Below are 49,278 nucleotides of genomic sequence, written 5' to 3'. Positions count from 1 at the left end.
AGCCGAAAAGGCTTTTTGACACCACTTCGTTTCGTTTTGTTGAAAACTACCATGATGACCTCCTTTTTAATTTGGTCATCACGATTGTAGTTGGAAGGAAATGGACAAAAGCGTGTCAGTGATTTTACTAATTTAGTAAACAATGAATTACTACAAGTATATAAAGTCGTTTAATCAACTTCCATGAGTGATGTCAATCTGAGTGATATGTCGGCCAAGCACAGCATTTTTGTGAATCGTTGTATTTTTATCACAGGTTTATCCAATACAGTCCCGCTTTAGACGTAAGAAGCTACGCTGCTATCAATTCATTAGGAGCAACATCTTATGACTATTAGATAAAACCGACATTAACGTTGAACTTTATGAAAAAAATACATCAAGGTTTGAACTGGCAACTTAATAAATACGCTTTCATTATGTAATGATTTTACTTACAAAGTCATACTGTCATAGACAAAAGATTCCGCAATAATACGTCAAATGGTATGAGTTAAAACTTATATGGCGGTTCGTATCATTGGTGTTAAGTTTGGCTACACCAATTACGCAAACTAAAAAAATAGTGCAGAAAAGCTTTCGATAACATTAGCTTCAATATTCCAGGGCTGTGTCTATTTTTGCATTGCGATTGGCCATCTTCGATAACATCAAGATGTGGCCTACACTAAAACTTCAGGGTAACCAGCACTCTTTCTTTAACGCTTACCGAACTAGTTGTCCAAATTTAAACAAGTGGACTCGATATGAGAGCAAGTGCGCCTAATGAGAGAGCACTCGTCAATGGAATGAACGTCAGTGTTGAATGCAAAGGCGAAAAGATATTGGCCACCATTTTAGCTGATAAGTGATATACAAAATGTAGCTGGCTGAGAACACATTAAAGTTATCTTTAATCACACTCGTCAGCATTCTATCAGGGAGTTTGTTTTGGGTTTTGTGACGGCACTATTGTAAAAATACTATACGTACCCTATTTTTGAATCATCGTGGGCAACGCTTGGAACTAATATTTCTGTCATGGGGGCAGGCAAAAAGGAAACAATAACTTCCATCATCGTTTTTAATTAAGACATACATATACCTTAATTAAAAAAATTGGCGCGTTCTAATATGCGCCAGATAAAGAGATCTATAAGATACTTGAAGAGTCTATGTTAAAAGACAGGAGCAAAAGCGACATTACCATTTTGATAACTCAAGATTAGCTTATCAAGATCCTTACATTGGCCAGTTACTTTTAATGAAACACCTACCCAAGGTAAATAAGCATGAATAAAATTAGCTTTTTAAAAATAAACAATACCATTATCAATGACATTATTGATCTCTCAGTGGAAGAGTCTCAAAAACAACTCATTGCTAACAACGCAGAATGGCTTGCAGAGGCGAGTTTCAACGACGATAGCGTCAGTTACGGCATTTATTTAGACGACAAGCCAGCAGGGCTCATCTCTCTTATCGATCCAAGACTACTCGACAAGTTCGATGATCACTTTCAAAAGGATCATTTGTACGTGTGGCGCGTCATGATTGACCATCGTTTCCAAGGAAAAGGATTGGGGAGTCAAGCGATTAACTTCAGTAAGAAATACGCTTCCATTACCGGTTTAAAAGGCGTCTCCCTGACCACGATGGATAAAGAAAAAGGCAATGCGCTCTCTATTTATCAAAAGCTTGGTTTTATACCAACGGGCAGAAGACTTGATGATGAAATTGAATTAATTTTTGGCTTAAAGGAATGAGTGGATAAACAAGTCAGATGGTGTGTCTGGGGCGGCTATTTGGCCGCCTCATTTTATACTTCAACTGTAAAGGTATTGAAGAGTTCATTCAAAAACGCTGACCCCTCGTGCACTCTCACCTCCCCCCGGTCACAGAGTAACCAACAATCAAATTGACTCTTATTCAGTCTCCGTAACCTTTAAAGATCTTGAATCGCTTCGATGAGCTTTTTGACTGGAGTATGGTCTGACTCTATCCTATTGTCCATACTATCTAAATATGCTGACTACCTAGAGTGAAGAAAGAAAATGTGTCGGGCCTTTTCCTAACCATTAGTTTATGTATTGTAAAAATAGATTGCCGATGTAGTTCACTCATCGAAGTGAACACACAATGGGGCATAAATGAGCTATAGCTTCCCCTAAATTAACAATTCAGAGATAACTAAACGTATGGAAAGTCGCTTAACGTAGCATCCAGTATTGACGGTGCAGATCAGTTTAAAACTAGCTCATTTATCGCCAGTGAGCATACCGAAGAAGATCTGTCTCGACTCTGGCGTGTTGTCTCTATGAGTTTCGTATTTTACATGCGCGTTTGCATCAACTGCTTTTGATAGCTTGATGCTCCATAGTGCTTTCATTTGATTTGGTACAATTGAATATCGGACATCGATAATACGCAGCTCGTCTGTTGGGTCCTGAGCGATATAACCATTTGAAAACCAGCGGAAACGTTCTATGTCTTCGGCTTGTTGAGAGTCCGGGTCAAGCCAAGGTAAATCCCGGCTAACATTCAGCTTCGCAATCGACTCTCCGGGATACGTGCTTACCGATGTGCCAACCCGCACTGCGTCTACATGGTAATGAGCCTCTGTTTCGTACACCACTTTCCAAACCAAGATATTCGCAAAGCTTGGTTTTGCCTCTAATCGAATCGGTGTGTGTTGCCTTTCTTGCGCTAATTGCCACCCAATCGCCTCTGCCCTGTCTCGCTGAATCATCCCTAATGTTGGATAAATTAGCGCCCAAGTAAACGCAACACGCGCTAGCCAAGGCGCTCGTTTTAACGTCGCAAACACAAGCAACACTAGAATGGGAAGCGTATAAACAGGATCGATGATTGATATGGTATTCCAAGAAAAACGCGCGTTGGTGAAAGGCCAAAGTAACTGCGTGCCATAGGTGGTACAAGCGTCTAACAGTGCATGAGTACCATAGCCCAGAGCACAAAACAGCCAACTTTGTTTGAAAGAAAGCCCACGTTTTTTTGCAATCAGGTGATGCAGAACCAAAGCGCAGATCAAACTGCCAATGGGAATAAAGAAGAGTGAATGGGTAAATTGTCGATGAAATTCCAAAGCCAACAAAGGGTCACTTTGAGACTTAATCAGTGCATCCAAATCTGGTGCTAACCCGGAGAGCAGCCCTAATACCCCAGCAACAACCAAATGTTGTTTTTTGCTGGCCGATTGTGACAAAGAAGCGCCTAACACGCCCTGCGTTAAAGGATCCATAAATCACTCATTGATAGCATTCCGTTGAATCAAACAAAATACATTTAGCTATAGCGGTGAACTGTTCATAACTAAACGGTTTTATCAATATACTCATGTACATAGCTGTATAAGCATAGACCGATAAACAAAAAAAGAGCAGTTATGAAACTGCCCTTTTCTAATTATTGATGGTTGATCAATTTATTCGTTTTTGTTCTGTATATTCACACTTGAACGATCTTTTATTAACGAGCAACCATGCTTGCTGCGATAACCACCAGCAGTACTGAGAAGATTTTCTTAATCGTTGGAACCGGTAAATGGTTGGTGGCTTTTGCGCCTAACGGAGCCGTAAACCAAGACGTGCACACAATACCCAACAGCGCAGGCAGATAAACAAAGCCAGCAAAACCGTCTGATAGAGCAAAGTGGCTGCTACCTGAACTGATGTAACCTATCGAGCCAAACAACGCGATCACAATGCCACAAGCCGAGGCACAACCGATGGCCTTTTTCATATCGACAGAGAAGAACGTTAATAGCGGAACCAGCAATGCTCCGCCACCAATACCTATCATGGCAGATAAGCCACCCGTAATGGTTGTCAGCACAGTGAGCACACCTTTGTTCGGCAGTTTTCGTTCCTTAGGCGCATCATTTTTGCTGCTTAAGAACATCTTGATCGCAATAAGAACCACACTCACAGCAAACACAATACGAACGACTTTTTCCGGTAACAACGCCGCCATAAAACCACTAACCAATGCACCCAGAGCAACACCGAGCATGATCCAAGGCGCCAGATCCCAAGGCACTTTGCCATTCTTGTGGTGAGCGAGTGCAGAAGATGTTGAAGTGAACAGTATCGATGCCAACGAGGTAGCAATCGCCGCGACAACAACTTGGTCGGATGGTAGAACTTCTAAATACAGTAAAATGCTGCTTAACACAGGAACAATGATCAGCCCTCCGCCAATACCTAACAAACCGGCTAGAAACCCAACACCACTGCCCAGTAACGCACAGTAGAAAATCAACAACAGCAATTCACTCATTTCATCCATCTCTTAATTAAATTAATCGTCTTAAATAACACACTATTAATGCGGTTATATTTCCATCAAGCTAATTAATATAACTGACACCGACTAAAATATTCAAACAGAATAGATCATGAATATTCCTCATGTTGAATGTGAAGTAATACCATTGTTAATGGTCAACCTATCAACGTATAAAAACCTTAAGCGATTAACTTTATACGACATTAATTCTACTAAGCATTAATTTCAGACAGCATAGCCTTCGATTCTTAATCCGGTCACAAGCAAAAAATAAAAGCCGTTTTAATACTAAAGACCGAGAGAATCAGAAAAAAATTGGGATACCAAATCAGCATGAATAAAGAATTTAATTTTACGATTAAGAGCATTAGCCTCGACGAAAACTACCAGCCTGCAGACAGCACGCGTATCACTACCAACTTTGCTAACCTGGCTCGCGGTGACAGCCGTCAAGCGAACTTACGCAATGCACTACAAATGATCGATAACAGTTTCAACGCGTTAGCGCACTGGGATAACCCTAAGGGCGACCGCTACTCTGTTGAGCTTGAAATCATTTCTGTTGATATGGATATTGAAAGCAACGGCGAAGCATTCCCTTCAATTGAAGTGCTGAAAACCAATATTGTAGACCGTAAAACTAACGAGCGTATTGAAGGCATTATCGGAAATAACTTCTCTTCTTATGTTCGAGATTATGACTTTAGCGTACGTCTATTGGATCATAATAAAGGCCAAGATAAATTCAGCATTCCAGAAGATTTTGGTGACTTACACGGTAAGCTTTTTAAATATTTCGTTAACTCTGACGCTTACAAAAAGAACTTTAATAAACGACCTGTTATTTGCTTAAGCGTGTCAGATAATAAAACCTATTACCGCACTGAAAACCAACACCCAGTATTAGGTTTTGAATACCAACCAAATGAGTCTTCTTTAACTGAACAATATTTCAAAAAGATGGGCTTACAGGTTCGTTATTTCATGCCGCCTAACAGTGTTGCACCTTTGGCCTTCTATTTCTTTGGTGATCTGCTGAACGATTACTCTAACCTAGAGCTTATCAGCACCATCAGTACCATGGGTACGTTCCAGAAAATCTACCGACCTGAGATTTACAACGCGAACGCGGTTGCGGGTAACTGTTACCAACCAAACTTGAAAAACTTGGATCACTCGCTGACTCAAATCGTGTACGACCGTGAAGAACGAAGCCAGCTAGCTGTTGAACAAGGTAAATTCGCAGAAGAGAAGTTCATTAAGCCATACCAATCAGTTCTAGAGAACTGGTCGGCAAATTACGCACTTTAATCGTCTATTGCGCTCTCAAACCACCCAAGGCTAGGCAATATTATTATGAAAACACTATTACCGACTTCAACAGCGGGCAGCTTGCCGAAACCGTCTTGGCTTGCACAACCAGAGACGCTTTGGTCGCCATGGAAACTTCAAGGTGACGAACTCACAGACGGCAAACAAGATGCGCTGCGTGTCTCTCTGCACGAGCAACAGCAAGCAGGCATTGATATTGTGAGTGACGGCGAACAAACACGTCAGCACTTTGTAACGACCTTCATTGAACACTTGAATGGTGTTGATTTTGAAAAGCGTGAAACCGTTAAAATTCGCGACCGCTACGATGCCAGTGTGCCTACAGTGGTTGGCCCTGTTTCTCGCCAGAAATCCGTGTTTGTTGAAGATGCGAAGTTCTTACGTCAGCAAACCGACCAACCGATCAAATGGGCTCTGCCGGGGCCTATGACGATGATAGATACGCTTTACGATGCGCATTACCAAAGCCGTGAAAAACTGGCGTGGGAATTTGCGAAGATCCTCAACGAAGAAGCGAAAGAGTTAGAAGCTGCAGGCGTTGATATTATTCAGTTCGATGAACCTGCGTTTAACGTGTTTTTTGATGAAGTGAACGATTGGGGCATTGCTTGTTTGGAAAGAGCCATTGAAGGGCTTAAATGCGAAACAGCAGTGCATATTTGTTATGGCTACGGCATCAAAGCGAATACGGATTGGAAAAAGACACTAGGCACCGAGTGGCGTCAATACGAAGAAGTCTTCCCTAAGCTGCAGCAATCGAATATCGATATTATCTCTTTAGAGTGTCACAACTCTCATGTACCCCTTGAGCTACTTGAACTGGTGCGAGGCAAGAAAGTGATGGTTGGTGCGATTGATGTAGCTACCGATTCGATTGAAACACCGGAAGAAGTGGCTAGCACTCTTAGAGAAACACTTAAGTACGTTGATGCCGATAAGCTCTACCCTTGCACCAACTGTGGCATGGCTCCCCTGCCTCGCGACATTGCTTCAGCGAAGCTTAATGCGCTAAGTGCTGGCGCAGAGATCGTTCGGAAAGAACTTTCAGCGTAACGCTTTCCTTAAGAACAAAAGCTATCCCCTGAAGCCTAAGTATCACATCGATGCTTAGGCTTTTTGTTATGTGAGTTAAGGAGCTTTACGCGCTGCTTACCAGGTTTTATCTAGGTCTTGAGCATATAAAGAGATCGCTCGTTGGTACTCTTTGATCGCTTCGCTATTAGTCGTGGAAACTAAAAGCTCAAGTAACAGCGATGTCGCCTCTTTATGGCGACCTAAATTGTACAAACACATTGCGTAGAAAGGTTTCACTTCTATCGAGTCAGGATACTCAGCCATAGTCTGTTCGAAATAGCCTAAAGCCTCTGCATAAAGGCCAAGGCTTCGATAAGTACTCGCCAAACCGAACAGCGCATCAAAACGCTCTACTGAAGAAAGCACGCCAGACAGAGACAGCACATAGTGATCAATCGCCTGTTGCTCTTTGCCTTGGTTGTCGTAAGACCACGCAATCTGTAAATGAGCTTTCGCCGCATAGTTTTCATCAGTGAGTAACGCTGCCAGTAAGTCACGCGACGCTTGATACTTCTCTTCTTTTCGCAATTCGATTGCTTGTTTGATAATGGTGTCCATAACTCTCCCTTACGCTTAAGCGCTGTACTATGCGTTCATTTCCTCGAACATCTGTTTATAAGACTGAGTTTGTAGTGCCGATTGAGTCAACCCGAACTTACTGGCTAACAACTCAAGCTCACTTTTATACACAGACAACTTAGACTCATCGTCCGTCATGATAGCAAACTCAGCAAAATCACCAATACCCGCAAGAGAATCGACCGTGATATGGAACTCTCCAACAAAATAAATACTGCGAGTTTTCTGCGCTTTAAGAATCACTTCGTAACCCAGGTTCTCTAGCATACTCTTCGCATTCGACGCATCAGTGATGTTTGTCGCTTCACATCGATCAGACTCTGGGCCTTTTACGATCCATAGTTTGATGCCCGACGGCTCCATAGTGCGAATACACAAGCTTTTGTTCTGAGCCTGTAAGCTTCTATCAGGGCTATCGAAATACCAATCACATTCTTGATTGTCTTGCAGCATTACTTCATGAGCAATTAGGTTCAACGTTTTCAAAAACTCAGACTTAGAGCTAAGTCGATACTTCAGCTCAACCTCATATTTTCCTTTGAAATGATCGTTAGTCATAGGTTAGCTCAACGCAAAAAAGGCGATACTAGCACACCAACCAAATCCGAAATACAAACTGACGCACAACACAAACTAAAGCCGTGGAACTATGTTCGACACGCTAACACACGCTGCCATTCTTCTTGGCTCATGGCTCCTTTCGGAAGGTAAATATTGCGTTTTTGCATCGCACCTTTTGTGTAGGAAAGCTTGATAACTGACCCGATCCCAAAAGGAAGAATATTTCCCTGTAACTTGATATCGCAAGCGTGACCATCGAAACAAACATGGTTGTTCGATATTTCAAAAGAGCGATTGCGGAACTGCCACCATAACGTGACGACTTTTAATACCGCAACAGCACTGAACATCAACCCAATAGTAGGTAGTGATTGAGGGTTATCACCAAATAGCCAATAAATAGACACTAATAAGAACGCAGCAAGTACGAACTCAAGCAGTGTATATTTAACAAAATTTAATTGGATACGGTTATCCATGACACCCTCTCAATGATGAGCCTAAAAGCAGCTCCATTTCAACAAGCCCCTTCACTTCAGACAACTTAGTAAAACCTTTTGCTTGATAAAGCTTAATCGCGGGATTCTCACTGAACACGCGCAACACTAACTGAGCTGATGATTGATTGTTCGCATGTTCAATAACTAGATCCAGACACTTCGAGCCAAAGCCTCTACCTTGATATTCAGCTAATATCTGCAAGTCCCGAAGAAACGTTGTATCACTGGTGTAACTGAAGCGGATAACACCAATACGGCTATCCCCTCCATAAATTTCATAGTTATCCAGTTCATCCCAGCTACGTAAAAACTGACTATGACCCCAAGCGATGCCACGAGCTTGGTAGTAACTCGCCATATTCGTTTTAGTGATCGATTCAGCGAACTTAGGATCGGAACCTTTGACCAACCTTACTTCCATATTGTGTCCTTTGTTTTCAAATCACATCTGAATACGGCATAGAAAAGTGCCACATATATTGAATCATTTTTAGGTACATTCTGGTTTCACTTCCTCCCATTGTGTATCCCATTCTTCGCCTAACAAATTAGAAAGTTTTTCACAGTCGTATAGATAGCGAAGACTATCTTTACAGTACGAAGTAAGTATTTCAGTTAGCTGAGCAGACGCTTTCTCGTTGTCTTTGAGTTTTCCGTACATCATCAAACCAGTCCTAAAGGTGTCTTGATCGAGGTCAGACGCTTGCTTCGATAACATCCCAAAGGAAATAGCGTTAATAGACAGGGTTAATGCAATCGCATCGCCTTCATCTCCCTCTAATTCACAAGCACTATAACGAGCTAACAAGTTCGATGTTTTAATTAATGGGGCAAGGTCTTTTGTATTGGCATGTTTATAGGTTTCAAAACCTTGCCGCACCGCAGCTTTATGACTGTCTTTAATGCTCACAACATAGTCGGTCAAAACATGTAAGCTCGCATATGCGCCTAGCCCGAAAGCCACAATGAACACGGCGATTAATCTGATCACTTATCTCTCCTAAAAGAACCTTGTGCTGGTTAATTTTAAACGGCGTCTTGTAGTAACAACCCTACTTGCCATCGACCTTTTCTATAAACCAACTCCCTTGGCACGGGTCATTGATTAAGTGCCATCGGCCGTGAAATCTACTGCTACTGCCATTTGCGGAAAAACGATAATCCCATTGGCGATGTTTAGCATATAAACGTAAGTCGCCGCTTTCAGTAATCCAGCCCTCTAACGGTGTTCCGTTGTAGGTAAGCCTTAGGGTTCCCTTGCCCTCACGAATAGTTCCGGTAATAGTTGTGCGTTCACACATATTATTGCCAGTGGTGTTAATGCGACGGCCTAGCCACTCACCGTCGAAATCGGTAGAAGGAACAAATTGGGGACTATCAGGAAGTTTAGGAAACGACTCGGAATTACTAGACCCGAACCACTGAAGAGCACGACCAACAAGGAATAAGACAACAAAGCCGATTGATATCGCTATCACAAATCCCTTTTTCACTAGCCTCTTCCTAATCCGCTGACCTTAAGAAAAGAACCCTAACATAATGAAAAGTAATAACTTACTATCAGTTTAATTAATTTTGATATATTCCACAAATTGCATTCAAATGTTGAATATAGAGAAAGCGGCATCGTACAAAAATGCCGCGCATTGAGAATCAACTATGTGCAGTGGCGAAAGATCTGCACAGGAAAGCCCTAACTTTCCAAGGCATTGCGCCAATACTGAACGGTTTTCTCCGACACCGAGCCTGTCTCGCTCGCCGCTGATACTAGAAACTCACATAAGCGAGTTGCGACTTCTTCATTACCTAACAAGTATAAACTGCGAATGGCTCGCGTTAGCCGTATCTATAGTTAAGCGAGCGTCTACTGTGAACTTTCCGATTTATTCCGCTGTTGTGCTTCACTGAGTTTTTCTTTCGCTAAGGCTTCTTGCTGGTCTAAAAAGCTAAAGAAGTTACTTTCGCTAATGAACGGATTGTTCGAACCATCGGCATTTCGTTTCTCGCGATTAGCGAATAGATTATTCTTATGGGGATGGTTAGACAAATTCACGCTCACCACAGGCGGCTGCAAAGCGATCTCTCTCACTCTGTCCATACTTTCGAAGAACTGCTTCGCTAGCTTTGGATCTCGTGCGTTAATACTGTGACCGCCAACTACAAATGCGCGATGTGATGTGCCATTGTCTTTCACCATAAGATCTATTGAATAATCCCCTTCTGTGTGGCCGGGCGTAAGGTAGAACTTAAACTCGTCCTCACCGACAATAAGACTACTGCTATCTTGCACAAAGAAGTCTACCTTGGGCGGCAAAAAGGTATTCTTACCACTGCTTTTGTTAGCTTGAGCTACGGCTAACTCATAACCCTTTTGTGTCATCACGACCTTTGCATCATATTCAGACTGGAGAAATTGTGCTCCACCAACATGATCAGAATGGCCGTGAGTCACCAAAATATGAGTGATAGCCTTATCTTGTAACCCAAGCTTTTTTAGATTGATGGGTATCCACATCGAATAAGGGAAATCGAGTGTATCAATCAGAACTAATCCCTTTGCAGTCTCTACCGCATAAGACGACACCCATCTATCACCAACGTAATAAACGTTATCGAACATTTGGAACGGTTCAACATAGCCGTTTTTAATCGACATTTCCGGTACGTCTTTAGATGCCATTGCACTGGTCGAAACCAATAACAACAAAGCCAAAACCAATTTTTTCATTTTACTTCCTAGACTGATAACGACGCATAAGTTAGCTGCAACGTCCTAATTAAATTCACAGTTCTAACATACGACACTAGTGCTCTGCGACACATTTTAGCTCTGCTGCATGTTCAGGGAATAGTTCGTGAAGAAAACACAATGCATCTGTTGGCGTTGGCGTTGCGTATGAGTTTTAGACTTAAGCCAGCAACCAGTGTGTTAATAACTGAGTATTAAAACCTGAACGACTAAAAGAGATAGGTAATATATGCACCGAAAGATTACGTCTTTCACAGACAAGATCCTTCAGAAAGCGTCCTTCGGTGCATATAATTTCAAGCGACTGACATAAGTGACTAGCGTAAGTCGCTAACATAAGAGACTAACGCAAGCGTCTCAACACAACTTGCTGGTCGAGCTCATTCTGATAGTCCGTGTAATCAAGCCCTTGATCAAATATGTACTCAGTGACAAGAGTGCGAATGCATTCAACTAACGTGCTTGCTTGCCAAGGCTTTTCAAAGTAACGGTCGATACCTGCTGCATTAATCGCATTGATGGTATCGGTGTGAGTGGCCTGCCCCGTAAGAAGAATTTTCTTTGTATTCGGAAAGCGGCTGTCATGGAACACTTCAGTGAGTAACTCCACACCCGTTTTCCCTGGCATCACATGATCAGACACGATGACGGTAATGTGTTCGCCTTCTGCGTCAAGTTCATCAATGAGATCAAGCACTTCTTGTGCTGATTCACAATCTTCAATATTCAGCCAACTCGCCAGCGGCTCTAAATCTTGTACCACTGCGCTCAGTACTTCTCTCTGGTCATCGACACAGATTAAATTAAGCTTCTCCATGTTCACCCTCTACTGGTAACTTGATTCTAAATACAGTTTTAGAAGCATCACTTTTCACAATAATACTTCCGCCATAACCCGCCACAATCCGCTTAACTATTGATAAACCCAAGCCCAATCCAAACGATAAACCACCTTTTTTAGTGGTGAAGTTGGGCTGAAATACCTTTCTACGAGTCACCTCGTCTATCTCAGGGCCGTTATTCGTGATCGTAACTAATATTCTTTTCTTACTTAATCTGGTTTGAATTTCGATTGCAGCATCGTCTGAATTCGACATTGCATCGCAAGCATTCTTTACAATGTTGACCCAAATCTGAACGAGCTCTGTTTTCGAGCCTTTAAAAGTCGGCAAATCTGCAGGGCTCAATCGCACAGATACTCTACGCAACTCACTTTGTAACAACGATAAGGCATGGTTAATGGAGTCGTTAATATCAACCGCTTCTTCGGTGTCAATATCAACTCTGCCAAGTTGTTTAACCGATTTTACGATGCCGACGGTGTGTCTAGATGCCAAACGTAAATCATGTAAATCACAACCCATCTGCCAAAAGCGAATCGCTTCTTCTGGGTTTTTCAGCCAATGTTTTGAAATAACGTCTGTTGCATATGAAGCGTCAATTGGAATCGCCTTTGCAAGAGAGCGAGCAATGTTTTTGTCTAAACCATATTTTCTTTCAAATTGTCGCCCACGTGTTCGCGCTTCTGACGACGACGTTTTCTGACCATGCATTAACCCAAAATCGAAAAATTGACTGGCTTCTGGATGCACTTCTTCAAGCAGATCCATGATGACCGTTTCAAGTCGGCCAGATTTACTATTTACTACACCAATAGCGTTGTTAAGCTCATGAGCAATCCCTGCAGCCAATTGACCCAAGGTCGTCATTTGCTCAGCAGTATGTAATTTCTCTAGCGCTTTTTGTTTCGCTATCGCTTCTTGTGTTGCGCGGCGTTGACGACGCGACAACTCATTGACAATCACAGGTGTGAACTGTGCGGTAAGAGGGCCAAATTTACGTTCATCTTCTGCCGGCGTGTCTTTATCGATCCACGCTAACTCAACATCGGTTTTAGCAACAACCGTTGAAGATGCTGTCCAATTACCTGAAAAGAAGCTATGAACGCCTATAAAAGCCCCGCTACCCGCGCTAAATACTCGCACTTGCGGTGTATTAGCATCGGTATAAAACCCTTCCAGTTCTCCACTAAACACATAATATAAACGAGTGTTTAACGCTGATTGTTCAATAATGGTGTTACCGGCACAGCACGTCACCCGACGTTCTGTGTGGTTAAAATAGCGATCGATAAGTGCTTCTAACTTTTGTTGATACACGTATCGTTACCCTATGTGACCAATTGAATGTAGCAGCCACACCATAACAAAGCTCAATAGCACACCAACCACACCCAAAATAATACCGATTCTGGCCATTTGATTACTTTGCACATGACCCGTTGCATGAGCCAGCGCATTCGGTGGCGTACTGATTGGTAGCGACATACCTAATGAAGCGGCAAAAGTCACAACCAGAATTAACGTTAACTCACCGCCTAGTGGCGTGAGTGAAGCCATAGACGAACCTAATGCCGCCATAATTGGCATTAACAAGTTAGCCGTTGCGGTATGAGACATAAAGTTTGCCATTACCAAACACAAGAACGCCGCTCCGAACAACACCACATAGGGTGAGTAGCTATCAAACGGAATACTGTGTACCACCAGCTTTGCTAAGCCAGTTTTATCGAGCGCTAAACCAAGCGCAATACCACCTGATACAAGCCACAATACATCCCAAGAGATTTTCTTCAGGTCTTCTTTATTGATGATCCCAGTAAGAGAGAACACAGCAACAGGAATCAGAGCGACGGTATAAGAGTTCATGCCATGGCTTGAACCCATTAACCAAAGAATGATGGTGAGCGCAAAAGTGACGTATACCGCAATGGCTTTGGGCGTTTTAAGGAATTTACCTTTGATGCTTAGTTCGATTTTCTTTTGGTCAGCTTTGTACATAAAGCCTATTAAAAACCACGCTAACGCCATCATAATAACGACAAACGGCACACCAAATGCCATCCATTCACCGAACGTAATGAGGTTATCGCCAACTAAATATTTAAGTGCGATAGCGTTCGGAGGGGTACCGATAGGGGTACCAATGCCACCGATGTTAGCGGCAACAGGGATACAAAGCGCAAACGCGACACGACCGGGGTCTTTCGGACCAAACACAGCCAGTACCGGCGTTAAAATAGATAGCATCATTGCCGTTGTTGCCGTGTTAGACATAAACATCGAAAAGATACCAGTTATCAACATTAAGCCGAGCATCACGAACTTTGGATCTTGTCCAAATGGCTTCAACAACACACGAGCTAAGTTTACGTCTAATCGATATTTAGTGGCCGCCATCGCTAAGAAGAAACCACCTAAAAACAGCATTATGATTGGGCTAGCGAATGTCGCCATGATATCGCTGTATTTTAACAGCTCACCAAAATGTTCTTCCCCATGATCAAACCTTAAAAAGATCAGCCCTTTATCCGACAACATCAATAATTGCAGAACGATAATAACAACAGACGTCGCGTAAATCGGGATAGGCTCGAACACCCAGCACAATGCCGCTAATAGAAAGATCGCAATAACGCGTTGTTGAATAATCGTGAGGCCTTCAAATGGAAACGCTGATAGCGGCATTACGAGGATAATGAAAGGAATTAAAATAGGGATAATGTATTTAATATAGGGGCGCATAGCACAAAAACTCTTCCTGAGATAACAACTACTTAGAAATTAGATTTACAGCTCTAATTTAGATCCGACAACGAATTATCGACCTCTTATCACTATCTCACTATCGGCTAGATCAATGATTACGTAATCGCGATATCCCCTTTTTCGATTCTGTGCGCTACCTCTACGTTTGTATGTAATTTACTGTTGCAATTAAATTCCGAGAAACAAAAGGCAAACGTTCGCCTTTGCGTAGGAGACCCGTAATATGTGAGCCATATTTGACACCGGACTGGTTTTCAGAAGTAAAGAGCACAGCTGCATTATCGAGTAGCTCTTTTTTTCAATTTGAGATCTGATTCGCGTGTAAGTTGTACTTCTGCGCTAACTAGACTGATAACGTTGCATAAGTTAAATGCAACGTCCTACTTAAACTCACTTTTCTAACAGACGACACTGATACTCGGCAATGTGCTTTAGCTCCGATGTATGTGCAGGAAATCGTTCGTGAAGAAAGCACAATGCATCCGCTAGCGTTATCTGGTGTAGATTCGACGTATACCCAAAAACCAATCGGTGGACATTGTCATAGAGCTCATCTGAATTACCTGAGCTTTGACACTGCGCCAAGATAGCTTGATCAATCTCATCGTCAGGATCTTCCAAGGGGCTATTGGCCTGTCGATAGAGATTAAAAAGCATTGCGTCATATTGCTCTTTCGACAGCTCTTCCTTGCAACGCATTATCCATGTAAGCGTAATTAGGTTGTGCCCAAAGAAACCAAACTGCTTTAAGCATGCTTGTAATACGCTATTGAGCTCTACGACTTCACTTGTGGCAGGGCTTCGGTCGCCGTCAGAACGGGTCGATGTGACAAATTCAGTGAAGCGGTTAAGGAAAACTGGAACTCGAGACGGCTCTAGCTCACGATAAACACGGTTCAGCGCCAATAAGATAGTCACATTGTGGGAAAGATATTCACTGGTTTGAGAAGCCTGCGAAACGTAATGCGAGAAGATATCTTGAAAGCCCTTATTCTCATGCCACTGCATCAAAGCAGCATACGACGCTGGGTATACCCCATTATCCAATATCCTTTGAATACGAAAATCCGTAAACTTCGGCGCTTGTAGCGTTGCAGAGTACTCACCTAAAACTTCAACCTCAGTTTGGTCTATCAACTCACTCGTTTTAAGCCAAACATTGTCGGTTGTGCCGAAATAATCATTAAGGTGATTCGAAGCCAAATAGGCTTTTAAAGAATGAGGTTGATGGATGCTAGCACTGCTATAAAGTGCCTTTTCCAATAGTTGGTCGCTTGTCATGTTTCCTCCTTGAAACTGACGTTTGATATGAGAATCTAGATTGCTCAACACCCAATGTCCAAATACACATCACATACTTATCGTAATGCATGGAAAATGCCATGTATTACGATTCAATCTAGAGCACCTTGTCTAAGTGACTTATTTGTTCAGGTTGTTCGGAAATACGTTCGTTTTCACTTCCGTAGCAAACTCATTTGCTGCGTCAAAGATAGTTTGGTTGCAATGGGCGTACTGTTTGAAAACGGAGGCCATCGGTTACCAAATCCAAGCGCATCATTGATGACTAACACTTGACCATCACAATCGGGTCCCGCACCAATCCCAATTGTAGGTATGCTTATCTCTTGAGTAATCGATTCGCCAAGTGAAGAAGGTATGTGCTCAAGCACCAACATAAACGCACCCGCTTCTTGAATCGCTTTTGCTTCCTCGCTAACAGTTTGAGCATCTTCAGCAGATTGCCCTACTTTCTTGAAAATACAAACCTTGACCTCTTATCAGGTCGCAGTCGATTAAACCATCCTTATCAAATTTCAGTTCAAGGTAAAGACGCTGAACTATACCCTTCGAATTTTCTGTAAGCCCTACTCTATATGAGTAACTGAAATTATCCTCAACTAAATTTAAATAAAAAGATCTACAGCATTGAATAAAATCATCTATTTCTTCTTGCTTTGATTGCAATATTTTTATTTCAAGATCATCATCAAACTGCCTTTATTAAAAACCCATTGGAGTTTACCTTGCACTCTTGGTACATAACGCTCAATTAAATTGCACAACAGCGCAATACAGTGATTCTGCACTGCGCCATAATCACTAAAACCGATTATCAATATAACTACCACGTATTTTAAGTCAGCTTAAATGTCTTGTTAAACGATTTAGTCTAAGTAATCCACAATTCTATTAGCTAGCCAATCAACTGCGATTTCCAATATTGCAATATCTTCTGAAGATATCGAATTTGCATGCGCATCAGCTCTATGAGTATTAATAAACTCCATATAATTTTTGAATCGCCCTTTGTCTCCTTTAAATATAGATCCGAAGTCCTGCCAGTTTTTCTCGATTACTTTGCTAATATCCTGAAAATATAGATGAGACGTAAAAATATCATTGTAAGACATAGCTTCTAGCTGCTTCTGCCTACTAGGTGGTGATATGATAGCTACAAACATTTTTTTAGCTTCGTCAACACCATATTTATATTTCAAGTTTCTCTTAACTAAGGTTCGCAAATTCGATTCTAGTTCATTCCTTAGCGAGCAAACTCTAGTCCATTTTTCTTGATTATTTTTAGGTGCTTTCTTTACATTAGAAACATCATTTATATAGCCTTCAATTGACTTGATTGTAAAGTGGAAGTGGTCATCAGAATTCACAACCAAACCATAACCAACTAAATGCTCAACTAACTTTTCTGATAATCGGTAGAAATCATTAAATGTCGCATAGTCTCCCGCAGCTAAATACTCTATTAATTCATACTCTTCTGGGTAACGCTCTCTTAAAACCGAAACTATGAGATCAAGGTAGTCAGTAACACTTTTGTTTAAAACATCTCGTTTGCCTTCGTAATTGAATTTAGTAATCAATAGTTGTTTAGAACCACCTTTATCCTTAAATAACTTACTACAAACTTGTCTTATTAAGAATGGGTGCCCTCCAAAGTCATCCGTTAAGTACGTAAAGACCTCGCTATCGAAACTCATGCCCATATATGAACCAATAGTTTCAACCATCTCTTTTACTTCACTTTGATTGAAGAAAGGCAAATATATTGGAGTTATAAAACGATATATGGGGTTGTCATATGACATTACAGTTGGAGTTTCAATAGCTTTAGGATTAACTCCAGATATTACAAAAGATAACAATTCTGGTCTTTTCTGGAAAATTGAACGAAGAACTTGCCAAAACAAAATGAAATCCAAGCTATCTTTCCAATGCTGTGATGGTGAAATATTGAAAGTTATGTTTTCAATTTCATCGAGCATAATTAGAATTCTTTGCTCTCCGCTCGCTTCATATATTTTCTGAAGATCTTCCTCAAACTTTATCGAAGCATCACGCTCAGTGTAATCAGATTCATTATTAAGCGGTAAACCGTCATCTCCAAATAAGCTTTTATTCAACTCACTAATAATAAAATGTAACGTTTCATTCCAGCGTCTAATATGAAGTGATGGCTCTGAACAATCAATATAAACTCCCGGTTCATCTCTCATTCGCATCATTCTTAATACAGCATACAATACAGATGTCTTACCTATTCGGCGCAAACCAAATAAAGAAGCACATTGACCAGTTTGGTATTTACCATAAATACTTTGAATTACACTTTGTCTTCCAAAGAAATATGTGTCTGTTTTGAGTGGCGTTTCATAGGCAAATAAATCGCGTTCATAAAAAGAGCTTTTCAACCTTTCAATTTGAAGTTGGCATGTATTTTCCTTGCCCAGTTCATCATAAGTGAAGGGGACTATGATTCTTGATTCTTTATCTTGTAGGAGCACGTTGGCGACTTTTTGTTCTAGCTGATTATCTCGGCTTATAATGACTACACATAACTTATCCAATCTATTTTGATAATCAGACATCAATTTATCGACAAAATCTAAGCTTCTAGTCAAAAAATGTTGTGATGGTGTGAGTAAAAAGAGAACCTCACGCGAAAAGTGGAATTGTTCTGCAATTCCATCAGTAGCTCTCCCAAAAACAAAGGAGTAATCACTACCTTTAAATTTTGTTGTCTTACAAAACGTAACAAACCATGATTTTGATATATTGTTAACTATCTTTTTTTCAAAAAAGGATAGGCTATCCAACGACAAGGTTTTCAATATCCCCGAACACTGTGCTTTTTTCTTCATTATCTTTCCTATTATTACCAACTTTCGTAGCACTCTTAGAGCGTTTAACAGCTATGAGACAGAAAAACTCTGTATTTCAATGCAGGAATTTTCTGTCTAGTTTCTTATTTAGCCTATCTTAAACGACTGACTCTTTTCATAACAAATACTTATGCTTACTAATTTGTGATTGAACAAGAAAATGTAGAATTTTTCTATCTAACAGGACTAAATGTAGAAAAGATGAGAACTGTGATTAGTAGCATTGTTAAAACAAGTTTGTTATTGATAATAAAGACAATATCCCCACTTCCAAAATACGCTTATTTACTCATTTGTAATTAAGATAAAGTCAGAAAAATATCGAGATTAACTTAGAGAAATTCAATCTATAGATTCAAACAAAGCGGATTTTAATAACTCCCGGCCTATCATACATTTACGATAAATAACAAATTTGCATTTTATAAAAACAATTTGATCAATAAGAACTTTTGTAAACTTTGAATTACATACTCTAAAAATAAATCTCCTTGATAAACTTGTCATAAATCCAAATGCTCTTCCAATCTTGATTCGCAACACATGGCACAGACGTGTTGCATATAGACTTCCTATAAAGCCGTTGGGAAGAAGGAGTTTATATTAAAATCAGGAACGAATAATGAACCAACAACGTCAACTAAGCTGGAAAATAGCAGCTATTCTAGGTACATCTTTTGGCTTTAATGCACACGCTGCAGAAATGGTCAGAGTCGATAATGATGCATTACTACAACAAAGCCTCGTCGCTCAGTCGAAGAGTGTTGCTCCACTTGAATTAGGTTTTTCTGAAGTTAAACGGGTGGTATTGCCCAATGGAAAAACGAAAGTTCGCTATCAACAAACTCACCTAGGTTTACCCGTCTTTGATACCTCCGTTGTCGCCACCCTTTCCAAGAACCAACCCACTCAGGTGTTCGGCTCCATGGCACAGGGGATCAGTGGAGACTTATCCAGCATCGCGCCAAAACTGAATCGAGAACAAGCGATTGAAGCTGCATTGTCTGCTCACCGCACCTTTACCGTCGGCAAAAAGTCGATTGAAAACAAAAATGCAAAACTCATGGTGAGATTGGATGAGAATCAAGTCGCCCAAGTGGTGTATCTGGTCGATTTCTTTATCGCGTCCTCAATGCCGGAGCGCCCTTTCTACTTTATTGATGCTACGACTGGCGATGTGCTCCAAAAATGGAATGGACTAAACCACGCTAAAGCATTAGGTACTGGCCCAGGTGGCAACCTCAAAACCACTCGATATGAATATGGTAGTGACTTCCCTAGCTTTCCCATCGACAAAACAGGCACGACTTGTACGTTAGAAAATGATTCAGTTAAGACAGTCGATTTGAGGAACGGAACGTCTGGCAGCGCAGCCTACAGCTACAACTGTGCCGACGGAACCAACTACACCGATCATAAATACATCAACGGGGCTTACTCGCCTCTCAACGATGCGCACTACTTTGGTAATGTCGTGTTCGATATGTACAAAGATTGGATGAATACGTCGCCTTTAACTTTCCAACTGACAATGCGCGTTCATTACGGTTCCGATTATGAAAACGCCTTTTGGAATGGCTCATCCATGACATTTGGAGATGGCAAAAACACCTTTTACCCATTGGTCGATATCAACGTGAGTGCTCACGAAGTCAGCCACGGCTTCACTGAGCAAAACTCCGGCCTTGTGTACCAAAACATGTCGGGCGGTATCAATGAAGCCTTCTCCGATATTGCAGGCGAAGCGGCTGAATACTACCTGCGTGGTAATGTCGATTGGGTGGTCGGAAGCGATATATTCAAATCAGAAGGCGGCTTGCGTTACTTTGATCAACCTTCAAAAGATGGCCGCTCGATTGATCACGCCTCTCAATACTACGATGGTTTGAACGTTCACTTATCTAGCGGTGTTTATAACCGCGCCTTTTACCTTTTAGCGAACAAATCGGGTTGGAATGTACGTAAGGGCTTTGAAATATTCACGGTTGCCAACCAGTTGTATTGGACGGCAAACAGTACCTTTGATGCCGGTGCTTGTGGCGTAGCGAAAGCCGCAGCAGACATGGGCTATGTGGTTGCCGATGTTGAAGATGCTTTTAATACCGTCGGCGTTAATGCAAGTTGTGGTGTCACGCCTCCAACTGGCAATGTATTAACGAAAGGCACACCGATTGCGAACCTAAGCGGGAGTCAATCTTCGGAGAGCTTCTACACGTTCACCGTTGATTCTGCATCCAACGTGACGGTTTCAATGTCTGGTGGTTCGGGTGATGCCGACCTTTATGTGAAATCGGGCAGCAAGCCAACGACATCGAGTTACGATTGTCGCCCTTATCGTGCTGGAAACAATGAGCAGTGCAGTGTGAGCGCGCAACCGGGCGTAACCTACCATGTGTTACTGCGTGGATACTCGAACTACTCTGGCCTAACGTTGCGTTTAGATTGAGTTAGAGCGAGCCTCTCAAACAAGTTGTAAATCGAGAACTAGCGGTTAACCGCGAAATAAAAACCTACTCACTTTGAGTAGGTTTTTTTATGAAACACCGTAGTAGCTAATAATATTGTAAGTTATTTACTGATACGTTTATTAATTTATAAATATCAAGGTTACTTAGGCATTGTTTTATAAAAACAGTTTAAATTGAGATCCTGTGCTGCACAACGAAACAAAAATAACTGACTAACTTTTGAACACATTCACGTTACTGATAGGTTAATCCTTATAGGGCAAATGCTCTATTAATGATAAAAATTAAAATAAGGATTATTTATGAGACCATCTTTTCCTATCAGTATGGTGCTTGCAACGACAGTGGTTGGCTTCCAGTCTTTTGCGCAAAATATTGAGACAACTGATTCATTAGGTATTGCAGAAAGTAGCGCTGCGCAAAAGCAATCTTTGGCGTTACAAATCAGCGAGCGTTATTCCGATCTTGAGCTTTCATTGAAGGCTCAGATCTCAGAAAAGAACTTATCCGCGCCTGTAGATAAATTGAGCTCTACTCAGCCCTACTCTGCATTTTCAAGCCGGATGCAGAAAGCGGATCTTGGTTATCGCAAGATGAAAGGGATCAACGACTTCAGCGACTCTGTGTTAGAGGTTCGCATGGCTGATGAAGCGATGATCGAAGCTTGGAAGAATGGTGAAAACCCGCTGTTTGCTTTCGAACCATCAGGCGATGATTCAAACTGGCAATACATCGAAGCCTATGATGTGTATGGGCAGGTTCACGAACTAGACGTGTACCAAATGCCAGACGTCCCAGTGTTTGTGGTTGATAGTAACGGTGCTGAAGAGCTCAAAGCAGGCCTAATGGCGATGCAGGCAGAGATGCAAAAGCTGGGTACTACAACGCAAATCAATGCCGTTAACGATACCAATGCCGACGAGAGTAAACCTCAAAAATCGTCTTTGATGAACAGGGCTCGTCGCTCGATGGCCTTGTCGGAACCTGAGCCGTTGAATACAACACAATTAACCAAAATCCGTTTAGCCGTCGACCAAGAACCTTGGATCTCTGGTAAAGCGGAAATCTACGCTATCGTGACGGGTGTCGATTCAAGTCGTTTAGAGCCCCAGATCGACCTCGTTGAGATGCCTTATCTGGACTACGACAAACAGACGTACTACCCGAACCAGACCGTCATCTTCTGGCCTCGCTACCGTTGGGGCGCTGCAGACATGATCTTGATGGAACACGATGATGGCACAGACTACAAAGCGCTAGCAAAACTCTTGGTTCAAGCCGCAGAAGAGATACTGAAGATGATTCCTGATCCAGAAGTTCAAGGTTATGCGATCATCCCTCAGATAACAGGCAAGATTATCGATGTGATTCCTGATGGCGTATTAGTGAATGATGATGACTTCGTGGACGTGTACTACACCTTAATGCAGAACACGCCTTATGTAGACCGTCCGGGCGCTGGCGGAAATGCTGTCGCATCGTTTGCACCAGTCACGATTTCACCAACAGAGTAAGTCGTTTCTTATTCAGTTAGGGCTTAAACGCTAGGCCCTAACTCTTCATTATCGAAGGTAAGTCAAACACAAGAGACCTACTCAGAACCTAATTACAGGGAGTAATCAAACACAATGATGTCTTCTAAAAGCGGACGAAACACATCTTTCAGCACATCATGCTCAGGGTGCGGAAGGTAATTCTGGCGGCCTTCTTCATCGGCGAACGTCATTAACACCGAGTGGGTATAACCTTGATTCTTGTTTTCAGGGCTGTCATTTAATCCCCATTCGACTGAAGTGACCCCTTCAACCTTGTTTGGCATCGCTTCAAACAGCATCTTTAGTTTTTGAACCTCTGAAGCCTCAGCATTTTCTTTAAACTTAATCAGTAGAATATGACGAATCATTCCCGTTTCTTTTTGAGTCATTCCTTGTCCTTTCGAGTCGTTCGCTTACTGGTTTGTAATGCTTAACCAACACCCAATAGCGATCTAAATTAGAGAACAACAAAATGCCACACGTTACACAACATGCCAAGGCTAGATCGCTAGAGTTTATAAAATACTCCACAACCCAATAACGAAAAATGCTGCACCCGAGGGCGCAGCATTTCTCATGACAATGGTAAGCACATCTTTAACGTTAGTCACGACGACCTGTAAGCTGGATCGTTTGGTCTTGATCTACGTTCTTTTGGAATTGGATTCCGCCGTTAGACGCTTCATTTCTTCCTTCCAGTGTTAAGTCAGATTCAACACGCTCAGCCTTTACTTGATTACCTTCGCTTCTCATCATATCGAGAGTACTCGCATAAGTACCGTCAGCCGCGAAAGCCGTGCTCATAGACAAAGCCATCAATCCAAGTGCGATTAACTTGTTCATACATCACCTCGTTGTATTTCTAATTCTTTGTTCGTTTGGTATCTGTGTTTTTGTTGGAGTAACTTTAACAATCGAACATGAACCATAGATGTGAGCTATGTGATGAGCTGCCGCCGCTCGCAAAAAGACGCACCTTTGAATCAGTGGTTATTCCAAATGTTGAAGTCTACCCTGAAAAACAAACAAGCGTAGTTCAGCTTTTAACGGGTTAACTACTTAAAGGCTTAACTGCCTAACTCCCCTACCATCCAAAAAAAGAAAAGGCTCCCGAGGGAGCCTTTGACTAGGGTTCTAGTGACTATTCGCTTATGTTTTTATTTTAAAATGCTTCTTCGAGCGTTTGTTCGTTCTTTTTTTCTGTTTGTTTCTCGCTGGTTTCAACCTCTTTCAAGCGCGCAGTGAAGTGTCTTAACACCGGCGGCTCGTAGGTAAAATCGAGCCCTTTCACTTGTCCTGCATTCTCTTTCACTTTTTCGAATGCTTCGATAATGAAGTCCATGTGTGTTTGTGTGTAGGTCGCGCGAGGAATGGTAAGGCGCAACAACTCAGCAGGACATGGGTGTTGTTCACCTGTTGCTGGGTCGCGTCCTTGCAGCAAAGACCCAATCTCAACCGCTCTGATACCCGCGACTTTATAGAGTTCGCACGCCAAAGCATGTGCGGGAAACTGACCAGCCGGGATATGAGGCAGCAATTTACCCGCATCGACAAACGCAGCATGACCGCCTGCTTGCTGGCACACGATGCCCATCGCTTCTAAGCCATCAACAAGGTATTGAACCTGGCCAATACGGTACTCTAACCAATCTTGGCGCATGCCGTCATAAAGGCCAACCGCAAGACGCTCCATCGCGCCACCTTCTAAGCCACCATAGGTTGGGAAGCCCTCTTGCACCACACACAAGGTTCGACACTCTGTGTACACATCCATGAAAACGTCGTCTTTAAAGCACAACAAGCCGCCCATTTGTACCATGGCATCTTTCTTGGCAGACATAGCTAAACCATCCGCGTATTTGTAAGACTCACGCGTGATCTGTTCGATTGTCCAATCCTGATAACCCGCTTCACGTTGTTGAATGAAGTAGGCATTTTCTGCGTAGCGTGCCGAGTCCATGATCACAGGAATATCGTACTTCTGAGCGATTTCATACACGGCTTTTAGATTGGCGATAGACACTGGCTGTCCACCAGCAGAGTTACAAGTAATGGTGCTCACAATGTAGGGAACATTGGCTGCGCCCGCTTCTAAGATCGCTTCTTCCAGCTTCACCACATCGAAGTTGCCTTTGAAATCCGCGTTCACTGAGGTATCGAACGCTTCTTTGGTATAAACGTTCTTCGCCACACAGCAATTCACTTGGGTGTGGCCTTGTGTTGTATCGAAGAAGTAGTTCGACAAGGCGACCATTTTGCTGCGATCGAGCCCTTTCTCCATTTCACGCTTCTTAATAAGAACCGGAATGTAGATCTGCTCTGCACCGCGTCCTTGGTGTGTTGGAATCGTCAACTCGTAACCGAAGATATCCTTAACCGCATTCGACAATGCGTAGTAACTGCGGCTACCACTGTAAGCTTCATCACCCATTAACATCGCGGCTTGCATACGCTGAGTGATAGATCCTGTTCCGCTGTCTGTCAGTAAGTCGATAAACACATCATCACTGTCGAGCAAAAATGGGTTCATGCCCGCGTCGACAATGGCTTGTTCACGATAGGCGCGAGTTGTTCTTTTTACTGGCTCTACAACACGAATACGAAACGGTTCTGGTAGATGTTTGAAGTTTTCCATAATAATACCTTTCAATACATTCCGATCAGGTCGAAATGTATTTTCTTTAGATGTCACGAGTCCTCACTATTAAATTAATAGTTCCGTATAAAGATACACAGAAAATTAACAGTGAAAATAAAAAAATTAAATAATGACTTATTAATCAAACCTAAACAGAGGCTAAGATAATTAGCGAGAACGACAAAAAACGAATACCCTACACGGAATAATAAGTGCGACATTCATACGTTCAAAGGTTATCAAAGCTGCTGATAGGTAAACAAAGCTCGCTGCTTTGCTGGCGCGTGACGCCTAGAGGGTACTACTCTGAAGAAAGGCGGAACGAGAGTTGGTGATCTAAGGTATACCAAGCTAACAAGGTTAGCCAAGTTGTTGATTGCCATTTCAGATACATGTTCACAATATATCCCTACGTTGAAATCAAGATGATCCGAAGTTTAAATATAGTGCAATTGTTTTATAAATACAGCTTAAAAAAGTATAAATGTGATCAATATTTAGAATGATGATTAAATACGATAGCGTGTTATATAAAATGTGAATCACAGCTGTTTATATACTATTAAACTAGTTCAGCGAGAACCTTAATAATATCAAATCTCTTTTGAAATCAACACCTCTCTAATAAGGGGCGAAGATAGCTGTTTTCTAAAAAAGCCATCATCTAATAAAGCCAAGATCCAAAACTCGCCGATCTAGAAAAGATAAATTCTGATGAGGCTCAAACCTCACCAGAACCGTATTCGCAGTGAATGACTTACTTCTTCTTCACGGCTTGCTTGATGGCCATTTCAGCCAGTTTTGGTGTCGCCGCTTTCAATGCGCTGGGTGCCACCTTCTTACCCACTTTGACTGCTTTATTCAGTTGGCCTTTAACCGACGAGCCTCTTTTCATGGCTTCTAAACGTTGGCGGTTTCTCTGAACGTTATTTGCGTCAGCGATACGCTCTATCAACGTCTGCCTTAAAGTATCTAAACCAAACTGTACCTTTTCTGGCGCAATCGCCAGCGGTAACACGATATCGGTTTGCAGCAATATATGATTGTATTCGAGCGCTTGAGCAATGATCTTCGCTTTGGTCGATGTTGGATTCTCTAAGTCATACGGCGGTTGCCAATCGTCTACAGGCTTTAATCTGTCTACCTGATTCACAACCGACACCACAATCGGCTTCTTGCGTGAGATGTTCTTAGGATCGTCATAGAAAGCATCAAATCTATCTTTCAATTGCTTATCCAAATCACGCGCAGATTGATTGGCTTTAAGCACCCATAGCACCACATCGGCTTGGGTCATCTCTTTCAGCATTAAGGCTTCGGTTTTAGGGTTGCCATCAAGCCCCTGAAGATCAACAACGCGAACATCATTGTCGTCGACAAACGCGTTATACACCGTTGAAGTGTCGGTTGATGGCAGTACATCGACCTCGGCAACCAACTCTTGCTTAAGCGCATTGATAAGTGAAGATTTACCAGAACTGGTTTGCCCCACCAGCACGATTCGCACAGGCTCTAATTCAGGAGCAAAGCGTTGTTCGTCGAGTTCAGAAACATCGGACGCTTTCAATGCTTCATCTTCAATGCTGAAACGTCCGCTATAGAGATCAATCGCCACCGCCGCAACTTCATCTAATAAGGCTTGTTTGGCGGCGTATTGCATGTCATCAACCACACCTCTTGTCATTGAAGATGTCGCTTGCTCTCTCCCTAAATCAGAAACAACTTTTAACGGGTTCAAATAGAGGTTTTTGAGGTGATTCCCCCAAATAGCGGCCTTAACGATCTTCTGCCCTAGCTCACCGTATTTATCGTAGGCTTCGTAGCCCGCCTTAATGTAAGAAACCTTGAGATACTCAATGCCCGGTATATGCTCTCGCACTACCAGTTTGTAGCGTCGGCTTACCTCTTCGAACAGCTTTAGCCCTTCAGGAATCGAGAAATCGAGCGATTTCTTATCAAACTTTTTCGCAACAAATTCAAGTACCTCTAAACCGGTTTGGTCTAGGTTACCCCACTCTATGTCGACCATTAATTGTTGGCGTACATGGTGTTTTGAATCATTCCAGATCGACAGTTCTTTTTGAGACCAATCAGCCGAAGCCTTAACCAATGCATCGTTGATATCAGCTTTTTTATGCTGTGATTCAGCTTCAGCAGTATCCTCGCCAAGGCCGCCACTCTCTTTATTCGAGAAAGACTCTTTATTTGAAGAGCGGCTTGAAGAACGGCTAGAAATGAATAAAGGAATGGTGAACACCAAGGTACTCACGGCAATGGCAATCGACATTTCGAGTAGATAACCGTATTTGATCGCCAAGAAGACACCAAAACCCATCATGATAATGCTTGGGAAGATCGCCGAAATCAGGGCAATGCCCCAGCGTCCGCTCGATAGCACCGCCAGTAATCGAAATAGGTTTCTAATTTTCTTCATAACCCGACGCCGCCTTTCCTTTTTTCAGAGATTCTTTGTAGATCTTCTGCATCTCTTGTTCAGACACTTCTTCACCTTTGTTCTTGTGATAGAAGTAAAAACAAGCCGCGCGACCTAAACCATAAGAGGTGCCGAAACTCATTGCCGCTGCAGCCACCGCACCTACCGTTTGACCATAAACTGGAATCAGCTTTATCAACTGTCGAGTGCCCAGCTTCATTCCGTATTGCAAAGCAAAGCTGCTTCCCAGAGTGCCTATCAACTCACTAAAGACTCTCTTATTCCATTCGACCCCATATTGATTGGCCAAGCTGTGAAGCATTTTGGCTTGAATCGCAGGTACCGACACCAAACCAACACCCGGAATCAGGTCACTCGCTGCGGCACTTCCTGCATACCAAAGCACTTCGTTTTCTACTTGATCAAAGTTGGCTTCTTCTTGCGTGGAATGTTCTTTGTCTTGCACCATCATGCCTATAACAGGAAGTATGCTGGTCAAGCGATCTAACAAGAATTCGAGGTTATAGACATCACCATTATCGGTTTCAAAATCGACCGCTACCGATTCAAACTCTTTACCCCAAGCCTTCTCTACTTGGTTGGTGTTGAACTGAATTTGCCTTGCTCGATCTGGTTCACTGGAAGACAACACCGCCGTATGAACCAGCAACAAGTGTTTAATCTTCTTCTGTTTCTTAATCTGTTTTAGAGCCGTAAGCACAGCGGATTGTTCAGGTTCGTCGGCTTTCATTACAACGACTAACGCATTACCTGCCTGACCAATCTCTTCCAAATCCTCTTTCGCATCGTAATTCGCTTCGCTGAGTCCTCTGGTATCAAGAAACCTCATCACGGGTTTGTCTTGCGGAAACTCATACGACATCGCCGTCATGGTACAAGGCGCAAAACCATTGCCCACTTCTACAGAAGAGTCGCCCGTGACCGCTTGAATAAACGATGACTTGCCCGCCCCCGTTTTGCCCAACAGCCACAATGTAGGAAGATGCTTGCGCTGATATTCATGAGCCTGAGTCAAGTCTGGGTTCTTGCTCGGATTAATGAAGTCTTTTATTTGATCAAACATGTTTAGAGTAACGCTCACTTGATGTTGAGATTCGAGTTGATGACAAAGCAATACTGACTTATATAATCACAAATCATATTAAACTTATGTTTGTTCAGTCGCACAGGTTTACAATGCCTAAACGCTTGTTTTTATTTGCGCGCTCATTTTTATAGACGCTTTTTTATACGTACGGGTATCATCGTATTGATTCGGGTACCTAACGAACATCAACAAACACAGAGAGCTCAAAGAGAAGTATGGAACAAATTTATTTAGCTGGCGGCTGCTTGTGGGGTGTACAAGAATTTATTAAGTACGTTCCTGGTGTTATCAGCACAGAAGCAGGCCGTGCTAATGGAAGCGCCCAGCCAACAGAGAACAAAACGACACAAAGCGACGGCACACAAAGCGATTACAATGGCTACGCGGAGTGCGTACAAATTGAATTTGATCCAAACATCACGTCAGTCACGATTTTGATGGAACACTTGTTTGAGATTATCGACCCTTACAGCTTGAATAAACAAGGTGTCGATGTCGGAGAGAAATACCGCACAGGTGTATACAGCACTAATGCAGAACACTTAACCGAAGCTAAGCACTATATTTCTTCAAGAGATGATGCCGACCGTATCGCTGTTGAGGTGTTGCCGTTGACCAATTATGTTGCCAGCGACGACATCCACCAGCATCACTTAAGTCACTTCCCTGAAGATCACCACTTATGTCATATCCCTTGGGATCTACTGCATAAGTATAAATCACAGTAGTCTCGACGTAAGATTGAGTGATCACGACCTAAGATCGATAAAGCCTCAACAGACATTATCTGTTGAGGCTTTTTAAGTGTTATGGTCAGGACAGCTATCGTGAATTGATTTGGTAGCTCAAGCCATTAACCTTTAGCCATTAGCCATTAGCCATTAACTAATAAATTACTTAGTCGTATTCTCAAGCACGTAGTCTGGACCCGCTGTTTCAGCTGTCACAACCGCAAGTTTAGACACGTCTGCGCCTTCACCTTGGTAAGCGTTAATGCCATTTTCTACAACGACTTTTGGTAGCTCAACCGAGTAGCCTTCGATCAGTTCAGAATCCGTTACTTGACCTACGTAAGTTTCGTCTGTGTAGGTTGCGCCAACTAATGGGAAGTCTTGCGTTGCACGGACACTTACAAATTCAGGTGACTGCGAGTTATCAACCACATTGTGTTTAAACGCCACATCAACACCCGCATAAATGCCTTCCACTTCTGCGTTGTCAAACAAACTTACACGGTGACTTTGGTTGCCGTAAACAATGCCCCACTCAGTATCAACTAGAGAGTTGTTCTCGATAGTGATGTTTTTCGGTGTCCACTGCTTGTTAAGCTCTTTGCCTTTCACCGATTGATCTAACTGCTCACCATTCGCTACGTCGATGATACCTGTGTTGATAACAATGCCGCCACGTAGGTCAGCGTTGCCTTCAATCAAGCCATCGCGGCCTCGAGTATTTGCAATGTAGTTATTGCGGATCACATGGTCTTCATCGTAGATACGGACGCCGCCCGTTAGGCGCTTTCCATTACCAAGAATCATGTTGTTCTCAACTGTGTTGCCTTTTCCGTGACGCAGTGAAATAAGCGCAGTGCTTTGGAAAATAGTATTACCTGAGATCGTGTTGTCGCCCGACTTAATCGAGATAAGCTCACGCTCACCATCCATATCGATCATTAGGTTGTTCACGAACTTAGAACTTGAATCCCACTGTGAAGCTTTAGAATCACCAATACGGATCGCTTCCCAGCTGTTGCCGTTGTAACGAATCGCTTCTTTAATGTCGAATTCGTTGAACTGGTTAGGCTTTTGGTCCATGAAGATGTTGTTTGCGATCAGGTGGTTGTCTGCTGTGTCATCTTTTTGCACACCAATCAAAGTGCCGCGTTTTTGCTTACCTTCGAAACGGTTGTTGATGACTTTGCCGTCTTTACCCCATAGAGAAACCCAAAGGTACTTTGGATACTCAGAACGACGCTCGTCTGGCTCGTACGTGTAATCGTGGTTGAAGTAGTAGAATGTTGAGTTTTGAAGCGTATTGCCATTACCCATCATACGAACTGCGCCAAAGCGTTCGTTAGGACCGCCCTCAGTAAATACCAAGCCATCAAGCGTGATGTCATCACCTTTCAGTTCAAACTGAATCAAACCAGTGATCCACGCAGATCCTGCTTGCTCGGCCTTGATAGTGATGTCATTCGCCGTAATAGTCACTTGACCTAAGTTCGCGTATTTACCGGCAGGGATCACCACTTCATCGCCATCTTTTAGGTTTTCAAATTGTGCTTTAAGCGCAGCCACTTGTTCTTCTGAAGCAACGGCTAAAGTGTCGCCATCTACCTCAGTTAAGCGGTCACTGCTCAATAGGTAACTACGGTCGATTTCGCTAATAGCTGGCGCAGCTTGTTCAGCGACACTGACTACGGGCGCTGTTTTTTCTTGTGTTGTACAGCCAGTTGCAAAAGCGAGCGTGAACGCGCTAATAATGCTTACCGATAATAGTTTTTTGTTCATCGTACATCTCACATTAAAGTTTGGATTATAAAAATGACGACCACCCGTTCAGGTGGCCGTGATGTTATTTAGGATGCGAATTAGATTAGCCTTCGGCTGGAGTCACTTCGTCTTGTTGCTCGACTTTGTCATCGACTGCTTTAACAAGTAACAGACCAACAGAGAACACAATCAAGCCACACAGAACGAATACCATGCGTCCCCACATTGGGTTTGGCAGTACGAACATAGTCATTACGCCCACACCGGCTACCGCGATAAGTGAACCCAACATACGACGTTGCTTGTTATCCAGTTTCTTCTGTTCATTACTTTCAGCAACTAGTGGCGTCGCTAGGTTGTTGAAGAACTTGTCTACGTCTTTCTCACGGTGCTCAGCAAGAGGCTTGTAGAACAGTGTTGAAAGAACAAAGAAGCCAGCAGTAAATATGATGTGACCGATAAGGCCGATAGCCACTTTCAGGTCAGCCCACTCACGGCCAGTTAGTTCATTTAGACCGAACCAGTTTTGAATCATGTCCGCAGTGATAACGAAACCAACGAAGTAAGAAACCACACCACCTACAACTAGCGTGCCCCAACCTGCCCAATCCGGTGTTTTACGGATGAAGAAGCCACAGAATGCTGGAATTGTCATTGGGAAGCCGATCAATGCGCCCACGTACATCATGGTGTCGAAAAGGCTCAGACCTTTAAGAGAGTTGATGAACAGAGCAACCAAGATGATCGCGATACCGAAGAAGGTAGACGTTAGTTTAGAAACAACCATTAGCTCTTTCTCTGTCGCTTTAGGACGAAGAATCGGCTCGTAGAAGTTCTTAACGAAGATACCTGAGTTACGGTTTAGACCTGAGTCCATTGAAGACATTGTTGCTGCGAACATAGCGGCAATCAGAAGGCCAACCATACCTGCAGGCATGTATTCTTGAACGAAGTAAAGGTAAGCGAAGTCAGCGGCTTTGCTGCCAGCTTCTGGGTAAGCTGCTGCTAAATCAACACCTTGACCTGCCATGAACCAAGAAGGCATGAACCAGATGATTGGACCAAGCGTCATTAGTACACAAGCAAGTAGAGCTGCTTTACGTGCGTTATTTGAATCTTTCGCAGCAAGGTAGCGGTAAGAGTTAAGCATGTTGTTGGTGATGCTGAACTGCTTTAAGAAGATGAACACAGCCCAGATGCTGAAGATGCTCATGTAGTTCAGGTTATCACCCGTAATGAATGAATCTGTTGGGAAGTCGTTAACGATCTGCGTAACGCCGCCACCGTGGTAAATCGCAACCACAGCACACGTCACCGTTACCGCCATGATGATAACCATCTGCATAAAGTCAGATGCGATTACCGCCCAAGAGCCGCCTGTTACTGACATTACTAGTACAACCAGACCCGTTAGGACAATCGTCGTTGTCATATCAAAGCCGAAGATACCCGATGCGATGATTGCTAGACCATTCAACCAAATACCTGCAGAGATAACGCTGTTTGGCATACCAGACCAAGTAAATACTTGCTCATTCACCTTACCAAAACGCATACGAATCGCTTCAATTACCGTCACAACACGCAGTTGACGGAACTTCGGAGCGAAGTAAAGGTAGTTCATTAGGTAACCGAATGCGTTCGCGATGAAGATAATCGCTACGGCAAAGCCATCGGTAAAGGCTTTACCTGCTGCACCAGTAAATGTCCAAGCACTGAACTGGGTCATAAATGCGGTTGCACCTACCATCCACCACAGCATATTACCTCCCCCACGGAAGTAATCACTTGTCGTACTTGTAAACGTTCGAAACATCCACCCTATCGCAATTAAGAATAGGAAGTAGATGCCAACTATCAGGGTATTGAGTTCCATCGTTAGACCTTTTATTTATGTTTTTTTGTTGAGGTCACTATAAATAAATGGCAAGTATATTTGTACTACAATAATCCAAATACGTGACAATGATCTTACAGTCTGACACTCAATTAATCATACAAGTGATCGAGTTAAAAGTTGCACCACCTAGGAGCGCAATTCCTCAAGTCAGTGCAGTTATCCGCACTAAATTTCGACCAAAACCCCGAAAAACATGAAAAAAGTCTCTAAAAATCGAAGATTCATCGTTAAAAACTATTATTCTTGACGATCAAAGCTTAAAGAAGAGCAGCAAAAATATCGTTAGATATAATTTATAAAAATGAATTAAACCAATATATTTGTAGTACAAATAAGATCGATAATTTGCTTTTAAAAGTTCCCTATATTAGGCAGCCAATAATGAAAACTTGAAAACCACTATTAGATACTGACAGGGATACACGGAAGTGAAATGCTTTTAACACACCCGCTACACTTTCCCCGTCCAATAAAAAGGTGTCATTATGAAGAAATACGTTCCAATCTTAATTGCTCTTAGTACGGTATCTTCTATGAGCTATGCAGCAACACCGCGTGAAGATGCTGTTGACTACTTACAGATGCGTAAAGGCGTGGCTTACCAAGTAAACCATTCAAAACCTTTCACTGGTCAATTTGAAGAGAAGTTCGATAACGGCCAAGTCGCGACCCAAGCTCAGTTTGCCGATGGCTTAGAACTTGGGCTAGAAACTAACTGGTATCCGAATGGCCAAGTCGCTTCTAAAGTGAATTACGTAAAAGGCGAACTGCAAGGCAAAGCTGAAACCTGGTATCCAAACGGACAGAAAAAAGCAGAACTCAATTATAAAGACAATGAACTATCAGGCACCGCCTCTCGCTGGTATCCCAATGGGGAACAAAGCCTGACAGCTGAATACAGCGACGGACAAAAAGATGGATTGGTAACGGACTACTACCCGAACGGTAATAAGGCCAGCCAAGCGAAGTTTGATGAAGGTGAAGTCGCGAACGGAAAACTTACTCGCTGGAATACTAACGGTGACAAAGTTGAAGAACTGACCTTTAAAGATCACAAAGTCACCTCTAAACAGGTGTGGATGCCTACAGAAAGCTAAGCCTCAAGAACAGCTCTCACGGAGCTCTTTGATATAACTAAACGCCTGCTGTTAAAGTTTGCAGCTACACGTCTGCAACTAAGAGACAAGAGAAGAGAAGGGAAACGAACATTCATGTGATTAAGCGTGAATGTTCGTGGCTTTGATGCTGTAACAGACTCACTTGAGCGTGTTGTCATCAACCTAAAAGCCTATTCTTAAGCCGCGGTTTACACGCTTATTGAGCCGCACACGACTCTCTACTCAAATTTCAAATAAAAAAACGCTCATGTTGCCTGTATCAACATGAGCGCAAGGGTAGATCTTCGACTACCATCTCCTACCTTTCTAGATGAAAGCAGAAGTTATAATTAGAATAGTTGGGAGCAATAATCAAAATGCTTTCGCAAGCACTTCAACGATTTCTTCTTTGTCGCTGATGAGAACAACGGGTAACGATTCGAACCCAGTTCATTCCTATCAAGTTCATACTTATATAGCAGGCTATGTCACTACCTTGCCTACTACATTTCAAACCTTCTCTGATTGAGCTTTAAATCACCTCAAGTAAATGTCTCATGTTCTTAAAGCGGTGGGTTTAATCCATTTAGCTTCAAGACCACTCTTACTTATTCGGCTTCACACCGTCTGTTCATGCAATCAACACAGCAAAGTTATGTGTTGCTACAGAAAGTTAGTAAATAATAATGTATTACAAATAAAAATGATATCTAAAGGTTCAATTTTTTGCTGTAGCGCACATTTATTGATGAACAAAACTCTTCAAAACCATTATCAACAGCCAAACAAATCACTAAAAAAACATCAACTTAACGAAACAACTCGATTTTGTAACCCTTTGTAAATAGTGGTTTTGTCCTAACAACACGATCAAGTTCACAGATCATCACGCCTCGGATCGCTACCATATTTGTAGTATTTTAATTCAAAAGAAAGAGTAACCCTACACACGAAAACAAACGTCATCGCATTGAGCGTATAACTCCGCTTTACCTAAAAGCCGGCGTTGCTAGGGAAAACCCTGAATGGTGAAACTGGCAACTTAGACAGACTTTAGCAAGTTCACAATGAAAAAGAACTTAGCGGAAATATGGGCTCAGCGCGACGTAGAACGACTTTACCCAAAACTTTAATCCCAATACAACAAAGGGCTCAACGTTGGTCCTTTATTAACCATTTTTTATTTAGATACAGTGGAAACAATAAAATGATAAAAACGAATAAAGTAACGCTTGCAGTATTAGCAACTCTTTTTGCAGGCAGCGTGTCTGCGGCATCACTAGATTTTCGTGAAGAGTACAAGCACGATTCGGAAGAATGGGCTGGTCGAGTGAAAATTGGTGGTAGCACAGGTAATCATTACTACGGCGTAGAAATGAAGCACAAGGGTAACCTAAGCGAACTTCAACGTGGTGATAACGAATTTGAATACGGCTACCACTTCAAATTCGATAACAACTGGCGTGTAACAACTTCAATGCCGATTACTTTCGGTGATGAAGCGGTAACTTACAAACCGCAAGTACGTGTTCAATACAAATTTGATTCAGGTGTAACAACGAAACTTCGTTACCGCCATGAGTTCCGCAATTATGCATCAGGTAAAACTTCAACAGGCCTTGATGGTAAGCAACACGACTCATTAAATGCCGGTAAAATTACGGGTAATATCGATTACAACTGGAACGCTTGGCAGTTTGGCTTTGAAGCAAACTACAAAGAAGATTTCTTTAATGACGAATGGAAAATGGGTAACAACGGCGAGTACGAGTGGGACTACAACATGAAGATCGGCTACAAAGAAGCAGATTGGAGCTGGCGCCCATACGTAGAATTTGGCAACGTTCAATGTACAAGTGATACGGTGTGTGACTCAAGCCGTCAACTACGTAGCCGTGTAGGTATTACTTACAGCTTCTAATCGATAGCTACATGAATAATCTAAGATAATTACTGTCCTAATTTTCTAAGACCTAAACAAAAGCCAGCATAATCGCTGGCTTTTATGCTTTCAAATCAGTTCAGTCAACAATGATTCAAATAAGGGAACAAATGGCTTCCCTAGTGACTGATCCTATATAAAAATGATAGTGTCACTTCATCATTCGGAACCACTCGTTTCTGTTGAGCCAAAAATAGCTCCGCTGTTGAAACTGCATCAGCTAACGCATTGTGGCTGTTATACTCAGGAAGACCATATCTGTCACGTGTGCCTGCCAAAGTTAAATCTACCTCTTCATGATTACTGATCGCTTTCTCCATAGATTTTTCAATACACAATGTATCTAACCAAAGCAAAGGCACCGTTCTCAATCCGTAACATCGAAGTAGATATTGACTAATGAACTTCTCTTCTACAACACAAGCGTGCGCAACAATGATTTTACCTTTTGCGGCTTCAAAAAAGGTCAGCATGGCATCATGAATTGACGCGCCCTCTTCCAGCATCTGTGGTGTAATGTGATTAATAACCGCGGTTTCTGCGTTGATCTGAGAGTCGTTGTTAAGATAGATGTGTTTGGCAGATGCCAAATCAATTCGCCCCTTAACCACATCAACCCACCCCATCGATAAAATCAGATCTTGTTCACTGTCTAAGCCCGTCGTTTCAAGATCTAACACAATATACTCACTATCTTTAGCCAAATCCGCCATCTCTGGACACGGCTGTTCAACAAGATCGCGTAATGCTTCAGGCAGTTTAACCGTATTTAGGTATTGCTTTCGCTTGCGCTTGACTCGCTCAAGCGGATGAAAATAATTTAACAATGCTCTCATTAGCGCGCTCCAAAACGAATCTTCGCCGCCTCTTGGAGATCAGCTATGATCCTAAAGGCATCTTTCAAGTGCTTACGTTCAAAGCTACCAAAGCTATCAGGGTTGATGTTGTTGTCTGGTACCTCCCCATTCTTCAAAGCTTCAAGTTGATGACCAAATCGGAAAGATAAAATGAACTGATACGCACCCAGAATGTTCTTGAACGCGTCATCACTGAGCATACCTTTCTCGTTCGCAGCTGCAAAACGCTCGTCGGTTGCAGACAAATCACATTCAACGGCTAGCCCGTATATACGTGCGAGATCGATAATTAGGTTAATCGCGTACTTCTTCACGTTCAACGTTTTCTTATTCTCACCTGACTTCTCTAGCACTAAGCTATTGAAGATGCCAAGTGGCGGGTTGGTATTGACCGCGTCTGTCACTAGCGTGCTTAAAAACTCACGGTTACCGCGAATATTGCTATGCAGCTCATCGCGCAGAATACCTTCGAACTCACTGTTGCCGTAGATAGTACGAATTTCTAGGAACACACTGATATTAAGCAAGCGTTCGTACTCTGGGTTAGCCACCCACTTCTTGTAGTAGTGCTTCCATACACTGAGTGGCTGACACCATTTTGGCGTCGCAGCCATGAATTTACCTGGACATAATGGGTAGTGACAGCTTGCTAAGCCGTTGGTCACCATCATCGCTAAGTGTTTGAAGTAAATACGGTCACTGTCGGTTGCATCGTCAGCAAGAACAATCGCGCTGTCTTGGTCCGACAACATGTGCACTTCATTACGTGCGTGCGATCCGGCTACGATCCAAGAGAAATCACACGGTGGTGGGCCTAACTTATCAATCGCTATTTGAATCAATCGACGGGTATAGGCGTCCATAATCATGGTCATTACCTTGCCGACGGTTTCAGGCGCCACTTTACCTTCCACCAGCGCTTCAAAAATAGCTTGTCGCTCTGAGGTGAACGAAGACATGGTTTTCACGCTGCCCGCGTATTTGATTTTCTCGATCAAGAATATCGCTTGAACACGGTGGTTTTGAACCAAATGAGACGTAGTAAGAAGACCAACGACCTTATTCTCTTTCACAACGGGCAAGTTACGGATATTAAATTGCATCATGATAGAGGCCGCATGCAGCACCAGATCATCCGGTTTTACAGTAAGTGGAGAGTGCGTCATTACCTCTGAGATCAGGCTATCAGTACTCACGCCGTGGGCAATCACTCGCTTAGTCATGTCTCGGTCGGTGATCAAACCAACAATGGTTTCACCTTCATAGATCACGGCACACGGTGAGCGTTGATGAAGCATTTCAACCGCAACCGACTGGATGGTTTGCTCAGACTTAACAATTGCCACCTGCCCGCTTGCCACTTCCTCAACTTTACGAATGAACAGGCCTTTCTCTTTATTCGACCAGACCACATCCAGTGCCGACTTCAAGCGAACCTGCGCCTGTGAAGCAAAGTGTTCTGCGCAACTTGGAAAGGCTTTGAAAAGCGTTTGAAGTGCCGAGTGTGGAATCACATAAAGTAAGGTGTTTTCGATTGCGACAGCTCTATAGCCTTTTTCGTCGTTGACTTCAGAATCTAAGAACGTAAAGCCAAACAAATCTTCACTGCCTAGACGGGCACGAAGCACACCATCCGATTTTCGTTGCTCCATAGAGCCCGTTCGAATGATATAGAGCGATTTTTCCTTCCCAGACTCACACAAATCGACCACATCTCCCTTGCCGAGATAAGTAATTTGCACGTTAGAGGCAAGTTCGCGAAGTGCTTGTTTAGGGATCTTATCGAATGGGTCGATTTGACCTATGAATTGAAGAATATTTGGCAGTAGAGACTGGGGCATAATCACACTCACAATAATTTAATTAGTATTATTATATAACTTAAAATACTGGTTACTAGTGCTTTTAACGAAACAGCAAATAATAGATTAAATATTGGACACCAGTCAGGTTTTCATCAAATTTGGATGCAAAAAAAGCACGTATCAAACGTGCTTTTTAGAGGTCACTGCTGAAATTAGCTTTTGAATAACCGTAATTTTAACTTTGACTACCCTAGTTTTACGAGAATGCCCTCTCGTCGATAATGCAAAACGATCAAAGCTAAAATAACAGTGAAAACAATTAACTAGCGGCTGGTAATCTGTGGTTTGTTTCTAACAGGTGACTTGCTGACGCGTGGCGTGCTTTGTCACTATTACCTGCCATGATTGCTTCATAAATCTGGCGGTGTTCGTTAATACAAGTACTTCCCTCTTCAGAAGAGTGAGAAATAAAGTTAACAAACATGGTCGTTAAGATGTTACCAAATGGAAGATAGAAGTCGTTACCTGTTGCATTGAAGATCAGGCTATGGAACTTCATGTCGATATCTAGCCAACGCTCTTGATCAAGCGTTTCTTCGCTAGAGATTTCTACCATTTGTTGGAAAATACTAGACAGCTCAATGCGTTGTTCTGCACTCGCGAACTGAGCAGCTAAAGCACACGCTTCTGGTTCAATCGCGCGGCGTAAACCCAAAAACTGATGACAGAATTGGTCTGTATCGGCCAAACCGTCCATCCATTCGATCAATTGTGGATCTAAGAAGTTCCAGAACGCGCGGTTAACAACGCGAGTACCAATCTTAGGACGAGATTCTAATAGACCTTTTGAAGTCAGAAGCTTAACCGCTTCTCTTAATGCTGTTCTACTGATACCAAATTGCTCACACAGAGCCATTTCACCAGGGATAATAGAACCTTGAGGCAAATTGCCCGACAAAATACCACGTGCGATTTCACGTGCAACTTGCACATGAAGGCTTCGCTTAGAGCCTGAAATCGAATTGAAAGAGCCAGCCATGTGTCTACTTACTTATTAGATATGTATTATTTAACTCGGACTATAGCACTGATTTATATCTGCACCAACTAAGTATAAGAATAACGTGAGGTCACGAATGATATAGGCTAGCGAAGATTTTATGAATATTATAAGTATTTAGTTCATCAAACTAATTAAAAACATTTATTCATACAAATGGTTCTTATTTACACCGTTTTTTGTATGCGCAAACTCACAAAACGACTCTTACTCTCACTATTTATGTCGTTGATGATCAGTTTTGAGATGACTATCCTTGAATACTGCAAGTGTTATTGTATGATTTATTAACGCGAATGATCTACAATATAGGCGACTGTGATGTTTAACGATTTAAAAGGCAAACGCATTCTAATTACTGGCTCTACTGCAGGTATGGGCTTAGCTACAGCACGTATTTTCGCAAAGTATGGTGCAAAAATTGGTATCAATAGTCGTGCTTCTAGCCCAAAAGTTGATGACGTTCTATCTGAACTTACCGCACTGGGTGGCGATGTTGCCTTTTTTCCTGCAAACCTAATGGACACATTAGAGTGCGAAAGGTTAGTCAAAGAGTTCACTGATCATTTTGGTGGCATGGACGTGTTGATTAACAACGCCGGTGGCCTTGGTGGTCGCGCCAATCTAGAAAATATCGATGATGAGTTTTATGAGCGCGTAATGAACCTTAATGTTCGCTCTGCGCTGATGACAACCAAGTTCTCTATCCCGCACTTACGCGCCTCTGCTGCTGAGTCCGGGCAAACATCTTGTGTGATTAGCACGGGTTCGATTGCCGCTCGTGAAGGTGGTGGTGTGGGTGCTGGTGTATATGCCGCATCGAAAGCTTGGTTACACGATATCCATCGGAACTGGGTAAAAGAATTTGCTAAAGACAATATCCGTTTCAACATAGTTTCACCAGGCACTATCGATACCGCATTTCATGACGGCAAAAGCGATGAGCTAAAGTCGACCATTGCTAGCAATATCCCTATGGGTCGCTTTGGCAGTATTGAAGAAGTAGCACCTACTTTTGCTTTCTTTGCCTCACATGCTTGCAGCGGTTACATCACAGGTCAAATCCTAGATGTTAACGGCGGACAAATAACGCCCTAGTTAGCTGGTTTATATAAGCTCACTCAGCGATTTAAGTTCGCCACACTATATAAGTGTTAACAGACCCGAGTAGATGAGGGAAAACCTTACACTAAATTCGACGTATACACTGACACTAAACACCAGATTCGTCTGGCTTTTAGTGTTTTCAAAGTTTCAATTTCAGGTGGTTTAAATGTCAATATTTACATTGGTGGAAGATTCAAGCCGCCGAATTCATGTTCAAGTGGCGAGACAAATTGCTCGCAAGATCTTGTCAGGCGAGTTAGAAGAAAATCAAAAGTTACCCAGCGAAATGGAGCTGTGCGAAATCTTTGGAGTGAGCAGAACTGCCCTTCGAGAATCAACTAAGCTACTTTCGGCAAAAGGTTTAATCGAGTCGAAGCCAAAAGTGGGCACTCGTATCAAACCGAGAACACAGTGGCACTTCTTGGACCCGCAATTGCTGTACTGGATCCAAGATTTAGAAGATACTAAACCCTTCTTGTCTCAATTTTTAGGCTTAAGAAAAGCGATTGACCCGGAAGCGTGTGCGCTCGCTGCAACCAATGCAACTGTAGAGCAACGCAAAGAGCTTTCGATTCTTTTCCAGAAAATGACCATCGCAGCAAATAGCTTCGATTATGAAGAGTGGACGACCAACGATCACCTGTTTCACCAAACGATTTTCTTATCGACAGGTAATCAATTTTACATTCCATTCGCGAACATTCTGTCGACTATCTTCAAGCAGTTTATCGACCACTCCGCTGAAGGCGGTCGCTTCTGTTTAGAAGAACACAAAGCGATTTACGACGCAATAATGTCTGGCGATGCCAAGCAAGCTCGAATTGCTTCTCAAGTCCTGCTAGACGATGAGAACCAAAAGCTCTCTAGGGTTGAATTAGCCATCGCATAACCGAGATTAACCAAACTGACTTGTTTTTCAAAGACACAAGTCAGTCTTGTTTTAGCACCCATTTTTTAACCATCAACTACCGTAGTGTTTTCTTCTTTAAACGCTCTACTCCGCCACCTCAGAGAAAGCTTACGGTTATACACATAAGGTGTTGTTTGTGTCTTCACAATCGTACGTAAGGAAAAATTTCTCTCTCGCCTGGCCCCTCGCCTTAAACGGTATCTTGATGCAGTCGATGTTGATGATCGACACACTGCTTGTCTCTCCTCTTGGTGAAATCCCTTTAGCTGCAATGGGGATTGCGACGACTATCGTTGCCTTTGTACTGGGAATTCAAATGGCGCTGGCAAACGGTACTCAGTTAGTATTAAGCCGCGCAGTGGGCTCTGGCATCGCCGCATCATTATCTAAAGCATTTTGGGCAGGGTTATTTATCAACCTTGGCGTAGCAACACTATTTTGGCTTCTACTTACTTTTTTCGAACAACCCTTGATTCAAGCTTTAACAGATGACGCTTCCCTTCACTTAGAAATCAGCCGCTATCTAGACATCTCGAAATACATCGTTATTTTTACCGCGTTAACGCAGGTGATCATTGCTTTATTTAATGCGCTAGGCAGAACTAAAGTCCCATTCAAAGGTTACTTAATTGAACTGCCTATCAATGCTGTACTCTCATATGTGCTGATTCATGGTTTTTCTAATTTTGAAGGGATTGGAGTACAAGGCGCTGCATTAGGCAGCATTATTGCAATAACGATCCGCTTGCTGTATTTGGTTTTGTGCGTGCATTTAAGCTCAGCGATTTCACTCAAATTAGACGCTCAGCGCTCTGAATTCTTTACCAACGTTCGCCGTCACTTTATCGAAATATTCCCTGTAGCAGCGAACGTGACCATGCTTTTGATTGGCGCAACGATATATCAATTGTTGTATTCGCAACTTAACATCAACGCTTACGTAGCGATTACTTTGGTGATGCCTTGGATCAGGGCTGTCTCTCAATTTATTACCGCTTGGGCTCACTCTTCCGCGATTACTATCAGCCAAGCGATTGGCTCCAAAAAGATGGATGACCTAGTCAAAAACGTCGATACCAGTATCGATATTGCAGTCGTCATTTCTTTCGTTTGTGCACTCTTATTCGCAGGATTAAGTCTGGTCATTGGTGACATTTACCCGAACTTGGATGAATCTACCTATCAAGCATTGGCCGTTATCGCCCCACTCTACATCTTCTTGCCGATTGTCCGTGGCTACAACACGGTTCATGGGAATGTATTAAGAGCACTAGGAAAAACGACCGCAGTCTTCAAAATCAACTTTACTGGTCAATGGGTAATTTCAATTCCATTGTGTGCATTGATCATCTTTGGATTAGACGGTTCTATCTTTTGGGCTTTCGCTATCCAACCATTCGAAGAAGTCGTTAAAGCTTTCCCATTCCGTCATTTGGCTCGAAAGTCTCTTAAAGAGTTTGATGCCGACAAAGCTAAAGAGTTGATGTATGACTAAACTCCGTATCGAGTCGCCGTCCTAAAATCTTTCTACGCTTTCTGATTACAACCTTGTCTTTTGACAAGGTTGTATTGTTTCAGCTGTACCGTTCATTGGTAAGCTTCATTGTACTCTCGCTGATACCCGGCTCATCTTAAATCTCATAGAAAACAAAAAGACCACTCAACATTCGGTTCAGTGGTCTTCGAAAACATTCCTTAAGGCCTGTTTCTAACTAGCCTTATGTACTATTTGCCGTTCAACTTTAGTGCCGAGAAAGTCACACTGTTATAGTCGCCATTCTTTTTATCGACAGCGAAATCGCCAGTACCGCCACAACCTGGCCCCCATACAGGGTGAGAATCGCTCACGCTACATTGGCCGTATGCGCCCGCTTTGTAATAGAAATCATCTTCAGCATAACCCGTTGGTGAATCAAGCTCATCAATACCCTTGCTCAGATCGATTTCATACTTAACCGTATCGTGACGTTCTGTTTCAAACGTTAGGTACATCATGGTGCCTTTCACTTCCACTTTGTAACTAAACTCTTCACCAAGAGCAATACCCGCTTCACCCGGCTCTGCAGGGTTTTCCCACGTGTTACCCCACACTGGATAAGCGATATCGGCACGGTTAGGATCTTTTTTCTCTAGGTTACGTTCATAGTTCCAGAATACTGAACCCATTTCTTGGTCAGGAAACTTCTTATAGAAGATCTTTAGTGGTTCATTACCATGCCCATAACCGGTTCCAGCTTTGATTAGCTCATTATGTTTTTTAGCGTGAATCTGACCAACAACCACCGAGTGAGCTGGGTACTTTTCTGGGAACTTAGCGTTAACTGAGACGTGATTAACTTTTAATGTCGCTTCTAATGTTCCGCCAACAGCACTGTATTCACTAGCCGCTGGGTGACTCGACAGTGCCCACTGGTTTCCTTTATCAGCCGTATCGATAGAGAAATCTGCGCCTCTTGGCATTTGTCGTAATTCAGAACGCGCATTCTTCGAGTTTTTCGTCGTAATCGCTTGGTTCTGCACTTCAAATACAAGGTTGCCGTCTTTATCAAGATGGAAGAAATCACTATGTGAGTAGCTCATCATGGCTACCCCTTCTATTTCATCAACACGACCATCTTCATTAATATCTGAAGGTATGGTTATTTTCCAATTATGCATATCGAATTTATCGGCAGGTACGGGGGAAGAAACACCGTTATTTGCGAAAGTAACCATTGGTACAGTCGCTAATAGCGCCACTGCTAATATGTTTTTCTTAAACATGACTCATCCTTTATTGTTAACAGATACCGAGTACACACTCAGTACAGAAACCACTTTTGAACACGAATTAGTACTAAATATTTTCTCTTCGACTTAAATAAGCCAACCGATAAATAGAATTTACATTTAGCCATTTTGTAACTTTTATTAAACATCTGGCTATGGTTTATATTTATGCCTCTCAACATGCTCCCTATGTTTAAGCCACGATGGTTAAAATCATCATTATTAACATATAGAAACACTTAATATTTGTATTATTTTAACACATGCAAAAAAGTGAGTTTCTAAGGTTTGTGAATATGAGAAGTACGTCATGATTGATTTAATACACAAGCCCTAAATTGAGATATTCATAACATTTAGCTATATATTTGGGCCATTAGTCAGAACTTTTTGATAGATCTCACAGAAATCTGACTCAATAATAAATACCATATTTGTCATACATTAATTTAATACCATGTAAGGTATTGGTTTGTGAGCCACGGGTACATTGGATGTATCCAGAATAAAAAAATAATAGTGAGACAAAGGTATGAATTCTGTTACAAAAATTTCTGCAGCTGTTGCATGTACTCTTTTAGCGGGCACAGCTACTGGTGCATCTCTTGATTATCGTTACGAGTATCGTGCTGCGACGGATTATACAAAAACAAATGGCGACACGGCTCACGTAGACGCTCGCCATCAACACCGAGTGAAGCTAGGTGAAAGCTTTAAACTGTCAGATAAGTGGAAGCACTCAACGGGCCTTGAAGTTAAATTCCATACTGACGATTCTTACTACGACGCAGATTCTGGCGAAGTTAAATCAGCAAACAGTAGAAGCTTCTATGACGGCAATTGGTATATTTACGGTATGGAAGTAGAAAATACAGCAACTTACAAAGTCGATAACAACTGGTATCTACAAGTTGGTATGCCGATCGCTTGGGACTGGGATGAGCCGAACTACAACGGCGGTGACTGGAAGATGAAAAAAGTCACTTACAAACCTCAATTCCGTGTTGGTTATAATGCGGATATGGGATTAACGACTGCCATTCGTTACCGTCACGAGTATGCTGATTTCCGCAACCATACACAGTTTGGTGATAAGGATTCAGAAACTGGCGAACGTTTAGAATCAGCTCAAAAATCCAAAATAACGCTAACAGGTGCATATAAAATTGAGTCTCTACCGAAGCTTGGTCTTTCTTACGAAGCAAACTATGTAAAATCTTTGGATAACGTACTTCTTTATAATAGTGATGACTGGGAATGGGATGCTGGCTTAAAAGTAAACTACAAGTTCGGTTCTTGGAAACCTTTTGCTGAGATTTGGTCTTCTGATATCAGCTCATCTTCTAAAGATCGCGAAGCAAAATACCGTGTTGGTGTTGCTTACTCATTCTAATTAGAAATAGTCAATTTATAAAATACCCCTCTCCTCTTGTAAATTTTTGGGGCATATTTTAAGCACTTTATTTAAATAATAGGATGTTCTAATTAACGTTAGTTTCATCCTAATAAATATTTAACGACTATTCATTATCTATTTCTTATGTGATTTACATATGGATTTAATATCATAAAGAGAATATTTTATGCAGATTTCTAAAGTCGCTACAGCTGTCGCTCTTTCGACAGGTTTATTATTTGGTTGTAACAGTGACGGTTTACCTATCCCGACCGATGGTTCTACTGATCCAGGTAACCAACCTTCAGCATTAACTACGGGTTACTGGCAAATCAGTGATGGTAACTCCGCTTCAATATCCGCGTCATCAAACGCTGATCTACCAAATGTTTATGTTTTCCAAGAAGATGGCAATCATAAATACTATGACGATGATGATGACTTAGGTACTTACACGATTAAAGATGCAAGTGCTTCTACTAATAATTATGATGAAGAAGCCGGTACGGTCTCTTTCACATATTATGAAACAGGCACATCAACGATCGAAATTCTAGATGGTGTTTTTTCTTTCGATGACGCTGGTGCTCTGAATATTTCAGATAACACCACTGGCATAGACTACTCTGGTTCAGACCAAACTGCGACTGACGCCGTACAAGAAGCTATCAGTAAAGCCAATGAAGCAAATGGTATCAATGGCTACGTTCAAATTTTGGACACCAACAATGGTGGTGTAAAGAATGATGTGGGTGAACTACGTTTGAAATTGTCTGACAGCAGCACAGGGGCAACAGTAGACAGTATCGCATCAGGAAAGGTAACCGTTGACTTAATCTACCAAGTAGATGAAAACACCGAGCAAGAAGCGAATGGTTCAGGTAACAACGCTTATATTAGTCTCTACGCTTCTGGTACTTCTAACACTAATTTACACGGCGAAGTTATTTTTAATGCTGGAGAAATTTTCTACCGTTCCACGGTTACCGATAGTAGCGGTAAACCTCAAATTCCTGATGAGCCTGTAGGCACTTACACTTTAGGTGAAGATCTCGCGGTTGAAATCAGTTGGGCGAGCGGTTACTACACATTCAAAGTCAATGACACTGTATACGACAATAGCGGCAACGGTTTTGAGGCTTTCGACAAAGCTGCCGTTACTATCGTGTCATTGAAGCTTGGTGATACTTCTAACACAACACACTACGAGTTAAACGCTGACAACTTTAAAGTTTATTCGAATGACACAGCTTCTGATGAGCTAGTGTTTGAAGATAACTTTAACAATTACCCGAATGGCCAAGCGCTATCAGGTAATCCGTACAACAACAATACTGCGGAAGCGACAGTTGTTGTTGATGGCGGCAATACTGAGCCAGAACCTGAACCAGATCCAGATCCAGAGCCCGGCGAAGTAACAGACAACTTCGATTCTTATACTGTAGGTACGCAGATCGATGTGGCTAACCCTGCGTACCAGACAAAAGGTGTTGATGGGGTTTTAAATACAGCAGTGATCAGTAGTGACTTTGCCAAGTCGGGTTCTAACTCTTTACGAATTGAAGATGGTGCGGACTCAACCACTGATAATAACAAAGCTATCGTTGGCCGCGACTTTGCTAATGGCGCAGCAGAAACTGGCTCTGTTTCTACATCTGTATACATCCCTAGCGATGGCTATGTAAAAGCATCATACATTTTCTTAGGTTCTAATAACGATGCATCATCTAGTGGTCGCTTCACTGAAGTTGTATTTACATCTAGTATGATTAAATTCCGCAACGAATCAGGCAGCCAAGTTGACCTTGCTTCATACTCAAAAGACACATGGGTAGATGTGACCATTTCATGGGTAGATACAGACATTACCGTCAATGTTGATGGAACAGACTACACTGGGTTAAAAGCTGAAAGTGCAGGTGGTTCCCCGACCGCTATTGCGCTATACAATGGTGACAATGGTTCAAAAGGGACATACACCTACTTCGACAACCTAGATTCAGACCTATTCTAGTTCTCACTAGAAAGTCTGTTTGACTTGATTGCTAGATAAAACAAATCCCTATCAACGTAATTTGATAGGGATTTTTTATTGTTAGCTCAAGAATAAAAAGCAGACTGGCGATTCAGTTAAGCTCTCTGACTCAGCGGAACTTTGCTTCAGCGTTGAATAAGCACCGATGCTGCTAGTAACGAATGCCCCCTTGCCTCTCTAACTTATTTAACCCTCTCAAAAGCCCTGTATCTATCATAGATAAACAAAACCCCTCAGCTCTGCACTCAACCCACAAATTATTATTCAGCATCACCGTAGCATACAATCAAGGTATTTACGGCCTGCAAGCAACTAACCCTCAAGCGTATCCCCTTGAGCACTAGATGCGTTTGATCATCGACTTGAGCCCGCCTGAGTATTTCATTAAGCATTGGCGCTAATAAAGTGATGGCTAACCGCCCTTCTATTTATGCAAGAGTTAGAGCACGATTTATGGCTGTTGCTAAGAGTCTTGCTAAACAACCCAAAAGTGACGGTTTCAAGAACAAAACGGGAGTAATCAGCCGAGCTAACGCTTATTAGTAGACCAGGCAAAACAATACGTTCATGTGTAGACGTCGCATTAGTACATACCTTGAGAACGAAGTCGAAGTTTTCTAGCTATGGCGATTCCAAAATAATATTGGCATTGTTTAGCTTTGAATGAGAGCCAATATGACCTGTTATCAGCTGAGATTAATCATGACTGAGGTTAATGGTGATCGGCGATTGGGGAAAGGATAGTGACTGAAACTGATAATGACTAAAGTTAATACTGAATGAGCTTAATGATAATGTCTTAAACTCTGTGCAACTGATAACTACCCCTCTCCTACTCAATTAAATCATACGCT

At 42.3% G+C, this 49,278-nt stretch carries 39 protein-coding genes and 1 pseudogene; 14 read left to right on the top strand and 26 right to left on the bottom strand.

Annotated elements, in window-relative coordinates; translation table 11 throughout:
• Nucleotides 1-1,271 precede the first annotated feature (1,271 nt).
• Nucleotides 1,272-1,745, top strand: coding sequence for a GNAT family N-acetyltransferase (locus AB4249_RS16690; protein ID WP_102333403.1), 474 nt, complete (start codon nucleotides 1,272-1,274; stop codon nucleotides 1,743-1,745).
• Nucleotides 1,746-2,236: 491 nt separating this feature from the next.
• On the opposite strand, the gene AB4249_RS16685 is transcribed toward AB4249_RS16690, so the two are convergent.
• Together AB4249_RS16685 and AB4249_RS16680 are read right to left on the bottom strand one after the other, a co-directional pair.
• Nucleotides 2,237-3,241 (bottom strand): metal-dependent hydrolase, encoded by a 1,005-nt coding sequence (locus tag AB4249_RS16685; RefSeq protein WP_372104061.1) that lies wholly within the window; start codon nucleotides 3,239-3,241, stop codon nucleotides 2,237-2,239.
• A 227-nt stretch (nucleotides 3,242-3,468) separates the two neighbouring features.
• Complete coding sequence (locus AB4249_RS16680) at nucleotides 3,469-4,278, bottom strand: sulfite exporter TauE/SafE family protein (protein WP_136973886.1); 810 nt, start codon at nucleotides 4,276-4,278, stop codon at nucleotides 3,469-3,471.
• A gap of 342 nt (nucleotides 4,279-4,620) precedes the next feature.
• On the opposite strand from AB4249_RS16680, the gene AB4249_RS16675 reads away from it, so the two are divergent.
• Both AB4249_RS16675 and AB4249_RS16670 read left to right on the top strand, forming a co-directional pair.
• A complete protein-coding gene (locus AB4249_RS16675; protein WP_017064213.1) occupies nucleotides 4,621-5,598 on the top strand; it encodes a DUF1852 domain-containing protein in 978 nt (325 codons plus the stop codon).
• 45 nt (nucleotides 5,599-5,643) lie between these two features.
• Entirely contained in the window at nucleotides 5,644-6,672 is a 1,029-nt protein-coding gene (locus tag AB4249_RS16670) for a methionine synthase (RefSeq protein ID WP_017064212.1), read from the top strand.
• 96 nt (nucleotides 6,673-6,768) lie between these two features.
• On the opposite strand, the gene AB4249_RS16665 is transcribed toward AB4249_RS16670, so the two are convergent.
• The 13 genes from AB4249_RS16665 to AB4249_RS16605 all read right to left on the bottom strand — a co-directional run bounded on the left by AB4249_RS16665 (nucleotide 6,769) and on the right by AB4249_RS16605 (nucleotide 18,850).
• Entirely contained in the window at nucleotides 6,769-7,251 is a 483-nt protein-coding gene (locus AB4249_RS16665; RefSeq protein ID WP_372104058.1) for a tetratricopeptide repeat protein, read from the bottom strand.
• A 27-nt stretch (nucleotides 7,252-7,278) separates the two neighbouring features.
• The gene (gene cyaB, locus AB4249_RS16660; protein ID WP_208775613.1) at nucleotides 7,279-7,830 is read right to left on the bottom strand and encodes a class IV adenylate cyclase; all 552 of its coding nucleotides are present in this window, start codon (nucleotides 7,828-7,830) and stop codon (nucleotides 7,279-7,281) included.
• Nucleotides 7,831-7,919: 89 nt separating this feature from the next.
• Nucleotides 7,920-8,312, bottom strand: a complete 393-nt coding sequence (locus tag AB4249_RS16655; RefSeq protein ID WP_372104054.1) for a hypothetical protein — start codon at nucleotides 8,310-8,312, stop codon at nucleotides 7,920-7,922.
• Nucleotides 8,305-8,754 (bottom strand): GNAT family N-acetyltransferase, encoded by a 450-nt coding sequence (locus AB4249_RS16650; RefSeq protein WP_372104051.1) that lies wholly within the window; start codon nucleotides 8,752-8,754, stop codon nucleotides 8,305-8,307. The genes AB4249_RS16655 and AB4249_RS16650 overlap by 8 nt, the downstream gene beginning before the upstream one ends.
• Before the next feature lie 69 nt (nucleotides 8,755-8,823).
• Nucleotides 8,824-9,324 carry a hypothetical protein gene (locus tag AB4249_RS16645; RefSeq protein ID WP_102332143.1) on the bottom strand — a complete coding sequence of 167 codons (501 nt, stop codon included), beginning with the start codon at nucleotides 9,322-9,324 and terminating at the stop codon, nucleotides 8,824-8,826.
• A 61-nt stretch (nucleotides 9,325-9,385) separates the two neighbouring features.
• Nucleotides 9,386-9,826 carry a hypothetical protein gene (locus AB4249_RS16640; RefSeq protein ID WP_372104048.1) on the bottom strand — a complete coding sequence of 147 codons (441 nt, stop codon included), beginning with the start codon at nucleotides 9,824-9,826 and terminating at the stop codon, nucleotides 9,386-9,388.
• Nucleotides 9,827-10,197: 371 nt separating this feature from the next.
• Entirely contained in the window at nucleotides 10,198-11,061 is an 864-nt protein-coding gene (locus tag AB4249_RS16635; RefSeq protein WP_017093956.1) for an MBL fold metallo-hydrolase, read from the bottom strand.
• Between the two features lie 364 nt (nucleotides 11,062-11,425).
• Nucleotides 11,426-11,899: a response regulator gene (locus AB4249_RS16630; protein WP_017062404.1), complete on the bottom strand. Its 474-nt coding sequence runs from the start codon at nucleotides 11,897-11,899 to the stop codon at nucleotides 11,426-11,428.
• On the bottom strand, nucleotides 11,886-13,241 hold the full coding sequence (locus AB4249_RS16625) for an ATP-binding protein (protein WP_372104045.1): 1,356 nt from the start codon (nucleotides 13,239-13,241) through the stop codon (nucleotides 11,886-11,888). The genes AB4249_RS16630 and AB4249_RS16625 overlap by 14 nt, the downstream gene beginning before the upstream one ends.
• Nucleotides 13,242-13,247: 6 nt before the next feature.
• Nucleotides 13,248-14,666, bottom strand: a complete 1,419-nt coding sequence (locus AB4249_RS16620; protein ID WP_136985916.1) for a DASS family sodium-coupled anion symporter — start codon at nucleotides 14,664-14,666, stop codon at nucleotides 13,248-13,250.
• A gap of 414 nt (nucleotides 14,667-15,080) precedes the next feature.
• Nucleotides 15,081-15,971, bottom strand: coding sequence for a hypothetical protein (locus AB4249_RS16615; protein ID WP_372104042.1), 891 nt, complete (start codon nucleotides 15,969-15,971; stop codon nucleotides 15,081-15,083).
• Between the two features lie 176 nt (nucleotides 15,972-16,147).
• Nucleotides 16,148-16,453 carry a 3-methyl-2-oxobutanoate hydroxymethyltransferase gene (locus tag AB4249_RS16610; RefSeq protein WP_372104064.1) on the bottom strand — a complete coding sequence of 102 codons (306 nt, stop codon included), beginning with the start codon at nucleotides 16,451-16,453 and terminating at the stop codon, nucleotides 16,148-16,150.
• 405 nt (nucleotides 16,454-16,858) lie between these two features.
• Entirely contained in the window at nucleotides 16,859-18,850 is a 1,992-nt protein-coding gene (locus AB4249_RS16605; protein WP_372104039.1) for an ATP-binding protein, read from the bottom strand.
• A 643-nt stretch (nucleotides 18,851-19,493) separates the two neighbouring features.
• Here AB4249_RS16605 and AB4249_RS16600 point away from each other — a divergent pair.
• Together AB4249_RS16600 and AB4249_RS16595 are read left to right on the top strand one after the other, a co-directional pair.
• The gene (locus AB4249_RS16600) at nucleotides 19,494-21,317 is read left to right on the top strand and encodes a M4 family metallopeptidase (RefSeq protein WP_372104036.1); all 1,824 of its coding nucleotides are present in this window, start codon (nucleotides 19,494-19,496) and stop codon (nucleotides 21,315-21,317) included.
• 324 nt (nucleotides 21,318-21,641) lie between these two features.
• The gene (locus AB4249_RS16595; RefSeq protein WP_372104033.1) at nucleotides 21,642-22,853 is read left to right on the top strand and encodes a DUF3103 domain-containing protein; all 1,212 of its coding nucleotides are present in this window, start codon (nucleotides 21,642-21,644) and stop codon (nucleotides 22,851-22,853) included.
• 92 nt (nucleotides 22,854-22,945) lie between these two features.
• On the opposite strand, the gene AB4249_RS16590 is transcribed toward AB4249_RS16595, so the two are convergent.
• Both AB4249_RS16590 and AB4249_RS16585 read right to left on the bottom strand, forming a co-directional pair.
• Nucleotides 22,946-23,263 carry a Dabb family protein gene (locus tag AB4249_RS16590; protein WP_102575852.1) on the bottom strand — a complete coding sequence of 106 codons (318 nt, stop codon included), beginning with the start codon at nucleotides 23,261-23,263 and terminating at the stop codon, nucleotides 22,946-22,948.
• A gap of 214 nt (nucleotides 23,264-23,477) precedes the next feature.
• Nucleotides 23,478-23,717, bottom strand: a complete 240-nt coding sequence (locus AB4249_RS16585) for a hypothetical protein (RefSeq protein WP_372104030.1) — start codon at nucleotides 23,715-23,717, stop codon at nucleotides 23,478-23,480.
• Nucleotides 23,718-23,798: 81 nt separating this feature from the next.
• Here AB4249_RS16585 and AB4249_RS16580 point away from each other — a divergent pair.
• A pseudogene (locus AB4249_RS16580) lies at nucleotides 23,799-23,909 on the top strand (LysR family transcriptional regulator); the annotation flags it as partial.
• A gap of 127 nt (nucleotides 23,910-24,036) precedes the next feature.
• On the opposite strand, the gene tnaA reads toward AB4249_RS16580, so the two are convergent.
• From tnaA to AB4249_RS16565, 3 genes are all read right to left on the bottom strand, one after another.
• Entirely contained in the window at nucleotides 24,037-25,509 is a 1,473-nt protein-coding gene (gene tnaA, locus AB4249_RS16575; RefSeq protein ID WP_372104027.1) for a tryptophanase, read from the bottom strand.
• A 760-nt stretch (nucleotides 25,510-26,269) separates the two neighbouring features.
• Nucleotides 26,270-27,946 (bottom strand): GTPase family protein, encoded by a 1,677-nt coding sequence (locus AB4249_RS16570; protein ID WP_372104025.1) that lies wholly within the window; start codon nucleotides 27,944-27,946, stop codon nucleotides 26,270-26,272.
• Nucleotides 27,933-29,030: a YcjF family protein gene (locus AB4249_RS16565; RefSeq protein WP_017067387.1), complete on the bottom strand. Its 1,098-nt coding sequence runs from the start codon at nucleotides 29,028-29,030 to the stop codon at nucleotides 27,933-27,935. The genes AB4249_RS16570 and AB4249_RS16565 overlap by 14 nt, the downstream gene beginning before the upstream one ends.
• A gap of 239 nt (nucleotides 29,031-29,269) precedes the next feature.
• Between AB4249_RS16565 and AB4249_RS16560 the strand changes: the two genes are divergently transcribed.
• Nucleotides 29,270-29,782, top strand: coding sequence for a peptide-methionine (S)-S-oxide reductase (locus tag AB4249_RS16560; RefSeq protein ID WP_017063632.1), 513 nt, complete (start codon nucleotides 29,270-29,272; stop codon nucleotides 29,780-29,782).
• A gap of 165 nt (nucleotides 29,783-29,947) precedes the next feature.
• Here the strand turns inward: AB4249_RS16560 and AB4249_RS16555 are convergent, their stop codons facing one another.
• A complete protein-coding gene (locus AB4249_RS16555) occupies nucleotides 29,948-31,564 on the bottom strand; it encodes a polysaccharide lyase 6 family protein (RefSeq protein WP_102398579.1) in 1,617 nt (538 codons plus the stop codon).
• 85 nt (nucleotides 31,565-31,649) lie between these two features.
• Nucleotides 31,650-33,422, bottom strand: coding sequence for a sodium:solute symporter family transporter (locus AB4249_RS16550; protein ID WP_017061461.1), 1,773 nt, complete (start codon nucleotides 33,420-33,422; stop codon nucleotides 31,650-31,652).
• A gap of 509 nt (nucleotides 33,423-33,931) precedes the next feature.
• Between AB4249_RS16550 and AB4249_RS16545 the strand changes: the two genes are divergently transcribed.
• Both AB4249_RS16545 and AB4249_RS16540 read left to right on the top strand, forming a co-directional pair.
• A complete protein-coding gene (locus AB4249_RS16545) occupies nucleotides 33,932-34,543 on the top strand; it encodes a toxin-antitoxin system YwqK family antitoxin (RefSeq protein ID WP_017061462.1) in 612 nt (203 codons plus the stop codon).
• Nucleotides 34,544-35,750: 1,207 nt separating this feature from the next.
• The gene (locus AB4249_RS16540) at nucleotides 35,751-36,464 is read left to right on the top strand and encodes an oligogalacturonate-specific porin KdgM family protein (protein ID WP_010438391.1); all 714 of its coding nucleotides are present in this window, start codon (nucleotides 35,751-35,753) and stop codon (nucleotides 36,462-36,464) included.
• A 140-nt stretch (nucleotides 36,465-36,604) separates the two neighbouring features.
• Here AB4249_RS16540 and AB4249_RS16535 read toward each other — a convergent pair whose 3' ends face one another.
• The 3 genes from AB4249_RS16535 to AB4249_RS16525 form a co-directional block, all read right to left on the bottom strand.
• A complete protein-coding gene (locus AB4249_RS16535; protein WP_372104021.1) occupies nucleotides 36,605-37,321 on the bottom strand; it encodes a 3'-5' exonuclease in 717 nt (238 codons plus the stop codon).
• On the bottom strand, nucleotides 37,321-39,183 hold the full coding sequence (locus AB4249_RS16530) for a DUF294 nucleotidyltransferase-like domain-containing protein (protein ID WP_372104018.1): 1,863 nt from the start codon (nucleotides 39,181-39,183) through the stop codon (nucleotides 37,321-37,323). The genes AB4249_RS16535 and AB4249_RS16530 overlap by 1 nt, the downstream gene beginning before the upstream one ends.
• A 283-nt stretch (nucleotides 39,184-39,466) precedes the next feature.
• A complete protein-coding gene (locus tag AB4249_RS16525) occupies nucleotides 39,467-40,186 on the bottom strand; it encodes a FadR/GntR family transcriptional regulator (RefSeq protein ID WP_017069960.1) in 720 nt (239 codons plus the stop codon).
• Between the two features lie 342 nt (nucleotides 40,187-40,528).
• Here AB4249_RS16525 and AB4249_RS16520 point away from each other — a divergent pair, with 342 nt between their 5' ends.
• The 3 genes from AB4249_RS16520 (at nucleotide 40,529) to AB4249_RS16510 (ending at nucleotide 43,719) form a co-directional block, all read left to right on the top strand.
• Entirely contained in the window at nucleotides 40,529-41,305 is a 777-nt protein-coding gene (locus AB4249_RS16520) for an SDR family NAD(P)-dependent oxidoreductase (RefSeq protein WP_065584137.1), read from the top strand.
• A gap of 175 nt (nucleotides 41,306-41,480) precedes the next feature.
• Nucleotides 41,481-42,203: a FadR/GntR family transcriptional regulator gene (locus AB4249_RS16515; RefSeq protein ID WP_017063624.1), complete on the top strand. Its 723-nt coding sequence runs from the start codon at nucleotides 41,481-41,483 to the stop codon at nucleotides 42,201-42,203.
• 148 nt (nucleotides 42,204-42,351) lie between these two features.
• Nucleotides 42,352-43,719, top strand: coding sequence for an MATE family efflux transporter (locus tag AB4249_RS16510; RefSeq protein ID WP_081322222.1), 1,368 nt, complete (start codon nucleotides 42,352-42,354; stop codon nucleotides 43,717-43,719).
• 230 nt (nucleotides 43,720-43,949) lie between these two features.
• Here the strand turns inward: AB4249_RS16510 and AB4249_RS16505 are convergent, their stop codons facing one another.
• Nucleotides 43,950-44,987, bottom strand: coding sequence for a polysaccharide lyase family 7 protein (locus AB4249_RS16505; RefSeq protein WP_102332123.1), 1,038 nt, complete (start codon nucleotides 44,985-44,987; stop codon nucleotides 43,950-43,952).
• A 538-nt stretch (nucleotides 44,988-45,525) separates the two neighbouring features.
• On the opposite strand from AB4249_RS16505, the gene AB4249_RS16500 reads away from it, so the two are divergent.
• On the top strand, nucleotides 45,526-46,386 hold the full coding sequence (locus tag AB4249_RS16500) for an oligogalacturonate-specific porin KdgM family protein (protein ID WP_065584138.1): 861 nt from the start codon (nucleotides 45,526-45,528) through the stop codon (nucleotides 46,384-46,386).
• 190 nt (nucleotides 46,387-46,576) lie between these two features.
• Complete coding sequence (locus tag AB4249_RS16495) at nucleotides 46,577-48,403, top strand: hypothetical protein (RefSeq protein WP_102394490.1); 1,827 nt, start codon at nucleotides 46,577-46,579, stop codon at nucleotides 48,401-48,403.
• Nucleotides 48,404-49,278: the final 875 nt, after the last annotated feature.

It is taken from the genome of Vibrio sp. 10N.261.55.F4, from assembly GCF_041470465.1.
GTDB lineage: Bacteria > Pseudomonadota > Gammaproteobacteria > Enterobacterales > Vibrionaceae > Vibrio > Vibrio crassostreae_C.
Note: the sequence above shows the minus strand (reverse complement) of the source record. Positions and strands in the feature narration are given on the sequence as shown.

Excerpts from the sequence above, each read along its gene's own strand:
- AB4249_RS16650 (WP_372104051.1), bottom strand. The coding sequence starts at position 8,754 with ATGGAAGTAAGGTTGGTCAAAGGTTCCGATCCTAAGTTCGCTGAATCG.
- AB4249_RS16590 (WP_102575852.1), bottom strand. The coding sequence starts at position 23,263 with ATGACTCAAAAAGAAACGGGAATGATTCGTCATATTCTACTGATTAAG.
- AB4249_RS16500 (WP_065584138.1), top strand. The coding sequence starts at position 45,526 with ATGAATTCTGTTACAAAAATTTCTGCAGCTGTTGCATGTACTCTTTTA.
- AB4249_RS16600 (WP_372104036.1), top strand. The coding sequence starts at position 19,494 with ATGAACCAACAACGTCAACTAAGCTGGAAAATAGCAGCTATTCTAGGT.
- AB4249_RS16525 (WP_017069960.1), bottom strand. The coding sequence starts at position 40,186 with ATGGCTGGCTCTTTCAATTCGATTTCAGGCTCTAAGCGAAGCCTTCAT.
- AB4249_RS16680 (WP_136973886.1), bottom strand. The coding sequence starts at position 4,278 with ATGAGTGAATTGCTGTTGTTGATTTTCTACTGTGCGTTACTGGGCAGT.
- AB4249_RS16685 (WP_372104061.1), bottom strand. The coding sequence starts at position 3,241 with ATGGATCCTTTAACGCAGGGCGTGTTAGGCGCTTCTTTGTCACAATCG.
- AB4249_RS16555 (WP_102398579.1), bottom strand. The coding sequence starts at position 31,564 with ATGAACAAAAAACTATTATCGGTAAGCATTATTAGCGCGTTCACGCTC.
- AB4249_RS16540 (WP_010438391.1), top strand. The coding sequence starts at position 35,751 with ATGATAAAAACGAATAAAGTAACGCTTGCAGTATTAGCAACTCTTTTT.
- AB4249_RS16615 (WP_372104042.1), bottom strand. The coding sequence starts at position 15,971 with ATGACAAGCGACCAACTATTGGAAAAGGCACTTTATAGCAGTGCTAGC.
- cyaB (WP_208775613.1), bottom strand. The coding sequence starts at position 7,830 with ATGACTAACGATCATTTCAAAGGAAAATATGAGGTTGAGCTGAAGTAT.
- AB4249_RS16670 (WP_017064212.1), top strand. The coding sequence starts at position 5,644 with ATGAAAACACTATTACCGACTTCAACAGCGGGCAGCTTGCCGAAACCG.
- AB4249_RS16545 (WP_017061462.1), top strand. The coding sequence starts at position 33,932 with ATGAAGAAATACGTTCCAATCTTAATTGCTCTTAGTACGGTATCTTCT.
- AB4249_RS16530 (WP_372104018.1), bottom strand. The coding sequence starts at position 39,183 with ATGCCCCAGTCTCTACTGCCAAATATTCTTCAATTCATAGGTCAAATC.
- AB4249_RS16505 (WP_102332123.1), bottom strand. The coding sequence starts at position 44,987 with ATGTTTAAGAAAAACATATTAGCAGTGGCGCTATTAGCGACTGTACCA.
- AB4249_RS16550 (WP_017061461.1), bottom strand. The coding sequence starts at position 33,422 with ATGGAACTCAATACCCTGATAGTTGGCATCTACTTCCTATTCTTAATT.
- AB4249_RS16595 (WP_372104033.1), top strand. The coding sequence starts at position 21,642 with ATGAGACCATCTTTTCCTATCAGTATGGTGCTTGCAACGACAGTGGTT.
- AB4249_RS16570 (WP_372104025.1), bottom strand. The coding sequence starts at position 27,946 with ATGAAGAAAATTAGAAACCTATTTCGATTACTGGCGGTGCTATCGAGC.
- AB4249_RS16585 (WP_372104030.1), bottom strand. The coding sequence starts at position 23,717 with ATGAACAAGTTAATCGCACTTGGATTGATGGCTTTGTCTATGAGCACG.
- AB4249_RS16690 (WP_102333403.1), top strand. The coding sequence starts at position 1,272 with ATGAATAAAATTAGCTTTTTAAAAATAAACAATACCATTATCAATGAC.
- AB4249_RS16495 (WP_102394490.1), top strand. The coding sequence starts at position 46,577 with ATGCAGATTTCTAAAGTCGCTACAGCTGTCGCTCTTTCGACAGGTTTA.
- AB4249_RS16630 (WP_017062404.1), bottom strand. The coding sequence starts at position 11,899 with ATGGAGAAGCTTAATTTAATCTGTGTCGATGACCAGAGAGAAGTACTG.
- AB4249_RS16565 (WP_017067387.1), bottom strand. The coding sequence starts at position 29,030 with ATGTTTGATCAAATAAAAGACTTCATTAATCCGAGCAAGAACCCAGAC.
- AB4249_RS16655 (WP_372104054.1), bottom strand. The coding sequence starts at position 8,312 with ATGGATAACCGTATCCAATTAAATTTTGTTAAATATACACTGCTTGAG.
- AB4249_RS16675 (WP_017064213.1), top strand. The coding sequence starts at position 4,621 with ATGAATAAAGAATTTAATTTTACGATTAAGAGCATTAGCCTCGACGAA.
- AB4249_RS16635 (WP_017093956.1), bottom strand. The coding sequence starts at position 11,061 with ATGAAAAAATTGGTTTTGGCTTTGTTGTTATTGGTTTCGACCAGTGCA.
- AB4249_RS16605 (WP_372104039.1), bottom strand. The coding sequence starts at position 18,850 with ATGAAGAAAAAAGCACAGTGTTCGGGGATATTGAAAACCTTGTCGTTG.
- AB4249_RS16620 (WP_136985916.1), bottom strand. The coding sequence starts at position 14,666 with ATGCGCCCCTATATTAAATACATTATCCCTATTTTAATTCCTTTCATT.
- AB4249_RS16520 (WP_065584137.1), top strand. The coding sequence starts at position 40,529 with ATGTTTAACGATTTAAAAGGCAAACGCATTCTAATTACTGGCTCTACT.
- AB4249_RS16665 (WP_372104058.1), bottom strand. The coding sequence starts at position 7,251 with ATGGACACCATTATCAAACAAGCAATCGAATTGCGAAAAGAAGAGAAG.
- AB4249_RS16560 (WP_017063632.1), top strand. The coding sequence starts at position 29,270 with ATGGAACAAATTTATTTAGCTGGCGGCTGCTTGTGGGGTGTACAAGAA.
- AB4249_RS16515 (WP_017063624.1), top strand. The coding sequence starts at position 41,481 with ATGTCAATATTTACATTGGTGGAAGATTCAAGCCGCCGAATTCATGTT.
- tnaA (WP_372104027.1), bottom strand. The coding sequence starts at position 25,509 with ATGGAAAACTTCAAACATCTACCAGAACCGTTTCGTATTCGTGTTGTA.
- AB4249_RS16535 (WP_372104021.1), bottom strand. The coding sequence starts at position 37,321 with ATGAGAGCATTGTTAAATTATTTTCATCCGCTTGAGCGAGTCAAGCGC.